Origin of the sequence: Lysobacter sp. Root667, from assembly GCF_001427715.1 — a bacterium.
GTDB lineage: Bacteria > Pseudomonadota > Gammaproteobacteria > Xanthomonadales > Xanthomonadaceae > Lysobacter.
In genome coordinates this window covers 1-56188 of record NZ_LMHF01000012.1, presented here as the reverse complement: position 1 = coordinate 56188, position 56188 = coordinate 1, and the positions used below count along the sequence as shown (strand labels likewise).

58 protein-coding genes and 1 tRNA gene (1 of these 59 cut by a window edge) are annotated in these 56188 nt (G+C 67.0%); 32 read left to right on the top strand and 27 right to left on the bottom strand.

Going from position 1 to position 56188, the window contains the following annotated elements; all coding sequences use genetic code 11:
* The 4 genes from ASD78_RS11720 to ASD78_RS11705 all read right to left on the bottom strand — a co-directional run.
* Window positions 1-59, bottom strand: the 5' end (the start) of a protein-coding gene (locus ASD78_RS11720) for an NRDE family protein (RefSeq protein WP_056101570.1). Its footprint begins 733 nt before the window's first position; only the first 59 of its 792 coding nucleotides appear in the window; the start codon lies at window positions 57-59; its stop codon lies off the left edge, out of view.
* A 47-nt stretch (window positions 60-106) separates the two neighbouring features.
* On the bottom strand, window positions 107-1582 hold the full coding sequence (locus tag ASD78_RS11715; RefSeq protein ID WP_056101567.1) for a DUF1501 domain-containing protein: 1476 nt from the start codon (window positions 1580-1582) through the stop codon (window positions 107-109).
* Between the two features lie 10 nt (window positions 1583-1592).
* Window positions 1593-3443 (bottom strand): DUF1800 domain-containing protein, encoded by a 1851-nt coding sequence (locus ASD78_RS11710; protein ID WP_056101564.1) that lies wholly within the window; start codon window positions 3441-3443, stop codon window positions 1593-1595.
* Window positions 3444-3690: 247 nt separating this feature from the next.
* Window positions 3691-4530 carry a LysR family transcriptional regulator gene (locus tag ASD78_RS11705; RefSeq protein ID WP_056101561.1) on the bottom strand — a complete coding sequence of 280 codons (840 nt, stop codon included), beginning with the start codon at window positions 4528-4530 and terminating at the stop codon, window positions 3691-3693.
* A 109-nt stretch (window positions 4531-4639) separates the two neighbouring features.
* On the opposite strand from ASD78_RS11705, the gene ASD78_RS11700 reads away from it, so the two are divergent.
* Together ASD78_RS11700 and ASD78_RS11695 are read left to right on the top strand one after the other, a co-directional pair.
* Window positions 4640-5134: a lipocalin-like domain-containing protein gene (locus tag ASD78_RS11700; RefSeq protein ID WP_056101557.1), complete on the top strand. Its 495-nt coding sequence runs from the start codon at window positions 4640-4642 to the stop codon at window positions 5132-5134.
* Between the two features lie 56 nt (window positions 5135-5190).
* Entirely contained in the window at window positions 5191-5535 is a 345-nt protein-coding gene (locus ASD78_RS11695) for a 5-carboxymethyl-2-hydroxymuconate Delta-isomerase (RefSeq protein ID WP_055899666.1), read from the top strand.
* A gap of 197 nt (window positions 5536-5732) precedes the next feature.
* On the opposite strand, the gene ASD78_RS11690 is transcribed toward ASD78_RS11695, so the two are convergent.
* The 16 genes from ASD78_RS11690 to ASD78_RS11615 form a co-directional block, all read right to left on the bottom strand.
* Entirely contained in the window at window positions 5733-6560 is an 828-nt protein-coding gene (locus ASD78_RS11690) for an SDR family oxidoreductase (RefSeq protein WP_055899663.1), read from the bottom strand.
* 51 nt (window positions 6561-6611) lie between these two features.
* Window positions 6612-7184 (bottom strand): TetR/AcrR family transcriptional regulator, encoded by a 573-nt coding sequence (locus ASD78_RS11685; protein ID WP_162250165.1) that lies wholly within the window; start codon window positions 7182-7184, stop codon window positions 6612-6614.
* 287 nt (window positions 7185-7471) lie between these two features.
* A tRNA-Leu gene (locus ASD78_RS11680) sits at window positions 7472-7558 on the bottom strand.
* 60 nt (window positions 7559-7618) lie between these two features.
* Window positions 7619-8071, bottom strand: coding sequence for a DUF2214 family protein (locus tag ASD78_RS11675; protein ID WP_056101551.1), 453 nt, complete (start codon window positions 8069-8071; stop codon window positions 7619-7621).
* 258 nt (window positions 8072-8329) lie between these two features.
* Window positions 8330-8941, bottom strand: a complete 612-nt coding sequence (locus ASD78_RS11670; RefSeq protein WP_056101548.1) for a cysteine dioxygenase family protein — start codon at window positions 8939-8941, stop codon at window positions 8330-8332.
* Window positions 8942-9011: 70 nt separating this feature from the next.
* Entirely contained in the window at window positions 9012-10145 is a 1134-nt protein-coding gene (locus ASD78_RS11665; protein WP_055899651.1) for a homoserine O-acetyltransferase, read from the bottom strand.
* Between the two features lie 469 nt (window positions 10146-10614).
* The gene (locus ASD78_RS11660) at window positions 10615-11616 is read right to left on the bottom strand and encodes a tetratricopeptide repeat protein (protein WP_082575608.1); all 1002 of its coding nucleotides are present in this window, start codon (window positions 11614-11616) and stop codon (window positions 10615-10617) included.
* Window positions 11616-12065 (bottom strand): cytochrome c-type biogenesis protein, encoded by a 450-nt coding sequence (locus ASD78_RS11655; protein WP_200944179.1) that lies wholly within the window; start codon window positions 12063-12065, stop codon window positions 11616-11618. The genes ASD78_RS11660 and ASD78_RS11655 overlap by 1 nt, the downstream gene beginning before the upstream one ends.
* 134 nt (window positions 12066-12199) lie before the next feature.
* The gene (locus ASD78_RS11650; RefSeq protein WP_055899649.1) at window positions 12200-12745 is read right to left on the bottom strand and encodes a DsbE family thiol:disulfide interchange protein; all 546 of its coding nucleotides are present in this window, start codon (window positions 12743-12745) and stop codon (window positions 12200-12202) included.
* Window positions 12742-14784: a heme lyase CcmF/NrfE family subunit gene (locus ASD78_RS11645; RefSeq protein WP_082575586.1), complete on the bottom strand. Its 2043-nt coding sequence runs from the start codon at window positions 14782-14784 to the stop codon at window positions 12742-12744. Before ASD78_RS11645 ends, ASD78_RS11650 begins: the two co-directional genes overlap by 4 nt.
* A 151-nt stretch (window positions 14785-14935) precedes the next feature.
* Window positions 14936-15409 carry a cytochrome c maturation protein CcmE gene (ccmE, locus tag ASD78_RS11640; protein WP_056101541.1) on the bottom strand — a complete coding sequence of 158 codons (474 nt, stop codon included), beginning with the start codon at window positions 15407-15409 and terminating at the stop codon, window positions 14936-14938.
* Window positions 15406-15579: a heme exporter protein CcmD gene (ccmD, locus tag ASD78_RS11635; protein WP_055899643.1), complete on the bottom strand. Its 174-nt coding sequence runs from the start codon at window positions 15577-15579 to the stop codon at window positions 15406-15408. Before ccmD ends, ccmE begins: the two co-directional genes overlap by 4 nt.
* Window positions 15576-16343 carry a heme ABC transporter permease CcmC gene (gene ccmC / locus ASD78_RS11630; RefSeq protein WP_055899640.1) on the bottom strand — a complete coding sequence of 256 codons (768 nt, stop codon included), beginning with the start codon at window positions 16341-16343 and terminating at the stop codon, window positions 15576-15578. Before ccmC ends, ccmD begins: the two co-directional genes overlap by 4 nt.
* A gap of 120 nt (window positions 16344-16463) precedes the next feature.
* Window positions 16464-17189, bottom strand: coding sequence for a heme exporter protein CcmB (gene ccmB, locus ASD78_RS11625; RefSeq protein ID WP_055899637.1), 726 nt, complete (start codon window positions 17187-17189; stop codon window positions 16464-16466).
* A complete protein-coding gene (gene ccmA, locus ASD78_RS11620) occupies window positions 17186-17830 on the bottom strand; it encodes a heme ABC exporter ATP-binding protein CcmA (protein ID WP_056101536.1) in 645 nt (214 codons plus the stop codon). The genes ccmB and ccmA overlap by 4 nt, the downstream gene beginning before the upstream one ends.
* A gap of 233 nt (window positions 17831-18063) precedes the next feature.
* A complete protein-coding gene (locus ASD78_RS11615; RefSeq protein ID WP_056101533.1) occupies window positions 18064-18540 on the bottom strand; it encodes a DUF3293 domain-containing protein in 477 nt (158 codons plus the stop codon).
* 218 nt (window positions 18541-18758) lie between these two features.
* Between ASD78_RS11615 and ASD78_RS11610 the strand changes: the two genes are divergently transcribed.
* From ASD78_RS11610 to ASD78_RS11485, 28 genes are all read left to right on the top strand, one after another.
* Complete coding sequence (locus ASD78_RS11610; protein ID WP_056101529.1) at window positions 18759-19907, top strand: pyridoxal phosphate-dependent aminotransferase; 1149 nt, start codon at window positions 18759-18761, stop codon at window positions 19905-19907.
* Window positions 19908-20308: 401 nt separating this feature from the next.
* Window positions 20309-20782, top strand: a complete 474-nt coding sequence (locus tag ASD78_RS11605) for a hypothetical protein (RefSeq protein WP_082559499.1) — start codon at window positions 20309-20311, stop codon at window positions 20780-20782.
* A 95-nt stretch (window positions 20783-20877) separates the two neighbouring features.
* Window positions 20878-21891, top strand: coding sequence for a type IV secretion system protein (locus tag ASD78_RS21540; RefSeq protein WP_082575584.1), 1014 nt, complete (start codon window positions 20878-20880; stop codon window positions 21889-21891).
* Complete coding sequence (locus ASD78_RS11595; RefSeq protein ID WP_055899625.1) at window positions 21888-22667, top strand: TrbG/VirB9 family P-type conjugative transfer protein; 780 nt, start codon at window positions 21888-21890, stop codon at window positions 22665-22667. Before ASD78_RS21540 ends, ASD78_RS11595 begins: the two co-directional genes overlap by 4 nt.
* A complete protein-coding gene (locus tag ASD78_RS11590) occupies window positions 22664-23917 on the top strand; it encodes a TrbI/VirB10 family protein (RefSeq protein ID WP_055899622.1) in 1254 nt (417 codons plus the stop codon). The genes ASD78_RS11595 and ASD78_RS11590 overlap by 4 nt, the downstream gene beginning before the upstream one ends.
* Before the next feature lie 26 nt (window positions 23918-23943).
* Window positions 23944-24981 carry a P-type DNA transfer ATPase VirB11 gene (gene virB11, locus ASD78_RS11585; RefSeq protein WP_055899619.1) on the top strand — a complete coding sequence of 346 codons (1038 nt, stop codon included), beginning with the start codon at window positions 23944-23946 and terminating at the stop codon, window positions 24979-24981.
* A gap of 175 nt (window positions 24982-25156) precedes the next feature.
* On the top strand, window positions 25157-25987 hold the full coding sequence (locus ASD78_RS21800) for a lytic transglycosylase domain-containing protein (protein ID WP_082575583.1): 831 nt from the start codon (window positions 25157-25159) through the stop codon (window positions 25985-25987).
* Window positions 25988-26061: 74 nt separating this feature from the next.
* Entirely contained in the window at window positions 26062-26433 is a 372-nt protein-coding gene (locus ASD78_RS11575; protein WP_055899616.1) for a TrbC/VirB2 family protein, read from the top strand.
* The gene (locus ASD78_RS11570) at window positions 26426-26740 is read left to right on the top strand and encodes a VirB3 family type IV secretion system protein (protein WP_082559496.1); all 315 of its coding nucleotides are present in this window, start codon (window positions 26426-26428) and stop codon (window positions 26738-26740) included. The genes ASD78_RS11575 and ASD78_RS11570 overlap by 8 nt, the downstream gene beginning before the upstream one ends.
* A gap of 127 nt (window positions 26741-26867) precedes the next feature.
* Window positions 26868-29318 carry a VirB4 family type IV secretion/conjugal transfer ATPase gene (locus ASD78_RS11565; protein ID WP_055899609.1) on the top strand — a complete coding sequence of 817 codons (2451 nt, stop codon included), beginning with the start codon at window positions 26868-26870 and terminating at the stop codon, window positions 29316-29318.
* 68 nt (window positions 29319-29386) lie between these two features.
* Window positions 29387-30184, top strand: a complete 798-nt coding sequence (locus ASD78_RS11560) for a hypothetical protein (protein WP_055899606.1) — start codon at window positions 29387-29389, stop codon at window positions 30182-30184.
* Between the two features lie 144 nt (window positions 30185-30328).
* Window positions 30329-31489: a type IV secretion system protein gene (locus tag ASD78_RS11555; RefSeq protein ID WP_082575582.1), complete on the top strand. Its 1161-nt coding sequence runs from the start codon at window positions 30329-30331 to the stop codon at window positions 31487-31489.
* A gap of 121 nt (window positions 31490-31610) precedes the next feature.
* Window positions 31611-32141: a DUF4189 domain-containing protein gene (locus ASD78_RS11550; RefSeq protein WP_082575581.1), complete on the top strand. Its 531-nt coding sequence runs from the start codon at window positions 31611-31613 to the stop codon at window positions 32139-32141.
* 143 nt (window positions 32142-32284) lie between these two features.
* Complete coding sequence (locus tag ASD78_RS20050; RefSeq protein WP_162250164.1) at window positions 32285-32671, top strand: DUF4189 domain-containing protein; 387 nt, start codon at window positions 32285-32287, stop codon at window positions 32669-32671.
* Complete coding sequence (locus tag ASD78_RS20045) at window positions 32668-33180, top strand: DUF4189 domain-containing protein (protein ID WP_162250163.1); 513 nt, start codon at window positions 32668-32670, stop codon at window positions 33178-33180. The genes ASD78_RS20050 and ASD78_RS20045 overlap by 4 nt, the downstream gene beginning before the upstream one ends.
* A 2-nt stretch (window positions 33181-33182) precedes the next feature.
* Window positions 33183-33698, top strand: a complete 516-nt coding sequence (locus ASD78_RS20040; RefSeq protein ID WP_082575578.1) for a DUF4189 domain-containing protein — start codon at window positions 33183-33185, stop codon at window positions 33696-33698.
* A 289-nt stretch (window positions 33699-33987) separates the two neighbouring features.
* Window positions 33988-34584, top strand: coding sequence for a hypothetical protein (locus tag ASD78_RS11540; RefSeq protein WP_156087722.1), 597 nt, complete (start codon window positions 33988-33990; stop codon window positions 34582-34584).
* Window positions 34585-34633: 49 nt separating this feature from the next.
* Window positions 34634-35902, top strand: a complete 1269-nt coding sequence (locus ASD78_RS11535) for a peptidoglycan-binding domain-containing protein (RefSeq protein ID WP_056101505.1) — start codon at window positions 34634-34636, stop codon at window positions 35900-35902.
* A gap of 245 nt (window positions 35903-36147) precedes the next feature.
* Entirely contained in the window at window positions 36148-36684 is a 537-nt protein-coding gene (locus tag ASD78_RS11530) for a hypothetical protein (RefSeq protein WP_235566487.1), read from the top strand.
* Between the two features lie 87 nt (window positions 36685-36771).
* Window positions 36772-38055, top strand: a complete 1284-nt coding sequence (locus ASD78_RS11525) for an XVIPCD domain-containing protein (protein WP_082575577.1) — start codon at window positions 36772-36774, stop codon at window positions 38053-38055.
* 159 nt (window positions 38056-38214) lie between these two features.
* Entirely contained in the window at window positions 38215-38883 is a 669-nt protein-coding gene (locus ASD78_RS21125) for a hypothetical protein (RefSeq protein WP_056101499.1), read from the top strand.
* Between the two features lie 52 nt (window positions 38884-38935).
* Window positions 38936-40276: an XVIPCD domain-containing protein gene (locus ASD78_RS11515; protein ID WP_056101496.1), complete on the top strand. Its 1341-nt coding sequence runs from the start codon at window positions 38936-38938 to the stop codon at window positions 40274-40276.
* A 227-nt stretch (window positions 40277-40503) separates the two neighbouring features.
* The gene (locus ASD78_RS11510; RefSeq protein WP_056101495.1) at window positions 40504-41013 is read left to right on the top strand and encodes an XVIPCD domain-containing protein; all 510 of its coding nucleotides are present in this window, start codon (window positions 40504-40506) and stop codon (window positions 41011-41013) included.
* A 55-nt stretch (window positions 41014-41068) separates the two neighbouring features.
* Window positions 41069-41347 (top strand): hypothetical protein, encoded by a 279-nt coding sequence (locus ASD78_RS11505; RefSeq protein ID WP_055899579.1) that lies wholly within the window; start codon window positions 41069-41071, stop codon window positions 41345-41347.
* Between the two features lie 54 nt (window positions 41348-41401).
* Window positions 41402-43066 (top strand): type IV secretory system conjugative DNA transfer family protein, encoded by a 1665-nt coding sequence (locus ASD78_RS11500; protein ID WP_156087741.1) that lies wholly within the window; start codon window positions 41402-41404, stop codon window positions 43064-43066.
* Between the two features lie 198 nt (window positions 43067-43264).
* Window positions 43265-44062, top strand: coding sequence for an amidohydrolase (locus ASD78_RS11495; protein WP_056101493.1), 798 nt, complete (start codon window positions 43265-43267; stop codon window positions 44060-44062).
* Window positions 44063-44469: 407 nt separating this feature from the next.
* Entirely contained in the window at window positions 44470-44934 is a 465-nt protein-coding gene (locus tag ASD78_RS11490) for a YbaK/EbsC family protein (RefSeq protein WP_055899573.1), read from the top strand.
* 225 nt (window positions 44935-45159) lie between these two features.
* Window positions 45160-46368 carry a hypothetical protein gene (locus tag ASD78_RS11485; protein WP_056101487.1) on the top strand — a complete coding sequence of 403 codons (1209 nt, stop codon included), beginning with the start codon at window positions 45160-45162 and terminating at the stop codon, window positions 46366-46368.
* Window positions 46369-46476: 108 nt separating this feature from the next.
* Here ASD78_RS11485 and ASD78_RS11480 read toward each other — a convergent pair whose 3' ends face one another.
* The 5 genes from ASD78_RS11480 to ASD78_RS11460 form a co-directional block, all read right to left on the bottom strand.
* Window positions 46477-47637: an NAD(P)/FAD-dependent oxidoreductase gene (locus ASD78_RS11480; protein WP_056101883.1), complete on the bottom strand. Its 1161-nt coding sequence runs from the start codon at window positions 47635-47637 to the stop codon at window positions 46477-46479.
* 422 nt (window positions 47638-48059) lie between these two features.
* Window positions 48060-49748, bottom strand: coding sequence for a pseudouridine synthase (locus tag ASD78_RS11475; protein WP_056101485.1), 1689 nt, complete (start codon window positions 49746-49748; stop codon window positions 48060-48062).
* Complete coding sequence (scpB, locus tag ASD78_RS11470; protein ID WP_056101482.1) at window positions 49745-50743, bottom strand: SMC-Scp complex subunit ScpB; 999 nt, start codon at window positions 50741-50743, stop codon at window positions 49745-49747. The genes ASD78_RS11475 and scpB overlap by 4 nt, the downstream gene beginning before the upstream one ends.
* An 85-nt stretch (window positions 50744-50828) precedes the next feature.
* Entirely contained in the window at window positions 50829-51827 is a 999-nt protein-coding gene (locus ASD78_RS11465; RefSeq protein WP_082575575.1) for a ScpA family protein, read from the bottom strand.
* A gap of 606 nt (window positions 51828-52433) precedes the next feature.
* On the bottom strand, window positions 52434-53687 hold the full coding sequence (locus tag ASD78_RS11460; protein ID WP_056101479.1) for a zinc-dependent metalloprotease: 1254 nt from the start codon (window positions 53685-53687) through the stop codon (window positions 52434-52436).
* 178 nt (window positions 53688-53865) lie between these two features.
* Here ASD78_RS11460 and ASD78_RS11455 point away from each other — a divergent pair, with 178 nt between their 5' ends.
* Window positions 53866-54165: a YciI family protein gene (locus tag ASD78_RS11455; RefSeq protein WP_056101476.1), complete on the top strand. Its 300-nt coding sequence runs from the start codon at window positions 53866-53868 to the stop codon at window positions 54163-54165.
* An 11-nt stretch (window positions 54166-54176) separates the two neighbouring features.
* Window positions 54177-54449 carry a BolA family protein gene (locus tag ASD78_RS11450; protein ID WP_056101880.1) on the top strand — a complete coding sequence of 91 codons (273 nt, stop codon included), beginning with the start codon at window positions 54177-54179 and terminating at the stop codon, window positions 54447-54449.
* Window positions 54450-54497: 48 nt separating this feature from the next.
* On the opposite strand, the gene ASD78_RS20745 is transcribed toward ASD78_RS11450, so the two are convergent.
* On the bottom strand, window positions 54498-54788 hold the full coding sequence (locus ASD78_RS20745; RefSeq protein WP_162250162.1) for a hypothetical protein: 291 nt from the start codon (window positions 54786-54788) through the stop codon (window positions 54498-54500).
* A gap of 41 nt (window positions 54789-54829) precedes the next feature.
* Window positions 54830-56188 (bottom strand): RHS repeat-associated core domain-containing protein (locus tag ASD78_RS11445; protein ID WP_056101472.1); only part of this gene is annotated, 1359 nt, incomplete at its 5' end.

Sequence of the window (56188 nt, the reverse complement as noted above, 5' to 3'; positions counted from 1 at the left end):
GCGATCAGGGCGAGTGGGTAGCGCGAATGGCTACGCCAGGACAAAGCGATCAGGCACATGCTGCGATGCTACCGCGGACGCGGCCGATTGCCGCGCCCGCATGCGCTCAACGATGGCGGACGATGCGCGGGTCGCTGAGCAGACGTGCGAGGTAGCCGCGGCGTCCGCTCGAACGCGGCGATTCGGCTTGCGTGTCCGGCGCCAGCATCGCCGGTTGCGAGGCCATGCCCATGCCGGCGCCCACGCCCGCGCCCTGCAACGCAAGATCGGTGCCTTGGACGATACCCAGCGGCGCATAACCGCTGTAGCCGGGGAACACCGTGCCGAGCTGGTTGTTGCCCATGCGCCGGACCAGGATTTCCGACAGCACCCGGCGGTGGTCGGTGGTCACCGGCACGTCGCCGTAGTACGCCGACAGCGTTTCCGGATTCAGCCCCGGCCACTGGCCGTAAAAGCGGCGGCCGTTGACCGCGCCGCCCATCACCATCACCGGATTGCCGTAGCCGTGGTCGGTGCCGCGGTTGGCGTTCTCGCGCACGCGGCGGCCGAACTCCGACTGCACCACCGTGGTCACGCGGGACAGGTGGCCGCTGGCCGCGAGTTCGTTGTGGAACGCGGCCAGCGCCGCCGAGAGTTCGGCGATCTTGTTCTGGTAGTAGTGATAACCGCTGCCGGCGCTGCCCTGGCCGTCGTGGGTGTCCCAGCCGCCCAGGTCGAGGGTGGCGTAGCGCAGGCCGAGGTTGAAGCGGATCGACTGCGCGATGGTCCACAGCTGTTCGGCGAAATTGCCGGTCGGCCAGTTCGCCGGCAGCGGCGCGTAGGTCTGCTGCGCGATCACCCGCAGCGAACCGTCGGCGCGCAGGCCGCCGATCTCCAGGCCGGTGTTGCCGTTCCACATCGAGGCCAGGGTTTCGTTGACGCCGCGCAGGCCCGCCGGCGAATCCGAGCGGGTCTTCTGCCACTGCCAGGCGCCGGAATCGAGCGCGAAATCCGACGGCCGCCCCATGGTCAGCGCGCGGGTGGTGCCGTTGAGGTTGGCCGGCTGGCGGTTGTTCACCGCCAGCGCCGGCATCGCCTCGGCACCGCTGGTGCCGGGCTGGGTGTTCATCGCACGCGCCAGCCAACCCACGCCGCCGCCCTGGCCGGGCGTGCCGAGGTCGATCGACAGCTGGGCGTCGAAATGGCTGCGCGTGACCGAGGTCAGCAGGCCGCAGGCGTGCACGATCGCGAGCTGGCCGGTGTTCCAGATGTCGCGCAGCCCGGTCGCCGACGGATGCAGGCCGAAGCCGGTGCCCGCGCCGCCGGCCAGGGTCAGTGGCAGCGCGCCGTAGGTGCCGCTGGTGGCGATCTGCAGCGCCGGCCGCGCCTGTTCGTAGAACGTGCGGTCGCTGCCGTCCACCGGCACCACCAGGTTGAGGCCGTCCATGCCGCCGCGCAGGAACAGGAACACCACGGTGTCGTGCGCGTTGGCCGCCGCTTGCGCGTCGCCGGAGAACAGCAGGGTCGGGCCGACCGCGCCGACCGCGGCGGTGGCGGCGCAGGCCTTGAGGAAGTGACGGCGGCTGAGGGTGATCGAAGGCATGGCGGTTTCCTCAGCGGCTCAGGAATTCGGGCGTCATCAACACCAGCGACACCATGCTGCGCAGGCGTTGCTGGTTGTAGTGGCGCTTGAGGTCGGTGCCGGCCCAGGTGTCGGTGTCGGTGATCACGTAGCTCGCCGGATCGCCGTTCTGGGCCATGAACGCGATCAGCGACTGGCGCCGCGCCGCGTCGGGCAGGTAGCCGAGCAGACGCCGGCACCAGTAGTCGACCAGGTTGGGCGCGGTCCAGCTGGCGACCTCGCTGCGGCTGAGCTGCAGGATCGGCAGCAGCGGCACGCTGGTATCGCTGGTCTCGGTGAGCCAGTTGAGCATCTTCCACGTGGTCGCGTAGGTGCTCGCGCCCGACCAGGCCAGGCCGGTGTCGGGATAGCCGTTCGGTGCCGGCCAGTCGTAGGGCGCATGGCCGGTGAAGCCGAAGCGGTACAGAAAATCGTCAGACTTCGAATGCGCCGGGCGCAGGGTCCAGTCGCTGCCGCTGGCGCGCATCGCCGCGACGATGGCCTCGAACGGGCGCCGGTTCTTCTGCCCCCAGGCATTGCTGAAAGCGCTGGAGTTGAGGATATGGCGCAGCACGTGCTCGATCTGGTTCGGGCTCTGCCACTGCTGGCGGAACACCGCCGCGGCCGAGGCGACCAGGTCCGGCGGCGGCGTGTCGTTGACGAAACGCCGCACCAGCTTGGCGCAGACGAAGCGGGCGACGCCGGGATGGCTGGCCAGGCGGTCGAGCACGTCGCGGCCGTCCTTCATCGCCGGCTGCTCGGGATTGAGCAGCCGGCCGAGCACGAACTTCGGACCCGCATCGTGCCAGGCCTGGCGATAGACGAAGGTGCCGTCGTTCTCGGTCGGGTACTGCCAGTTCGCGTTCTTCAGGCTCCAGCCGGTGAACGCCGACGCGGTCTCGTACACGTCGATGTCGGTATAGCCGGACGGGTAGGCGGCGTCTTCGGGATCGGGCGGCACCAGGAAGGGATCGGTGAAGCCCAGGTAGCGGCCGGCGCCGAGGGTGTGCAGTTCCAGCAGTTCGCGCGCCCAGTTCTCGTTCGGGCCGGAGCGGCTGTTGGAGACGTTGTCGAGGTAGAACAGCATCGACGGGCTGCAGGCCACGTCCTCGAGCATGGTGCGGAAATTGCCGAACGCCGACTTGCGCAGCACGTCGCGGTCGTAATGCACGTACACCGGGCCGGAGGCGAAGTCGTTGGCGGTGACGTTGAAGTGGTCGTGCCAGAAATTGACCATCACCTCGCGCAGCTGGCGCTTGGAATAGGTCGCGCGCACGAAGGCCGCGCGCTGGATCTCCCAGGCCGGGCGCATGCGCACGTCGTAGACCGGATCGGGCACCACGTGGTCCGCCCACAGCTGGGTCAGCGACTTGCCCAGCGTGGTGTAGCCGGCCGCGCTCAGGCGCGCCTCTACCGCGCTGTCGTCGATCGCGGTCCAGTCCAGCTGCCAGTCGATGTAGTTCTGCAGGCGCTGGGCGTCGTTCGAGCCCAAACCGTTGAACTCCGCCAGCGCCGTCGGCGTGACGCCGTAGCTCATGTTGTTGAGCGCGCGGATCGCCAGACTGGGGCGGGCGAGGGTGACGAGCTGCGCCTGCGAATCGCGCGACATCGACGGCGCGCCGGCCATCTGCGGCGCGCCGGCCATCTGCGGCGCGCCGGCCATCTGCGGCGCATCGTCGCTCCATGTCGCTGCGGGCTGCGCCGCGGCGGTCGCGGCCTCCTGGATTTCCTGCGCGCGCGCAGAGTTCTCGAACCGCTGCGGCCGGATCCAACGACCCTTGCCGTAACGACGGAACAGGTGCGACTGCGCCAACGCCCGTTCGCGCCTGGCTTTGCGATTCATGACCGATTCCCCGGGACTTCCCCTTTGTCCAGCAGTATCCGGGCTGGCAGTGACAGGGGAACGCGAATCTAGTCACATAAATGGTGTCATTCGCCTGTTATGTGACTGCGGCAGGCGGCGTTGCGGGGCTGGCGATCGCTCGCAAGCCCTGGCCGTTGCCGGTGCCGGAAATAGGGATCGAACCGACACGCTTTGAGTGGCGACGGATTTCGAGTCCATAGGCGATTCCTCTATGGGTCGAGGCCCATCACTGGAATGCAAGCGTGAGGATGCGCAGCGCCTCCCGCGTTCGCCGGTCGCTGAGGTTGCTGTAGAGCACCACGTCCTGCGAGCGTATCGGCGGCAGCGACAGCAGCGCGCCGACGTCGACGGTGCCCGGCGGCGCCGCGCGCCGCGCCAGCACCGCCACCGCGAGGCCGGCGATCGCGGCGGCCCCCAGGATCGCGGCGCCCTTGCCGACGAAGACTTCGCGCCATTCGATGCCGGCCCGATCGAGCGCGCGCACCGCCTCGATGCGCACGCGACAGGATTCGCCCTGCGTCGCCAGCGGCAAGGGCTGGCCTGCGCGCGGCTCCCAGCCCGCCGCCGCGAACCACGAAAAGGATTCCGCGAACACCGCCTTGCCCCGCTTGCCGCGATCCTCCGGGCGCAGCACCAGCACCGCATCGAGTTCCCCCTGTTCCAGGCCCTGCATGAGCTCGTTGGTGCCGGCGATGCGTATCTCGACCAGCAGGTTCGGATCGTGGTCGCGCATCTGCCGCAACAGCAACGGCAGTTCGCTGCCGACCAGTTGCTGGTTGATGCCGATCGCCAACCGGCGCTGCTCGGTCTCGAAGGCGGCGGCCGCACGGTCGTGGGACGACACCAGTTCGCGCGCCACGCCGAGAAAGGCCAGTCCCTCGGCCGACAGGCGCACATGCCGCGGCGTGCGCTCCAGCAGGCGGCGGCCGAGCTGCTCTTCCAGGCGCCGCAGCTTGATGCTGACTGCGGACTGGGTGGTGCCCAGTACGTCGGCCGCCCGGGTGAAGCTCTGCAGGTCGGCCGCCAGCAGGAAAGCCCTGACCGCATCCACGTCCATCGCCTTCATCTGGATAGATTCGATTTCTATATGTCAGATATCCTTGTAGATGTATTTTTCATATCCATCAAGCGGCCTAGGATGGAGCGGTCGATCCCAACCATGAGGATTCACCGCGATGAAACCACTGACCGGCGCACTCGTCGCAATGCTGGCGGGCCTGGCCGCGCGCGACGCGCAAAAGCCGCCCCGCGCGTTCCCCTTGCAAGGCAGCTGGACCCTGGTCGCAGCGGACAAGGTCTTGCCCGATGGCCGGACCGCGCGCGACTACGGCGAGCACCCGAAAGGCAGGCTGGTCGTCGATGCCAAGGGGAGGTACTCGCTGCAGATCTTCAAGTCCGAGCGCCTGCCGTTCGCCCGCGACAGCAAGGCCGATGGCAGCGTCGACGAATTCAGATCCGCGGTCATGGGCAGCAGTACCCACTACGGCACGATGACGATCGAGCCAGCGGCAGGGCTGCTGGTGTTCTCGATCGAAGGTTCGTCCTTTCCCAACTGGGAAGGCACCACCCAGAAACGCCAGTACCGGTTCGACGGCACCGAACTGCGTTACAAGGTGCCGCCGCGAGCGGATGGGAGCATCCCGATTTCCGTGTGGCGCAGGCTGGATTGAGCCCGGCCTTATCTCGTTCGCAGTCCCCGATTCATGCTTCAACCGATGGAGTCTCCATGCCGCATTTCGTAGTCGACTGTTCTCAGGAAATACTTCAGATCCACAGCGAAGCATCGATCATCGCGCAGCTGCATCGTGTGGTGAGCGCATCGGGGCTGTTCGAGGAATCGGACATCAAGATTCGTGTCCATCCTTTCGCGACCTACGCCGTCGGCGGCGAACGCGAAGATTTCATCCACGTCTTCGCCTGGATCATGCAGGGACGCAGTGTCGAGCAACGCGCGGCCTTGTCGAAGGCCATCGTCGGCGAGCTGGCCCGGATGTTTCCGCTGCTTCCCCGCGTTGCCGCGAATATCGCCGAGTTCGAGCAGGCGACCTATTTCAATCGCGCCATGATGTGACTGCCCGGCTGGTCACAGAATGGTGCCATAGCGCTCTCGCTCTCATTCGAGAGCCAGATAGATTTAGGAACAGATGCCCGCTTTGGCTCGTAAGCGGATTTGCCCAGCGCTCCCGTAGTCCTGTCCGCGATGGCCGCAGTCATTCGACCAACGGTCGCGCTCTTGCTTCGACGTGTGCGGGGAAAGGTCCGACAGGGTCACAGGCCGGAGTATTGCCTGACCATTTCCAATCTTTCCGCCTCCGATGCGCTCCGGTTTCGCGCGTAGGCCTGTTCGGCGTCCGGACCGGCGAGATACAAGACCTGACCGGTTCCATCCGTCGCCGCCGTGAGAATGATTTCGGCAATGGACTCGGGGGTGGAATAGTTGCCGCGCCGCTGACCCATGGCGGCCATGACTTTGGACACGGTGTCGCTATAGGCATGCTCGCCGGTCTCGAAGGTGAGGGTCATCGAACGACCGGCGAAATCGGTGGCCACGCCTCCCGGCGCTATGGTCTTGGCGCGGATGCCAAACGGCGCGAGCTCGTACGACAGCGATTCGGTGAAGCCGATCACCGCGAACTTGGTTGCGTTGTAGAGGGAGAACAAAGGAAGCGAGATCAAGCCGCCGAGTGAGGCCACATTGATGATCGTCCCGCCGCCCTGGCGTCGCATCGCGGGCAGCACCGCGCGGGTTACGGCGAAGACACCGTCCACATTGGTCGCGAACTGGCGGCGGATCTGCTCGTCCGTCGCGGTTTCGAACGGGCCGAACACGCCATAGCCGGCATTGTTGACGACCGCATCGATACGGCCGAACGCTTCCAATGTGGCGGCGATGGCCCTTTCCACCGAAACCGGGTCGGTAACGTCGAGGGGCAGCACCTTCGCCTCCTGATATGGGACGAGGGCGGCACCGTCGGCCGGGTTCCGCATGGTGGCGGCCACACGCCAGCCGCGCTTGGCAAACAGGCGTGCGGTGGCTAGGCCGATGCCGCTGGAAGCGCCGGTGATCAGAACAACAGGGGTGGTTTCGTCAGGCATGACCGCCTCTCCATTAGTGAAAAAATATTCGGTTTTAGGGCAAAAAAATACTCAGGACCGGACCCCGTCCCAGCACAGCTGGAACGCGATCGATCGAGCCTCCTCGGTGTCGGCGATCGACCCCGCACGGATCAGCCGCGCGGTCTCGCGGACCGAACCGATGAACAACGAGGCCAGGAAAGGTGTCGGCACCGCCTTCAGGGCTTCCTGTCGCTGTCCCTCTTCGACAATCTGCAGCAATCCTTCGCCGAGCCGCGCGACATAGACGCGGCTGTCCTCGTTCATGAGGGAAGAACCGACAAACTGTTCCATGAAGCTGACCTGGTCATGCTGGCTCAGCCGATGATCGAGCATCCGGTTCCACACTCCGCGCATCCGCCCTTTGAGCGGCAGGCCGGGGTCGATGTCGGCGCCGTAGAACGCCAGGGCCTCCCGTTTGGCGCGGCGGTACACCTCGTTGAACAGTGCTTCCCTATCGGCGAAGTAGACGTAGAGCGTACTGGTGCCAATGCCGGCGGCCTTGGCGATCTCCGTCAGCGTCAGGCCAAGCAGCCCGCGCTCTGCCGCCAAACGGCAGGTCGCGGCGATTACGGCATCCAGCTTCTTTTCGTCCTTCTGCTTCATGGACGGCATCATAACCGAATATATTTTCGGTTTCAACCTGGCAAAGGGCGCCCGCTAGAAGCGTTGGACTATGTGTTCAGGCAAAGAGTCGCGGGCTACAGTTTTAGGCCCGCTACGCACACGGACACGTCCGCTTCGGGTCGGAAGCGGACATAGCAGCGTTAGTCCAAGCAAAGGAAAGGTGATCCGCCGGCATTGCGGAACATCTGGCTAAGCACGAAACAAATTGCGGAGCAGCCGCGCAAGCAAAAAGGGCCTGCGATCGCTCGCAAGCCCTTCAAGTTACTTGGTGCCGGAGGTGGGACTCGAACCCACACGCTTTTAAGGGCGGCGGATTTTGAGTCCGCTGCGTCTACCGATTCCGCCACTCCGGCAGCGGGCGCGCAGTATAGCCGAGGTCGGCGGGCGCGGTCTGCCCATCGGCTCGATGTCGCTCAAAAGCCGCCGTAGCGGGCCATCGCGGCGGCCAGGACCAGGATCGCGGCGATCAGGATCAGTTCGAAGCGGACCACGCCGCGCTGGCGGGCGACGTCGGCGGGCTCGGGGAGGAAGGCGGGGTTGGCGCTGAGCGCTTTGCGCCAGCGCAGGAAGCGCAGGGTCGGCAGCAGCGAGAGCAGGCCGATCAGCACGTAGGCGCCGAGCTTGGCGTGGAACCAGGGGTTGTGCAGGTAGAAGTCGCTGCCCTTGGCGCCGTAGAACACGCGCAGCAGGCCGGCGACCAGCAGGAAGCCGGCGGCCATGCCGTAGCCGGCGTCGATGCGGGCCAGGCGTTGCAGGGCGGCGGCGTCGAGCGGGCCGCGCAGCAGGGTGGATTCGGCGACCAGCATCGCGATCAGGGCGAAGACCAGCAGGTGGTGCAGGGCGGCTAGCAACAGGTCGGTCAGCATGGGGCGCTCGGCTGTTGTGGCGGGAGAGGGGATTGTAGATGCGGTGGGCGGACGGCGCGTGTTCGCGGTGATCCGTCTTGGGGCAGGGGCGAGGTGAGTTGCGACTGCGCTGGCGCGTCGGAGGTTCGGGTCGCGACTTACGTCGCTCCTACCCCAAGGCAGAAGCCGGGCGGTGCGGTGGCTGCGCAGGCACTCGGGGCTTCGGGTCGCGGCTTATGCCGCTCCTACCCAAAGCCGAACCGAAGCGGCAACTGCGGCTCAGGCGGCTTCGTCGGTCTTCAGCGCTTTGTCGACGCGGGTGAACCATTCGCCTTCGCGCGGGACGAACATCGAGCAGGCTTCCATCGGCGCCTTGTAGATGTGCAGCGAGACGGCGACGTTCTCGCCGCTGGCGTTGCGGATGGTGTGGTACTCGTGCGGCGGGATCAGGCTGCCGGCGCTGCCGGGGCCGGCGTGCATGCCGCCAGCGGCACGGAAGCGGAAGTGGTCGCCGTTGCGCTCCAGCAGTTCGTACTGGGTGATCTCCAGCTCGCCGTCCCAGACGCCTTCCACGCACCACAGGCCGCAGTGGTCGTGCATCGGGGTGCCCTGGCCCGGGCCCCAGGTCATGGCGACCACGCTGTAGCCCAGTTCGGGGCTGCGGTAGATCTCGCGGCGGGCGTAGTGGTCGTCGATCGGGTCGAAGACGCAGTCGGGCAGGTGCACGTCGCGGTCGCGGATCAGGCCGCACAGGGTGTTGCGCAGCGCCGCGGTCACGGCGTGTTCGTCGCCGGCATGGACCGCCTTGTCGATCGCGGCGATCAGCTTGTCGTGGCCCGGGAAGTCCAGATCCGGCAGCGGGTCGTTCTGATGACGTTGCGTTATGTCCATATAACCATTCTAGCGGCATGGGCGGCCGCCGGCACGTCGTCCGGCTGGCGCGAACGCGGGGCGCGCGATATCACAGCTCGGCGAGAAAGCCCGCCACGGCGGGCCCGAAGCGGCCGATATCGACCAGGAAGGCGTCATGGCCCTGCGGCGACTCCAGCGGCAGGAAGCGGGCGTCGGCGCCGCCGGCACGCAGGCCCTCGGCGATTTCCTCTTGCTGCTGCAGCGGGAACAGGATGTCGGTGCGCACGCCGATCGCCAGGGCTTTCTCGACCTGGATCTTGGCCAGGCCGGCACGGGTGTCGGCCGGGCCGGCGTCGTCGGCGCCGCGCGCGTAGTCACCCAGGTCGAACCAGTCCATCGAGCGGCTGAGGTAGAGGTAGCAGTTGGGGTCGAAGCGGCGCACGAAGCGGCGGGCGTGGCCTTCGAGGTAGCTCTCGACTTCGAATTCCAGGCCGAAGGGTTCGTCGTCGGCGCGGTCGGAGTCCAGGCGCACGCGGCCGAAGCGGCCGTCCCATTCCAGCGCCGAGCGGTAGGTGATGACGCCGAGCTTGCGCGCCATGCGCATGCCGGCCTCGGGGTAGCTGCGCTCGTCGTAGCGGCCCTGGTACCAGTGCGGGTCGAGCCGGATCGCCTCGCGCTGCAGCGAGCGGATCGCGATCGAGAACGGCAGTGCGCGCGCGGCGCCGGAGATGTTGATGTGGCTACGGGCGATGCCGGGATGGCGGATCAGCAGGGCCAGCGCGGTCATGCCGCCCATGGAATTGCCGATCACGCAGGCCAGGCGCTCGATGCCCAGGCCGCGCACGACCACGGCGGCGGCGTCGGCGCCGTCTTCGACCGAGAGTTCGGGGAAGTCGAGGCGGTAGGGCTCGCGCGTGGCTGGATGGATCGAAGCCGGGCCGGTCGAGCCTTTGCAGCTGCCCAGCGAGTTCACGCAGATCACGAACCAGCGGTCGCTGTCGATCGGCTTGCCGGGGCCGAGCATGGCCTCCCACCAGCCCGGTTCCGGGTTGCCGGCGTTGGCCGCGGCGTGGGCGTCGGGCGAGAGGCCGGTGACGATCAGGATGGCGTTGTCGCGCGCGGCGTTGAGTTCGCCCCATGTTTCGTAAGCGACGCGGGCGCCGTCGAGGCGGCCGCCACGCTTCATCGGGAAGCCGTCGGGCAGGGCGAAATAACGGGTGCCGGGCGGGATGAATTCGGTCATGCCGGGTGCTGCCTTCCTGGTTGCGGGCGCGGCGCGCTGGGAGCGGCATCGGCGCTTGGGGGGATCATTTTGCCTGTGCGGACGGCGTGGGGGTTAGGCGCGGGGGCGATGAAGAGATAACGGGAAGCGATTGGCAGGTTGTGGCAAGGCGGGCGGCGATGCGAGCGTAGTTGCTCGCTTGCGCCGGGCCCTCACCCCAACCCCTCTCCCGCTCGCGGGAGAGGGGCTACGGGCTTTAGCGGTTGTTCGTGCGTCGTTGCGCAGAAGGGGGTTGCGTGGCGGTGGCATGCGCTGCGCTTGCGCCGGGGGCCCTCACCCCAACCCCTCTCCCGCGAGCGGGGCTATGGGCTTTAGCGGTTGTTCCTGCGTCGTTGCGCCGAAGGGGGTGCGTGGCGGTATCGGGCGCTGCGCTTGCCGGGCCCTCACCCCAACCCCTCTCCCGCGAGCGGGAGAGGGGCTATGGGCAGGCTTATTCGACGATCTGGTCGATGGTGATTTCGACGGTGTCCTTGCGGTCGGTGCGCGCGGTCTGCGGCGTCGAGGCGAGGTCGCCGGGCTGGGCGATGGCCTGGCCGGAGGCGGAGACGCGGGCGAGCACCGCGACCTGTTCCAGCTGCGAGAGCTTCATGGTCGGCATCGGACTGTCGCCGTCGTCGAGCACGACTTCGAGCGGGAAGTCGCGGGCCGCGAGTTTCTCCACCGCGACCGGCATCGGCGGGCCATTGGGCTGGCGTGCGAGCACGAACAGGCTGGCGTCGGCAGGCAGCTTGGCGGCCAGCGCGGGCGCGAGCGTCACGCGGACCTTGAGGCCGCCGGCGGCTGCGGTCGCGGCCGGCGCGGGCAGCGGCGGCAGGCCGGCGTCCTTGCGTGCGGCGTCGATCTGTTCGCGCAGACTGACAGCGGTGCGCGCGTCGACCAGGGCCAGCAGCGGCTCCCAGGTGCGCGCGGCTTCGGCCGGTTGCTCGGCTTGGCGTTGGGAAATGCCGAGGAACCAGCGCCCGCGCTGGTGCATGGGCTGGATTTCGAGCGCGCGCCGCAGCAGCGCGATCGCTTCGGCGTCGAACTTGCGGCCTGGCGCGGACAGCACGCGGAACTCCGCGCTTTCCACCAGCAGGTCGGGTTCGTCGGGAGCGAGCTTGAGCGCGCGCGCCATTGCCTCGCGCGCCTTGGGGAGCCGGCCCGCGTCGAGGTAGGCGCGGGCGAGCAGGCGCCAGCCGTCGACGCGGTTGGGCTCGCGCTGGAGCTGGGCTTCGAGCTGGGCGATGGCGTCTTCGGCGGTCGCGGGCGGATCGCGGCGCGCCGGGTCCAGCGCGTCGGGCGTGCCGATCAGGGCGTAGGTCAGGCCGGCGACCAGGACCAGGCTGGCGAGCACGCCGGCCGCGGCCAGCGGCTTGGCCCGCCACAGCGGGCGCAGCACGTAGCCGAGCGCCAGCAGGGCCAGCGCGACGCTGGCCAGTACGAACACGGTCATCACCATTCCTCGTTGTCGTCGTCGCGCGGATCCGGCGCGCGTTCGGCGGACGCGGCCTTGGCGCGGTTGCGCACGATGCCGGCCACCATCGCGCCGCCGGCCAGCAGCACCAGGGCCGGACCGAACCACAGCAGCCAGGTCTTGGATTCGACCTGCGGACGGTAGAGCACGAACTCGCCGTAGCGCGCGACCAGGAAGTCCTTGATCTCGCGATCGTCCTTGCCTTGGCGCATCAGCTGCAGCACTTCGCGGCGCAGGTCGTGGGCGATCTGGGCGTTGGATTCGGCCAGCGACTGGTTCTGGCACATCACGCAGCGCAGCTCGGCGACCAGGGCGTGGAAGCGGGTTTCTTCGCCGGCGTCGCTGAATCGCAGCGGCGCGGGGTCGCTGGCGGGCTGGGCGGCGAGCGGCGCGGCGGCGGCCAGGCTCAGCAGGAAAGTCAGGGCCAGGGCGCGCAGCGAACGCAGAGCGATTCCCCCTCGATCCTTTTTCTGCAAAAGAGGGAAACCAGCGGCGGCTACCTGAGGTCCACCGGCGCGGCCGTTCCCCCTTTCGCAAAAGGCGGGCCGAGTGGATTCGCGTTTCATCGCGTCTTCTCGACTTCCGCCAGCACCGGCAGCAGTTCGTCGCGGATGGTCGCCTCGCTCATCGGGCCGACGTGCTTCCAGCGCACCACGCCCTTGGCGTCGACCAGGAAAGTTTCCGGTGCGCCGTAGATGCCCCAGTCGATCGCGACCTTGCCGTCGTAGTCGGTCAGGACCATCCAGTAGGGGTTGCCGTATTGCTCCAGCCAGCGCAGCGCGTCGGCGTGCTCGTCCTTCCAGTTGAAACCGATCACGCGCACGCGCTTGGTTTCGGCGAAGCGGGTCAGCACCGGATGTTCGTCGCGGCAGGCCGGGCACCAGCTGCCCCAGACGTTGAGCAGGTAGGGCGAACCGCGCAGCTGGTCGGAACGCATCAGGCGGCCGGCTTCGTGCAGCACCGGCAGCGAAAATTCCGGTGCCGGCTTGCCGATCAGCGGCGAGGGCAGGGCTTCGCGGTTGGGATTGCGGCTCAGCCACACGCCGGCGGCGAGCAGCACGGCGAGTACGGCGAACGCGGCCAGCGGCAACCAGCGGCTCTTGTTCATGCGGGGTCGCCTCCTTCGATGGCGTTGTCGCTGCGGTCGGCGGCCAGTGCGCTGCGGCTGTGGGCGAGGATGGGCTCGGGCCCGTTCGTTGCCGGCGCGGCGGCGGTTTCATCGGCCCGCTTGGGCCGGAATCGCCGATCGGCTGCGGCGACGAAGCCGCCCAGCATCATCATCAACGCGCCGGCCCAGATCCAGCGCACGAACGGCTTGACGTGCACGCGCATCGCCCAGGCGCCGTCGCCCAAAGGTTCGCCCAGGGCGACGTAGAGGTCGCGGCCCAGGCCGGGGTCGATCGCGGCTTCGGTCATGACCTGGCCGCCGCTGGCGTAGGCGCGCTTTTCCGGATGCATCACGGTCAGCAGGCGATCGTTTTCGAACACGGTCACGGTGCCGCGGTCGGCTTCGAAATTCGGGCCGGCACGGTGGGCGACGCCGTCGAAACGGAACGCGTGGCGGCCCAGTTCGACCGTCTGGCCCGGCTTCAGCGCGAGTTCGCGCTGCTGGCTCAGGCCCTCGGTGAGCAGGGCGCCGATCAGGAACACCGCGACGCCGGCGTGGGCCAGGGTCATGCCGAGCATTTCGGCGGTATAACGGGTGCCGTCGCCGCGCAGGCGCGTCCACACGAAGCGCAGCGTACCGGCGGCGACCCAGACCGCGCCGCCGACGCCGGCCGCGACCTTCCATGCGCCTTGCGGGGCCATGAAGTAGGCGCCGATGGCCGCGCCGATGGCCAGGCCAGCCCAGGGCAGCAGCATCGCCGCCGGGCGCGAGAGCTGTTCGCGCTGCCAGCGGAACAGCGGCCCGAACGGCAGCAGCAGCACCATGGGGGTCATCAGCAGCACGAACATCAAGGCGAAGTAGGGCGGGCCGACCGAGAGCTTGCCCAGTTCCAGCGCATCGGCCAGCAGTGGATACAGCGTGCCGAGCAGGACCATCGCGCAGGCGGTCGTCAGCAGCAGGTTGTTGGCCAGCAGCAGGGTTTCGCGCGAGCTGGCCTGGAAGGGCTTGCCAGAATCAGGTTTGCCCGGCTCGTCGGACGGCGCGCGCAATGCGTACAGCAGCAGCGAGCCGCCGATCACGATGCCTAGGAAGATCAGCACGAACAGGCCGCGCGAGGGATCGGCGGCGAAGGCGTGGACGCTGGTGAGCACGCCGGAGCGGACCAGGAAGGTGCCCAGCAGCGACAGCGAGAAGGTCGCGATCGCCAGCAGCAGGGTCCAGCCGCGGAAGCTGCCGCGTTTTTCGGTCACCGCCTGCGAATGCAGCAGCGCCGCGCCGGCCAGCCAGGGCATGAAGCTGGCGTTCTCGACCGGATCCCAGAACCACCAGCCGCCCCAGCCCAGTTCGTAGTACGCCCACCACGATCCCAGCGCGATGCCCAGGGTCAGGAAAGCCCAGGCGATGTTGGTCCACGGCCGCGTCCAGCGCAGCCAGCGCGCGTCGACCTTGCCATCGAGCAGGGCCGCGATCGCGAACGCGAACGGCACCGCGAAACCGACGTAACCGATGTAGAGCATCGGCGGATGGATGATCAGGCCCGGGTCTTGCAGCAAGGGGTTGAGATCGCGGCCTTCGGCCACCGCCGGCAGCAGGCGCGCGAACGGGTTGCTGGTGAAGATCAGGAACGACAGGAAGCCGACGCTGACCACGCCCATCACGCCGAGCACGCGCGCGATCACCTGCGCAGGCAGCGCGCGCGAGAAGCGCGCGACCGCGCCGGTCCACAGCGCCAGCACCAGCGCCCACAGCAGCAGCGAGCCTTCGTGCGCGCCCCACACCGCCGAATAGCGGTAGCCCACCGGCAGCAGCGAATTGCTGTTCTCGGCGACGTACTTCAGCGAGAAGTCCTGGACCACGAAGGCGTGGGTCAGGATCGCGAACGCGCCGGCGACCAGGGCCAGCTGCGCGTAGGCGGCCGGACGCGCCAGCGCCATCCACGCATCGATGCCGCGCTGCGCGCCCAGCATCGGCAGCAGCGCCTGCAGGGCGGAGATCAGCAGCGCCAGGATCAGGGCGATCTGGCCGAGTTCAGGCAGCATGCGGGGATTCCTGCTCGATGCGTGCGCGCCCGGGGAGGCGCTCGCTGGAGGTGTGGCGACGGCTCGCGCGCGCCTGCGCGGCAGCGCCGCGTGCGGCGACGACGAAAGCGGAGCGGGCGACGACTGCGGCGCGGTTGCGGGATGCCGCCACTCAGCGCGCTTCCGTCGCCGCGGGCGCGCCCGGCGCCGGCACGTCGTGCTTCTTGTGCGCCGTGCCCATCTTGTCGGCGACTTCCTTGGGCATGTAGGTCTCGTCGTGCTTGGCCAGGATTTCCTCCGCCACGAAGCGGCCGTCCTGCATGCGCCCGGTGGCGACCACGGCCTGCTTCTCGCGGAACAGGTCGGGCAGGATGCCGGTGTAGACCACCGGCATCTCGGCGTCGCCGTCGGTGACGCGGAACTGCGCTTCCAGCGAACCGGAATCGCGTTTGAAGGAATTGGCCGCGACCATGCCGCCGAGGCGGAAGCGCGCGTGCTCGCCGGCTTCGCCGCGCAGCACTTCGCTGGGCGTGTACAGATAGGCGACGTTGCGCTGCAGCGCCATGGCCACCAGGGTCATGGCGATGCCGGAGGCGGCGACCAGGGCCAGCACCCACAGCAGACGGCGGCGACGGATCGGATTCATCGGCTCAATTCACTCGTTTGGCTGCGCGCGGTCTGGACCGCCTGGCGCGCCGCGCGGGCGCGCGCATTGCGCAGCTCGCGGCGGATCTGCAGGCGGCTGGCGACGAAGTCCCAGACCAGCACGATGGCGAACACCGCATAGGCGGCGATGACGTAGTTGAGATAGTTCACCGGCGCGGGCCCTCGCCGGCCGGCGCGCCGGCCAGTTGCGCGACCCAGGCCTTGCCCGATTCGCGGCGCAGGTTGTCGGCGCGCGCGCGGGTCAGCAGCGCGCCGATGAACCACAGCTTGGTGCCGACGATCATCCAGATCAGCGGCGCGATCATGCTCGCGTCCATGCTCGATTCGCCCATCAGGCGGATGGTCTGGCCCTGGTGCAGCGAATTCCACCATTCCACCGAGTAGCGGATCACCGGCAGCAGCACCACGCCGACGATCGCCAGCAGGCCGGCCGCGCGCGCGGCGGCGCGGCGGTCGTCGATGGCGTTGTACAGGCCGATCACGCCCAGGTAGAGGAACAGCAGGATCAGCTCGCTGGTCAGGCGCGGGTCCCAGTCCCACCAGGTGCCCCACATCGGCTTGCCCCAGATCGAACCGGTGACCAGGGTGATCAGGGTGAAGCCGGCGCCGATCGGGGCGCAGGCCATGGCCAGGATCTCGCACAGCTTGATCCGCCAGATCAGCGCGATCGCGGCGTAGACCGCCATCAGCGCGAACACCGCCATGCTCATCCAGGCGCTGGGCACGTGGATGTAGAGGATGCGGAAGCTGTCGCCCTGCTGGTAGTCGGCCGGGACCACGAACAGCGCCCCGTACAGGCCCCAGGCCATGACCAGCAGGCCGGCGAGGTAGCCCCACGGCGCCCAACGCGCGGCGAAGCGGTCGAAGGTGGGCGGCGAGCCGAGTTGGTGGAACCAGCGGACGAGTGGATTCATGCAGCTATTCGGTCCGTCCCGGCGACGGGCGTATTGGGAGCGCGGCGGTTGGACCGCGCGGGCGGTGATCGGTTCGTCGCGACCGGGTTCGGGTTCCGGACCGGCCGCGCGGGTGGGCGGTCAGTTCAGGGCGATCCGGATCGCGGCGGCGGCGGCCAGCGGTGCCAGCACCAGCGCCACCACCAGGCCGGCGCCGAGCATCAGCAGCCCGCCGGTGGCATCCAGTCCCTGGGCCGAGGCGGCCACGCTGCCGGCGCCGAACACCAGCACGGGCACGTACAGGGGCAGCGCCAACAAGGCCACAAGGATACCAGAGCGCCGCATCCCGACCGTCAGCGCGGCGACCACCGCACCGAGCAGACTCAGCAAAGGCGTGCCCAGCGCCAGCGAGGCCAGCAGCACCGGCAACTGCGCGCGCGGCAGGTGCAGCAGTTCGGCCAGGAACGGGGTCGCGATCAGCAGCGGCAGCGCGGTGGTGGCCCAGTGCATGAAAGTGCGCACCGCGACCAGCCAGCCCAGCGGCACCGGCGCCAGCATCCACTGTTCGAGCGAGCCGTCTTCGGCGTCGCCGCGGAACAGGGTGTCCAGGGCCAGCAGGCCGGCCAGCAGCACCGCCAGCCATAGCACCGCGCCGGCCACCTTGGACAGTTCGCGGGCTTCGCCGCCCAGGGCCAGGGCGAACAGCACCACCACCAGCAGGGCGAACATCGCCGGCTGCAGGGCGTCGCCGCGGCGGCGCCAGAGCAGACGCAGGTCGCGGGCGAGCAGGGCGCGGGCGGCGCCGGCCAGGCCGGGCAGGGCGGCGCTGCCGGGGCGCTGCGCGCGGACGGTCGGGTTCGGGGTCATTCCGGCTTCTCGAGTACGAGCATGCGGGTGCGCACCGGCGGCGCCGCGTAGGCGCCGTGGGTGGTGACCAGGGCCGCGCCGCCGTCGCGCAGGTGCGCCTGGACCATGCGGTTGACCAGCTCGATGCCGTCCAGGTCGAGGTTGGCGTAGGGCTCGTCCAACAGCCACAGCGGCGCCGGCGACATCCACAGCCGCGCCAGCGACAGGCGCTTCTTCTGTCCGGCCGAAAGCTGGCGCGCCAGCGCGTCCTCGTAGCCGGCCAGGCCGACGATGGCGAGCGCGTTCTCCGGCAGCTGGGCGCGGCGCCGGCCCTGCAGGCCGCTGAGGAAGTTGAGGTTTTCCAGCGCGCTGAGGTCGGCCTTGAGCCCGGGCAGGTGGCCCAGGTAGGCGATCGCGCGGGCCCGGCGCGCGGCGCGCGCGCGTTCGCCGTCGATGTCGATCTCGCCGCCGTCGGCGCGCAGCAGGCCGGCCAGCACCCGCAACAGGGTGGTCTTGCCGGCGCCGTTGCCGCCCTGGACCAGCAGCGCTTCGCCGGCGTCCACGGAAAAATCCAAGGGCCCGAACACGGCTTCGTCGTTGCGCGCGAAACGCAGGCCGCGGGCTTCCAGCAGCGCAGGGGCGGGGCGGTCGAGTGGGGTCATCGGTCGGGCGAGGGCGGCGGTGGGCCGCGTAGCCGGCTAGTTTAAGGAACCCGCGAACGAAAGTTCAGAGGTTTGCGGCCCCGGAGGGTTTGCCCGCGTGCCGAGCATTGGAGTGTTCGGCGCGTGGGAGCGAGTCCGGGCCTGCGCCGGGCCCGCGGCAGCCGAACGAACCCATGGCCGGACCGGTTCGCGCGTATCCATGGCAATCGCCAGCCAGACCCGCACTCGGGCGGCTACAGGGCGCCGGCCCATTCGGTATGCGGCGCGGTCGCGGCGCCGTTCGGGTGGGGCAGCAGCATGCGCAGCCGTACCGGCTGCCCGCGGCCCCAGGCCAGCACCGCGGCCTGGCCGAAATCGGCGGCCAGGCGGTCGGCGGCGACCTGGTCGATCCCGGTCAGCAACCAGCCCGGCTCGCGCCACTGCCCGTCCGGGGCGCTGGCCCAGGCCGACTGGCGGGCGATGCCGGCGGCGTCCAGGCGCGCCACCAGGGCCGCGTCGGCGGCTTCGTTGGCCGCGTCCGACCGCGGTTCGGAGGCCGGGTTCCAGGCGCTGACCAGGACATAGCCCTCGGCCGGCAGATACGCCTCCAGGTCCGGCGCGGGAGCGCCCACGCGCAGGCCGATCGCGTCGCCGTCGATCACCACGGCATACGCGGCCGCGGCGTACAGGGCGGCCAGCTCGGCGGCATCGACGATCTGGATTTCGCGCATGGCCCCAGTCTGGTGCGGCCGGCGCGGGCGCGCAAACGAGCGCCGACGGACGGCGGCGGGGTCGGGCCGGCATCCCTCGGGCAGTCGGGGCGGTGCGCGCTCGATCGGCGCCATGGCGCGGCCGCATGAGCCGGTTCCGCATCGTCATGGCCGCCGTCCTTATATGGTGACGCGGCGATTCCGTACACTCGGCGTCCCCCATGCCACGCCTCAGATCGATGACTCCAGACACCAAGCTGCCCAAGGTCGGCACGACCATCTTCACCGTGATGTCGCAGCTCGCCGCCGAGCACGGCGCGGTCAACCTGGGCCAGGGCTTCCCCGATTTCGAGGTGCCCGCGCGCCTGGTCGATTCGCTGGCGCGGGCGATGCGCGAAGGCAAGAACCAGTACGCGCCGATGACCGGCATCCCGGCCTTGCGCCAGGCGATCGCGGCCAAGACCCAGCGCTGCTACGGCCACCTTCCCGATGCCGACAGTGAAGTCACCGTGGTCTCCGGCGCCAGTGAGGCGATCTTCGACGCGGTCCACGCCGTGGTCCGGCCGGGCGAGGAAGTGATCGTGCTCGATCCCTGCTACGACAGCTACGAACCGGCGATCGATCTGGCCGGCGGCCGCGCCGTGCATGTGCCGCTGGACCCGCGCACGTTCGCGGTGGATTGGGATCGGGTCCGCGCTGCGGTCACGCCTAGGATCCGGATGCTGATGATCAACTCGCCGCACAACCCGTCCGGCGCGATGTTCACGCCCGACGACATCGCCCAGCTGAGCGCGCTGCTGCGCGGGACCGGCATCTATCTGCTGTCGGACGAGGTCTACGAGCACATCGTCTTCGACGGCGTGCGCCACGAGTCCGTGCTGCGTTATCCCGAGCTGCGCGAACGCGCCTTCGTGGTCTCCAGCTTCGGCAAGACCTATCACTGCACCGGCTGGAAGATCGGCTACTGCATCGCGCCGCCGGCGCTCTCGGCCGAATTCCGCAAGGTCCACCAGTACAACAGCTTCTGCAGCTTCGCTCCGGCGCAGTGGGCGTTCGCGGAGATGATCGAGGCCGAGCCCGAACATTACGAACAGCTCGGCGCCTTCTACGAGGCCAAGCGCGATCGGTTTCGCGCGCAACTATCCCAAACGCGCCTGCAGCCGCTGCCGGTGGCCGGCGGCTACTTCCAACTGGTCGACTATTCGGCGATCAGCGATCTCGACGACGTCGCCTTCAGTCGCTGGCTGACGACCGAGAAAGGTGTGACGACGATCCCATTGTCGCCGTTCTACGAGTCCGCACCGGGACAGCAACGCCTGGTCCGGCTTTGTTTCGCCAAGAACGAAACGACTTTGGATGCCGCCATCGAGCGACTTCGCACGCTGTAAACGCAATTTTCAAGTGCACCATACGTTCCCCCCTTGCTCATCGCTTGCACTTCGGGCTAACCTTCAGTGACGAGCGTCGCAACAGGCTCGTCAGACATTGTGATCGCGCTGTAAGGGGGAGTTCATGGACAGAACGATTTTCTCTTGTCGTTCATCGGGTGCGGCATCGCCGCCGTCCGATGGGGCAGGAGCACGCGCGGTCCGCGCCGTCGGGGAGACGGCGCCCGGTGCCGCCTACCGACCGAGCCTCGTCCGGTCATCTCAATTTCACTGATCTAGACCATGGTGGCGCGAGCGCACCGGCGAGCCCGGCAGCGTCCGCCTCCGTCTCAGATCGGTGCGCGCGTCAATTCAAGACTATTGGGGAAAGCGTGAGTATCTCTACTGCAACCAGTCATCGTTTGTGGGTCGCGGCGTTGTTGGCCGTCGCATTGGCCGGGTGCGCATCGCGTCCGGCACCGGATTTCGGCGGTCGCTGGAAGCCGGTCAACCACTTCGCCGAAGTTCCGAACGAAATCCCGCTGCAAAAGACCTACGTCTACTATCCGTCGCCGATGGACGGCACGTTGAAGACGATGCTCGAGCGCTGGTCGTCGGACTCGCAGATGCCGCTGTCCTACCTGCATCCATCCGATTTCACCCTGCACCAGGGCGTGGCCGAGATCCACACCACCAGCGTCCAGGACGCGGTCGCCCAGCTGAGTTCGGCTTACGCCGCCCAGGGCGTCTCGGTGACGGTCGAGAACGGCCAGATCGTGGTTCGCGCCGCGACGCCGGCGTCGAGCTCGGCGCCCGTGTCGATGTCGGGCGAAACCGCGCCGTCGTCCCAGGCCGCCCAGGCCGAGGCGACGCACGTGGCCGGGGTCGCGCCGTAAACACGCGCACGTCGTCGCGCCGCGCTGCCGAGGCCTTCGGGTCCCGACGCGCGGCACGCGGCGCACTTTCCATGCTCGTACTGGATGCAGCCTAGATGTTCGGAAAGAAAGCAGTCACTCCCCAAGTGGAGAACGCGGTCGGCAAGGCCGTGAACTACGAAGTCACCATCGCCGACATCGCACGCCGCAGCGAAAAGCGCGCGTGGATGGTGGCCTGGGCGGCGATCCTGATGGCCCTGATCCTGGCCGGCGGCTATTTCTACTTCCTGCCGCTGAAGGAGAAGGTGCCGTACCTGGTGATGGCCGACGCCTACACCGGCACCGCCACCATCGCCCGCCTGCGCAACGACTTCGAGAACCCGAGCATCGTCGCCAGCGAGGCGCTCAACAAGAGCAACATCTCGCACTTCATCATGGCGCGCGAGTCCTACGACTTCTCGCAGATCGGCGAGCGCGACTGGTCGACGGTGTTCGCGATGGCCACCCCGCAGGTCACCAGCGGCTACAAGGCCCTGTACGACAGCACCAATCGCAACAACCCGATCACGCTGTTCGGCAAGACCAAGACCGTGCGCGTGAAGATCCTCAGCATCCAGCTGCACGGTCCGTCCAACACCGACGAAAAGACCAAGACCGCGACCATTCGCTTCCAGCGCAGTCTGTTCAACAAGGAAAGCGGTTCCTCGGATCCGCTGGACAGCAAGATCGCCACGATCGAGTTCCTGTACAAGTCGAACCTGAAGATGGACGAGAACAACCGCGTCCTGAATCCGCTCGGCTTCCAGGTCATCGGTTATCGCGTCGACAACGACTACGCCGCCGCGCCGCCCATCAGCAGCGAATACCCGACCGGCCCGACCACCGGACCTGCACCGGGCACGCCCGGCCAGCCGGTCGATCCGAACTTGATCCAGGGTCAGCCCGGCGTGCCGCCGCAACCCGGTTTCCCGGGTCAGCCCGGTCAGCCCGGAGTGGCGCCGCAACCCGGCGTCGCCCCGCAGCCCGGCGTTCCCGGCCAGCCCGGCGCCGCCCCCAACACCGTCAATCCGGCGACGCCGCCGGCCGCACCCGCACCGACCGGTAATGCGAATGGAGTCAGCACCCGATGAATTGCCTGCGTAAACATCGCCTCGCCGCCGCCCTGTTGTTTCTGGCGCTCGCCGGCTCGGCGTTACCCGCTGCGGCCCAAGTGGTCCAGGAATACGAATACGAACCCACCCGCATCTATCAGGTGCGCACCGGTCTGGGCATCACCACGCAGATCGAACTGGATCCGAACGAGGTCATCCTCGATTACAGCACCGGCTTCAGCGCCGGCTGGGATCTGAGCCGGCGCGACAACGTCTTCTATCTGAAGCCGAAGAACGTCGACGTCGACACCAACATGATGATCCGCACCGCGACCCACTCCTACATCCTGGAGCTGAAGGTCGTGGCCACCGACTGGCGCGTGCTGGAGCAGGCCAAGCAGGCCGGCGTGCAGTACAAGATCAAGTTCGTGTACCCGAAGGACACCGAGTTCGCGGCGGCCAAGGGCAAGGAAGTCGCCGAGCCGGTCCCGGAGATCAGCACCGCGCTGGACAAGAGCCGGGTCTATCACTTCGATTACCAGTTCTCGTCCCGTAGCGCCAAGAAGAAGGCGTGGCTGATCCCGGTCAACGTCTACGACGACGGCCAGTTCACCTACATCAAGATGAGCGGCCTCAAGGATCTGCCGACCGGCAACTTCCCGGCGGTGTTCGCGCGCGAACGCGAGGGCGGCGAGGACTTCGTGGTCAACACCACGGTCGAGGACAACACCATCGTTGTGCACGGCACCTATCCCTACTTGATCATCCGTCACGGCAAGAACGTCGTCGGTCTGCGCAGGAACAAGCAGAAATGAGCCATAACATGCCGCCCAACCAGCCGGGCCATCCCGACGACAACACTGGCGCTCAGCAGGATCAGCAGAGCTACGGTGCCAATCCCTATTACGGCCAGCAGTCGAACGCCCAGCAGGCGCCCGACCTGGACGCCGGCGCGCCGCTGCTGAAATCCAGCGACGTGCAGAAGCTCAATCGCAAGGCGCTGCTGTTCCTGGGCGGCATCGTGCTGCTGCTGGTCTTCGCCGCGGTCTGGATGTTCAGCCACGCGACCTCCGGCGACGACGAGAAGCCCAAGGTCGAGGAAGAGGTGGTCAACATCCCCGAGCTGCCCAAGGCCGCCGCCGATGTCGCGCCGCCGCTGCCGCCGGAACCCGTCGCCGATCTGCCGCCGGTGCCGCTGGCGCCGGAGATGCCGCCTTCCCAGCAGGGCGATGCCCCGCAGATGGTGGTCGAAGACACCGGTCCGCGCGGTCCGACGCTGATGGAGCGCCGGATGATGAATAGCGCCGACGGCACCCAGGGCTCGATGAACGCGGGCCAGGCTGCAACCGCGGGCATGACGCCGCCGGACGAGTACGCCAAGCAGATGATGGGCATGATGCCGGGCCCGAACGGGCAGATGCCGGCGCAGGGCCAGCAGCGCGAAGGGCCGGCGGTCGCCAGCGCCAAGCCGATCTACAACCCCGACACCTTGCTGGTGCGCGGTACGTACATCCGCTGCGTGATGGAAACCCGCATCGTCACCGACGTTTCGGGCTTCACCTCCTGCATCGTCACCGAGCCGACCTACTCGATCAACGGCCGTCGCCTGCTGCTGCCGAAGGGTTCGAAGATCTCCGGCCGCTACCAGAGCGAGAGCATCAACGGCCCGCGCGTGTCGGTGATCTGGGACCGCATCACCACCCCGACCGGCATCGACGTGAACATGGCCAGCCCTGGCGTCGACAACCTCGGCGGCGCCGGTCACCCGGGCAGCTACAACGCGCATTGGGGCAGCCGCATCGCCTCGGCGCTGATGATCAGCCTGATCGCCGACGCGTTTAAGTACGCCGCGGCCGAGAACGGCCCGGAGACGACCACGGTCGGCGCCGGCGGTGTGGTCGTGCAGAGCCCCTACGAGAGCGTCACCGCGCGTTCGGTCGAGCGTCTGGCCAACCAGGCCCTGGACAAGAGCGTCAACCGTCCGCCGACGGTGACCATCAACCAGGGTACGGTTGTGAACGTTTACGTGGCCAAGGACGTCGATTTCTCGTCCATCATCCGCTGATGATGATGGACGGGGAGACGGTCTGAATGGGTATGGACGATTCGCCTATCGCGGCGGTGTCGAGCGGGTTCCTGGATTACCAGTACGAAGTGCTGGGCATCCAGGACTTCATGAGCTCGCCCGACGTCACCGAAATTTGCATCAACAAGCCGGGCGAGCTGTACCTGGAAACCCGTGAGGGCTGGAAGCGGATCGACGTGCCGACGCTCACCTTCGAGCGGGCGCGGCAGTTCTGTACCGCGGTGGTCAACGAGAGCAACACCGGTCAGCGCATCACCGATGCCGACCCGGTGGTCTCGTTGACCTTTCCGACCGGCCAGCGCGCCCAGTTCGTGATCCCGCCGGCCTGCGATGCGGGCAAGGTCTCGATCACGATCCGTCTGCCGTCCAAGCACAACAAGACCCTGCAGCAGTACCAGGACGACGGCTTCTTCGCCCAGATCCTGGAGAGCACCCATGTCCTGAGCGATCACGATCGCGAACTGCTGGAGCTGCGCGCCTCGCGCAACTACTCCGAGTTCTTCAAGAAGGCCGTGCAATACAAGAAGAACATCGTCGTCGCCGGCGCCACCGGCAGCGGCAAAACCACCTTCATGAAGTCGCTGGTGGGACACATTCCCGACGTGGAACGTCTGGTGACGATCGAGGACGCGCGCGAGCTCTTCATCGCCCAACCGAACGTAGTGCACTTGCTCTACTCGAAAGGTGGACAAAGCACCAGCAACGTAACTGCAAAGAGTTGCATGGAAGCTTGTCTGCGCATGAAGCCGGACCGAATCATCCTGGCGGAGTTGCGCGGCGACGAATCGTTTTACTTCATCCGAAATTGCGCCTCCGGCCACCCCGGGTCGATCACCAGCTGCCACGCCGGCAGCACGACCCAGACCTGGGACCAGTTGGCGCTGATGGTGAAGGCTTCGGCGGAAGGCTCGGGGCTCGAGTTCGCGGTCATCAAGCGCTTGCTGATGATGACCATCGATATCGTGGTCCATATCAAGGCCCACGCCGGGCAGCGCCACATTACGGGTATCGATTTCAACCCGGAACGGGCGCAGAGCGAGTGACACGAGGTCTGTCTCAGTATTATGGGGCGCGGCCTCACCGGGGCAGGGTGGGGCGGCGCTTATTGACATCATTCGTCGCTGGATGAATGATTGAGGCGTCGACTAGGCGCATAACAGGCTGTTCTCGAACGGTTTTGTTAGGTCGACGCCAAGGTCGGCACAGGGGGAAATACGGATGTTGCCCGGTATCGAATTGATGAGCTGCCCGAGCCTGGCGGTTCCGCACGAAGTAATGCACCACGTCGTGCGCGTGGAGTCTTCCTACAATCCGTACGCCATCGGCGTCGTCGGCGGCCGCCTCGTGCGCCAGCCGCGCAGCCTGCCCGAAGCGCTCGCCACCGTGCGCATGCTCGAAGGCAAGGGCTACAACTTCTCGCTCGGCCTGGCCCAGGTCAATCGCTACAACCTGGCCAAATACGGCCTGGATTCCTACGAAAAAGCCTTCGAAGCCTGCCCGAACCTGCAGGCCGGCTCGCGCATCCTGGCCGAGTGCTACGGCCGCTCCAGCGGCGACTGGGGCAAGTCCTTCAGTTGCTACTACTCCGGCAACTTCGTCACCGGCTACCGCCACGGCTACGTGCAGAAGGTCTACGCCTCGATGGGCGCCAAGGCCGCGCCCGCGCCCGACGGCCAGGCGATCGCGGTGATCAGCAAGCCGTCGCGCCGCTCGGTGCCGGTCAGCCGCATGCCGCTGTACGCCACCAGCCGTCAGTCCGGGCCGCAGCGCGTGCCGGCCGCCGGCGCGGTGCCTGCCCCTGTTCAGGTCACCAGCCGCATCTCGATGCCGGTGGCCGCGCCGCCGGCGATGCCGATGGCACCCAATCCGGTCCAGGTCGCGGCCATGCCCGCGCCGGCCTTTGCAGCCCAAGCCGGCGGCGCTACGCCCGTCGCGGCGATGGGCGCGGTGGTCGCGCAGGCGCCGCAACCGGTAAAAGTTCAACCGATGTCGGCTGCCCCCGCGGCCGCAACGGAGCAATCCCAGGGGGACCAGGCATTCGTTTTCTAGCTTGCCGCTCGTAGTCTGAAACAGCAGGTCGTTTCGCCATTCAATCGTCGTCAAATCGAAAGAGGGATCTATCCATGAACTCCAACGCGCATCTCAAGACCATCTTCACGTCCTTCCTCATGGCGACCCTGTTCGTCGGCCTGCTCGCGGTGCCGGACATCGCATTCGCCCAGGCGGGCGGCGGCGCCGACGCTTCCGGTCGCGTGAAGGGCTTCATCAATAACCTGAACACGCTGCTCAACATCGCTTCGGTCGCGGTCGTGACCATCGCCTTCATCATCGCCGGCTACCAGATCGCCTTCGCCCACAAGCGCATCTCCGACGTGGCTCCGATCCTGGTCGGCGGCTTCGTGATCGGCGCTGCCGCCCAGCTGGCCAAGATGATCATTCCGGAAGACGTGGGTTCGGGCGTGATGCTGACGGTGCTGTCGTCCGCTTATGCATAAGAACGTGCTGTTTCGGGGTTGCACCCGGCCGCCGATGTTCATGGGGGTGCCTTACATCCCCTTCGCCATCGGCGCGGGCGGCGTCATCATGCTCACGTTCTACTTCAACATGTTCTTCCTCGTGCTGCTGCCGGTGGTGGTTTTCATCATGCGGCAGATGGCGAGACGTGACGAGATGATCTTCCGCCTGCTCGGACTGCGTTGGAAGTTGCGCATGAAGATGCGCAACCTCCAGCTGCACCAGGGCATGTGGGTGTTTTCCTCGAACCTGTACCGCGGTCCCGCCGACGCGAGACTGAAAAAGTGACCTCTGCGCCATCGCGGCCCGGCCGCGATGGCGCATGGGTTTGTCGGCTCCGGCCGCTGTCGTCGCCCGCAAGGCGGCGCAGCGGTTCAGGGCCTTTCCGTAAACCGGTTGCCGAATCCGTACCCACATGCTGAATCCCGACACGCCCATCAGCGAATTCATCCCGCTGTCCACCCATGTCTCCCCGACCGTGATCAAGACCACGGGCGGCGATTTCATGATGGTGTGGCACCTGGGCGGACTGCCCTTCGTCGGACGCGAGGAGTGGGAGCTCGAGCACCGCCACAACACCTTCAACCGCATGCTGCAGACGCTGCGTGCGCCGGATTTCACCAACGTCGCCTTCTGGGTCCACGACGTGCGCCGCAAGCGCCGCGTCAAGGGCGGCAGCAAGTTCGACCAGGTGTTCAATCAGGAAATGTCCGACGGCTATTTCGCCACGCTGTCGGGTGCCAAGCTCATGCAGAACGAGCTTTACATGACGATGATCTACCGGCCGATCGTGTCGGGTAAGCGCTTCGTCGAGAAGTCCACCAGCACCGCCCAGCTGCAGGAGCAGCAGGACCAGGCGGTCGCCAAGGTGCTCGAGCTGGCCGGCAACGTCGAGGCCGTGCTCAAGGACTACGCACCCATGCGCCTGGGCATGTACGAGGCCAAGAACGGCGTCGTGTTCTCCGAGGCCCTGGAATTCTTCGGCTACCTGCTCAACCGCATCGACGAACCGGTGCCGGTGCTGCCGGCGCCGATTCCGAACTATCTGCCGGTCAGCCGGCTGATGTTCTCCAACAAGACCGGCGATTTCGTCGTCAACACTCCGACCGGCGTCAACCACTTCGGTGCGATGCTCAACGTCAAGGAGTACACCGACGCGACCTATCCCGGCATCCTCAACGGCATGAAGTACCTCGACTTCGAGTACGTGATCACGCACTCGTTCAGTCCGATGGGCCGCCAGGACGCGCTCAAGGTGCTCGACCGCACCAAGGGCATGATGATTTCGTCGGGCGACAAGGCGGTCAGCCAGATCATCGAGCTCGACATGGCGATGGACCAGCTCGCCTCGGGCAACTTCGTGCTCGGCGAATACCACTTCACCATCTGCCTGTACGCCGAGAGCCAGGAAAAGCTGGCCCAGAACATCGCCATGGCGCGCGCCGAGCTGTCCAACGCCGGCTTCGTCTCGGCCAAGGAAGACCTCGCCGTCACTGCCTCGTTCTATGCGCAGTTCCCCGGCAACTGGCAGTACCGCACCCGTCTGGCCAACGTCAGCTCGCTGAACTTCCTCGGCCTGTCGCCGCTGCACAATTTCGCGACCGGCAAGAAGGAGAACAACCCCTGGGGCGAATGCGTCACCACGCTGCAGACCACCAACGGCCAGCCGTACTTCTTCAATTTCCACGCCACCCATCCGGCCGAGAATTCGCTGGGCGAGAAGGCGATCGCCAACACCATGGTGATCGGCAAGTCCGGTACCGGTAAGACCGCGCTGATCAACTTCCTGTTGAGCCAGGTGCAGAAGCTCAAGCCCACGCCGACGATCTTCTTCTTCGACAAGGACCGTGGCGCCGAAATCTTCGTGCGCGCCTGCGGCGGCAACTACCTGGCGCTGGAGAACGGTCAGCCGACCGGCTTCAATCCGTTCCAGTGCGAGCGCAACGAAGCCAACACCCAGTTCCTGGCCGACCTGATCAAGGTGCTGGCGAACAAGAGCCAGTACTCGGCGCGCGAGGACGAAGACATCTTCCGCGCGGTCGAGAACATGCTCGACACGCCGATGCACCTGCGCAGCATGACCAACTTCCAGAAGAGCCTGCCCAACATGGGCGACGACGGCCTGTTCGCGCGTCTGCGCAAGTGGACCGCGGGCAATTCGCTGGGCTGGGTGTTCGACAACCCGGTCGACACGATCAACCTCGAAAAAGCCAACATCATCGGCTTCGACTACACCGATGTGATCGACAACCCCGAAGTGCGCGTGCCGGTGATCAACTACCTGCTGCACCGCCTCGAGGAACTGATCGACGGCCGTCCGCTGATCTACGTGATGGACGAGTTCTGGAAGATCCTCGACGGTTCCGGCGGCCTCAAGGAATTCGCCAAGAACAAGCAGAAGACCATCCGTAAGCAGAACGGCATGGGCATCTTCGCGACCCAGAGCCCGGAAGACGCGCTGGCCAGCGACATCTCGGCGTCGCTGATCGAACAGACCGCGACCCTGATCCTGCTGCCCAACCCGAACGCCAGCCGCGAGGACTACATCGAAGGCCTCAAGCTGACCGACTCCGAGTACCAGGTGGTCAAGGGGCTGGACGAGCGTTCGCGTTGCTTCCTGGTCAAGCAGGGCCATGCGGCCACGGTCTGCCAGCTCAACCTGCGCGGCCTGGACGATTCGCTGGCGGTGATCTCGGCGTCCACCGACAACATCGAAATCATGCACAACGTGCTTCACGAGGAAGCCAAGCGTGCGGGAGTGCCGGTCGACGAGCTGCGCCCGGACCAGTGGCTGCCTACGTTCTACGCCAAACGCAAGGGCTCGGGCAAAGCCAAGCCGAACAACCCCGAACGGGCTACGGCCTGAACATCATCACGGATACACGCAGCACGCGTACGACGTACCGCTAACTGCCACAGAAGAGGAACTTCGCCATGATCATCAAGCGCAACAACCAGGCCAACGGCCGCAAGTCCAAGAAGCTGGCGCTGGCCAGCGTACTACTGGCCTGCTCGCTGGCCGCCGGCAACGGCAGCGCCATGGGCCCGGTGGTCGAGGTCGGCCCGAATCTGTTCCAGAGCATCCTCAACCAGATCAACACCTACTCGCAGAAGTTCGCCGACACGGCCGAATACGCGCAGAACGCGCAGCGCTGGATGCAGCAGCTGAACTACGTGCGTCAGCAGCTGATCAACATGCAGAGCCTGCTCAGCACGGTGTCCATGCCCAACGGCACGACCTGGACCAAGGTCAACGCCAACACCTACCTGGTCGAAGAGTCCTGCAACCGCGGCGGCGGCGGCCTCAGCGTCAGCGGCCTGCTGAGCATGATCGGCCTGGATCCGGCCGGCGATTGGGTCGCCAAGCAGAAGGAAATCTGCGTCAACATCCGTCGCGCGCGCAACGAGAAGTACAACTACACGGTCGAGTTCGTCATGAACGTCGCGCCGCAGATGCAGAACATGCTCAAGACGGTCAATACGCGGCGCAACTCCAGCAACGACCAGGGCAATGTGCAGGCGGTGGACAGCTCGTCCAACGAAATCTCCAACGACCTGGCGCTGAAGTTCCAGATCTGGCAGGGCCAGATGCAGACCTACGACGTCTATATCGCGACCATGGAAGAGAATCAGCGCACGCTCGCCTACAAGGCCATGAAGGGCCAGCAGACGATCCTGGGTTCGCTGGTCAAGACCGCGGCGCTTGCGGGTGCGCTGAAGGTCGGCAATTGATTTAGGCGAACGGCTGGAGCGGGCGGGCCCTGAGCGGCCCGCTGCCTCCATGGCCGGTACAGAGTCTGCGCCGATGGGTTCGGTGCGGTGGGTGAACAGGGGCAGGCCGGCGGCAATGACCCGACAGGCAGATAGGCGGCGCAGATGAGCAGGGGAATCGAAATCGTGGGTGATTGGCTGAAGGGCAGCATCGGTAACTGGCTGGACTGGCTGCAACCGCAGGTCCAGTCGGTGGGGGATTTCGTCTTCTTCCGCCTGATCCTGGCCTACCTGCGCGAGGAAATCCAAAAGTTCGGCGTCGGCATGATGACCAACGCCATGCAGTGGGTGGGCGGTATCGCGCTGACCCTGATGACGCTGTGGATCCTGATCCAGGGGTATCGCATCGCCACCGGTCTGTCGCGCGAGCCGATGATGGCGCTGGTGACCAACTCGTTGCGCGCGGCGTTCATCGTCGGCGTGGCGACCTCGATGGCGGCCTTCGGCACCAATCTGCATACCTTCTTCACCGAAGACATCAACAAGGAAATCCATTGGGTCGTCACGGGTAAGGACACCAAGATCGAGGACCAGATCGACAACAGTCTGGCCTGGATGCAGGTGGCCTTGACCAGTATCGACATGATCGACGTGGTCAAGGACCCGACCCTGGACGACGACAAGAACCGCGCGATGTGGTTCGTCGGCATGGGCACCGGCGGCCCGGCGATCGTCAGCGGCACCATGTTGTTGCTCTACGAGATCGCGATGGCGATGTTCGTCGGCTTCGGGCCGATATTCATATTGTGTTTGCTGTTCGAGCAAACCAAGCAGTTGTTCACCAAATGGCTGTATTACGGCATAGGAACGCTGTTCTCGATGGCGGTCCTCAGCGCGATGGTTTCGATATCGCTGGAGATGGTCACGCGCGTCTCGGCCGCGTTCTGGACGACGGCCTTGGCAGGCAAGTTGCTGGGCAGCAACTTCAGCGACGGTTTGACCAGCCAGGCCATGCAGCAGGGCGGCATGGGCCTGATCCTGACCACCCTGATCATCAGCGCGCCGCCGATGGCCGCGATGTTCTTCCAGGGCCTGCTCGGTACGCCTAGCGCCTACAACGCCATGGGCGGCGCAGGCGCGGCCCAGCCCGGCGCGGGCATGCCTCCGGGGTACGCGGGTAGCGCGGGTTACCGCCCGACGACGCCGACGTACGGCAACCAGTCGCAGGCGCCGCAGGTACCGGCTCCGAACATGACCGAAAACGCGGGCACGCGAGTGACCGGGCAGTCGACGAATCCGATTAAGGACGAGGTCCAGAAACGTTAATGCGGGTTCAGCCAATAGGTGGTGGACAATTCCAGATCGCCGTGGATTTCGCTTCTATTCATTGCGTCTTGACTGCGGTGGTATAGGGTTCGCCCAAGCCACCCAATTCGAAGGACCGACGATGATCATGCGTAACCTCATAGCGTGCAGCCTGCTGCTGGCAGGCTTATCGGGGGCAGGGGCGGCCCGCGCCGAGCAGGGTTGCCCGGCCGGCCTGGCTCCCATCGGCCAAGCGCCCGGTCCGATCTGCGTGCCGCAGCCCGGTTACGGGATCGGTGGGCCGAGTCCGGTGCAGCAGCAGGGGCCTAGCGCGCCGCAGCCTCGTTGGCTCGATCGCTGGGGCGCGGTCGCCATCGACGCGGTCGCCAGCAAGATGGGCACGGCGACGGACCGCAAGAGCAGTCGCGATGCGGAACGCACGGCGCTCAAGGACTGCAAGAACCGCGGCGGCACCGAACAGCAGTGCAAGAAGACGTTGCTGGTCTACGGTAACGGCTGCGGCGCGGTGGCAGTAGGCAGCGACTTCATCGTGGCTCGCGGCGGCGGCAGCATCGAAGAAGCGTCCGCACGGGCTCAGAAAGAGTGCGGGATGAACTCGACCGAATGCGAAGTCCTGTACACGCGTTGCAGCTACCCCGTGCTGGTCAACTGATAGGCTCAGTACGTGTGATGGCGAAAGCATCGTCCGGATTGCTGGTGTTGGCTCTGTCTGCGTCCGGGTTCGCTTATGCGGAGCAGGGTTGTCCCGCCGGGCTGATACCGACGGGGCAGGCTCCGGGACCGATTTGCGTGCCGATGCCCGGTTACGGCATCGGTGGTCCTGGCCCGATCCAACAGCGACCGCAGGGGCCGCAGTGGGTCGATCGCTACGGCGCAATCGCGGCTGACTACGCACATGGCAAATTCGGTGCCGCCTCCAACATGGCGAGCAACGGTAAGGCGGTGAAGACGGCATTGGCGCAATGCCGCGCCAATGGCGGCATTGAAGCAGAATGCAAGAAAGGTCTGCATGCTTGGGCCAATGGTTGCGGGGCGGTAGTGTGGGGCGATCAATACGCCGTCACGCGCAGTGCCGGGTCGGTCGAGCAGGCATCCGCCGATGCGCTCAAGGAATGCGGTCAAAACACTGCAGATTGTCGGGTTTATTACTCGGGCTGCAGTCTGCCGGTCTTGAAGCAATGATGTGGCGTCGATTGCTGATGGTGGGATTGATCGTATGTGGGTCGGCTCATGCCGAACAGGGCTGCCCGGAGGGCCTCGCTCCTATCGGCCAGGCGCCCGGTCCGATCTGCGTGCCGCAGCCCGGTTACGGAATCGGTGGGCCGAGTCCGGTGCAGCAGCGTCTTAGTGCGCCCCAACCTCGTTGGCTCGAACGCTGGGGCGCCGTCGCCATTGACGTGGTCGCCAGCAAGATGGGCACTGCGACGGATCGGAAGAGCAGTCGCGATGCGGAGCGCGCGGCGCTCAAGGACTGCAAGAATCGCGGCGGTACAGAGCAGCAGTGCAAAAAGACATTGTTGGTCTATGGTAACGGCTGCGGTGCCGTAGCCATGGGGGTCGATCTCGTCGCGGCCCGCGGTGGCGGCAGCGTCGAGGAGGCGTCTGCCCGGGCTCTGAAGGCCTGCGGATTGGACTCGACTGGTTGTGAGGTTCTCTATACCCGTTGCAGTTACCCAGTGCTCGTCAACTGAGGATGAAAGCTCGTTATCTATTGCTCATGATGCTGTGCTCGAACGGCGGCCACGCGGAGCAGGGTTGCCCTGCCGGCTTGGCTCCAATCGGGCAGGCGCCCGGTCCGATCTGCGTACCGCAACCAGGCTATGGATTGGGAAGCCCTTCGGCCCCGACCCAAAGCCAGCAGCCGAGCGCGCCTCAACCGCGCTGGATTGATCGCTGGGGCGCCATTTCCATTGATGTCGTCGCGTCGAAAATGGGCGTGGCGACAGAAAAGAAGAACCGGCGCGAAGCTCAACGTAGCGCGTTGAAGGACTGCCAAGCTCGTGGCGGAGCGGCGCAGGAGTGCAAAAAGTCGTTGTTCACCTATGGAAATGGATGTGGCGCTTTGGCTTTGGGTAGCGACTATGTCGCGTTCGACGGTGGCGGCACCGTCGAAGAGGCCACCGATAAGGCACAAAAGCTCTGTAGCTTGAATTCAACGAACTGCGAAGTCCTGTACACCCGTTGCAGCTACCCGGTGCTGGTCAACTGATAGGCCCAGCGCAGCGGTAAGGCAGATAAAGTTTCGTATCAACTCGGTGGCGAAGGATTCGGCGCCGGGTTTGATGTAAAGTACGGCCTGAGCTTGGCCCAAGGGCGGACTGCCCGGGGGACTTGCGGAGGTATCAAGGGGTGCGATCGCACAGCCGTAACTAGGATGTCACGGCGGTATTGCAATCGTTCTCCGAGGAGTTACACCGCCGGCATCCGCCGTCGGGCAATAGGCGATGCGACGTTACCGCGATTGCGGTGGCGCAGCCGCCGCATGAGTAGGGGTTGCCATGAAGTTACAGCTCGTTCCGTTGGCGCTATTGCTAGCCCTCGCCAGCGCTTGCGACCGCACGCCCGATGCGCCCGCCGCATCCGCGCCCGTCGCCTCCGTCCCCGATTCCAAGCCCACACCCACGCCTGCCGCCGATCCTGCGGCGCCGTCCGTCGCGTCCGTCGCGGCCACGCCTGCGGTCGCACCGCAGACCTTGCCCGCGACGACCTGCGCACCCGAGGCCTACGCCGACTTCTTCAACGAGTACGCCGGTTCGCCCGGCGTGCGCGCCGCCTACACCGCCGACACGGTGCGCGTGGGTTCGTTGGACAAGCCGGCCGACGCGCATCCGGTCGCCAAGGCCGATTACCGCGACTTCAAGGTCGGCATCGTCGACAGCCGCTGGGCCTACCTCGACCCCGCGGTCAAGGACCCCGGCAGCTACCCGCTGCTGGACCTGGAGTTCAAGCCCGAAGGCGGCAAGTCCTTCCGGGTCGAGTACGTCCAGGCCGAGTTCGACGCCGACGACAACGTGGTCAAGACCATAGGCAAGCCAGGCGCCTATGTGTTCGAGCGCGGAAACGACTGCTGGGTCCTGAGCCAGGACCTGCATTGATCGCCGCGGCCGTGCGCCGCGGTAACAACGGGACACAAGGAGATCTCCCATGGGCAAGATCCGCATCGTAGAGAGCGTGGGCGGCAGTACCGAGCACGTCCACAGCTACGACGACATCGAAATTCATCACCCCAGCAAGAAGGGCAAGGAAGCTGGGCGCCACTACCAGGTCATCGACGGCCACAACGAGGAAATCCTGTCCTCGGGCGGCAAGGTCGCGCATTCGCGCGACGGCCACGTGTTCGTGTCCAAGGACTTCGTCCTGCTCGACGACAAGGGCCGTTCCAGCCCGGTGCACGTGCCGGCGCCGGCCGACGGCTTCGTCAAGATCGACAAGAACAGCGGCCTGGTGAAGATCTACGACAAGCTGCCCGACGGCGAGATGATCGCCCAGGTGCGGCACATGGACCTGCGCCAGTTCCCGCTGAAGGACGGCGATCCGATCCAGTACGGCCAGCCGATGGGCCTGCAGGCCGGCATGGGCGGTGGCAAGCTCAACAAGTACCCCACCCACACCCATATCGACTTCAACGCCAACCATCTGGACAAGTTCAAGCAGTACGTCCACGACATCGACACCGGCGTGATCAGCACCGATCGCTATCCGGCCAAGGGCCAGGCCACGCCTGTGACCGCGCCGGTGCAGCACGACAAGCCCGCCGATGTCGCCAAGCCCGCGCCCGCGCGTGCTGCGGCCGACGGTGTGCTGCGTTCGGGCGAGCAGGGCGCCGATGTCCGCGCGCTGCAGGAATCGCTGAACAAGCTCGGCTATCACGACGGCAAGGGCCGCGCGCTGAACCCGGACGCCGACTTCGGCGCCAGCACCAAGGAAGCGGTGCAGGCGTTCCAGCGTGCGCATGGCCTGAAGGACGACGGCGTCGCCGGTCCCAAGACCCTGGACGCGCTGAAAAAGGCCGAACAGACCCCACTGCTGTCCAACCCCGCGCACCCGGACCACGCCATGTTCAAGCAGGCAGTCGGCGGTCTGGAAAAGCTGGGCCCGAACGCCGGTTTCAAGAACCATGCCGAACTCGAACGGGCCGCGGCGACGCTGACCTTCGAAGCCAAGGTCGGCGGCTTGAAGCAGATCGACCACGTCGCGCTGAGCACCAACGGCACCGGCCTGTTCGCGGTCCAGGGCGGGCTGACCGACCCCGGTCACCACCGTGCGCACGTGGACAAGCTGCAGGCCGGCGCGCAGCCGCTGGAGCAGTCCACGTTCCAGCTGCAGCAGGATGCGCAGCAGCGCCAGAAGATCGAGGCGCAGGCGCCGGCGGTCGCGCAACAGCAACAGCGCGAACCGCGGATGATGGCTTGACGATGCAAACGCCGATCGACGTCCATCGTCGATCGGCGCGAGGCCGGTTGCGGACGCAACAGCCGCCGCAGCCGGCAAAGCCGAACGGAGTATCGAGCGAGACCATGCGCAAGTCGTTGACCTTGTTAGTGCTGATGACGTCGCTGGCGGCATGCCAGGCGGCGGCGCCCGGCGATGCGGAACCGCAGGCTGCTGCGTCCGCGCCCGCCGCGCAGACGCAGCCAAACCCGCAACAGGAAGTGCCCGTGAACAATCTGTCCGTGACCCCGCAGCAAGACGATCTGACCCAGTTTCTCCCCGCCGGCGGCAAGCAGCTGGCGGTGCAGCGCGCCGATCTCGACGGCGATGGCCGCGAGGACGCGGTGCTGGTGATCGATCCGCCGGTGCAGGCCGACGCCAAGCTGGGCGAGGGCGCGCCGCGCACCGTGCTGGTGCTGATCCGCGACGCCGACGGCAAGCTGCAGGTCGCCAAGCGCAGCGAGCGCTTGGTGCCCTGCGCCCGTTGCGGCGGTATCGCCGGCGATCCGTTCGGCTACGTGCGCGCCTATGCGGGCGGGTTCACCGTGCTGATCGAAGGCGGTTCGCGCGAGCGCTGGTCGGATGAGTTCGGCTTCGCTTATTCGGCCGAGCAGAAGGATTGGCTGTTGGAAAAGGCGGTACGCAGCGTGGTCGACACCGACACCGGCGAGGACAAGCGGCTGGATTTGCAACGCAAGGATTTCGGCGCGATCCGGCTCGAGGAATTCGACCGCGACAAGCTGCCGTCCGTGGAAGAGGCCTGAGTACGCAGGAGCGTCACCGAACCGGGCAGGGAACGTCCGGGCAGGGCTTGGGTTTTGGCGATATAGGCATTCAACCAGGAGCTACACATGACGACGGATAGGGAAACGCAACTGTTGCAGGCCGCGACGGCGTCGGGGATCACCTCGCGTCGCGAACTGGCGAACTTCATGGCCCAGGTCGGCCACGAATCGCACGGCCTGACCAAGCTCGAAGAGGGCTTTCGCTACACCAAGGGCATCTCGCAGATCCCGGTGAAGTCGGCGATGCGCGAAGGCGCGCCGGCGCTGGAATCGGCGCGTCTGGAAGCCCTGCGCGGGCGTCCGGAGGCGCTGGCCGACCTGATGTACGGCGGTCGCATGGGCAACGACGAGCCCGGCGACGGCTACAAATACCGCGGTCGCGGCTACATGCAGCTGACCGGCAAGGACAATTACCGCTCCGCCGGCGAAGCGCTGGGCCTGGACCTGGTGCACCACCCCGATCTCGCGTCCAAGCCCGAGAACGCGGCCCGCATCGCGACCTGGTACTGGCAGAACAACGTGCCGCAGAACGCCCGCGAGGACGTGACCAAGGCCACCCGCGCGGTCAACGGCGGCACCAACGGCCTGGCCGATCGCGAAACCCGCAACGAGCGCTGGCTGCAGACGCTGACCCCGGAACTGATGGAGCAGCTGGCCGCCGGCCGTATCGGTCGTGCGGTGGAGCCGAACACCCCGGCCAAGCCTGCACCCACGCACGCGACGCCGAATGCGGCCGCCGACGGCGTGCTGAAGTCGGGCGAGAAGGGCGCGGCGATCGAAGCGATGCAGAAATCGCTGCAGGCGCTGGGCTACACCGACGGCAAGGATCGCGCGCTGAACCCGGACGGCAACTTCGGCGCCAGCACCAAGGAAGCGCTGCAGGCGTTCCAGCGCGCGCACGGCCTGAAGGACGACGGCGTCGCTGGTCCCAAGACCCTGGACGCGCTGAAAAAGTCCGAACAGACCCCGCTGCTGTCCAATCCCGCGCATCCGGACCACGCCATGTTCAAGCAGGCGGTCGGCGGTCTGGAAAAGCTGGGTCCGAACGCCGGTTTCAAGAACCACGCCGAACTCGAACGGGCCGCGGCGACGCTGACCTTCGAAGCCAAGGTCGGCGGTTTGAAGCAGATCGACCACGTCGCGCTGAGCACCAACGGCACCGGCCTGTTCGCGGTCCAGGGTGGGCTAACCGATCCGGGTCACCACCGTGCGCATGTGGACAAGCTGCAGGCCGGCGCGCAGCCGCTGGAGCAGTCGACGTTCCAGCTGCAGCAGGACACGCAGCAGCGCCAGAAGCTCGAGGCGCAGGCCAACCCGACCCAGACGCCGCCGACGCGCGCGATGGGTTGAGTCGACCCGCCGCGCGCAAGCGCGGCGCAGGTACGGCTGCATCCGCGAGGGGGCGAGATGCGGTCGTCGGCCCGGTCCGGTGCGACCCCGTAGCAGGGCGCACCGGACCGGGTCGGTCGAGCTCGACCCGATCACCATAGAAACGCTTCAGGAATTCCCATGAAATCTGCAAACCTTCTGTGCATCGCACTGCTGACGGTCCTGGCCGGCTGCAATTCGTCGAAGGCACCGTTCGACGCGGCCACGACCGCACCGGCCGATGCGGTGGCGGCGACGCCGCCGGCGCCGGCCATGGCCACGGCCGCGACTGCCGAAGCCGCCGCAACGCCCGCTCCCGCTGCGACGGCGCCCGCCGGCGACGGCCGCTCGCTGTGCGCCGCCAGCGAGGACATCGTGCTGTCGTGCAAGCTCGCCGGCGGCCAGCTGGCTTCGTTGTGTGCCTCCAAGGGCGTCAGCGACCAGGCCGGCTACGTCTACTTCGCCCAGGGCGCGGCGGGCCGTCCCGACTACGTGTTCCTGGCCGACAAGGGCGTGCACGGCGAGCGCTTCAAGCGCACCCAGCTCGGCTTCGCCGGCAACAGCGGCGGCTACGCCTATTCGTTCGAGGACGGCGGCCGCAAGCGCATCTTCTATTCGATCTCCGGCGAGAAGGGCGTGCAGGAGCAGGGCCTGCTGACCGCCAGCGGCGATGCGGTCAAAGCCGAGGCTTTCGTGGCCTGCGAGCCGGGCAGCCTCGTCGACGATATCGACGACACCTTGTTCAAATTCACCCGCGGCTGGGACCGCGACGCTGCGATCGACCGCGGCGGGCTACCGGCCAAGCCCTGAGCTACGGCCGCAGCCTCAACTACGCATAACGATCGCATCAAGGAGGAAACCAATGTCTACACCGAGCAACCGCGATTTTCTGCTGCAGCGCGCCTACGAGTCCGGCATCCGTGAACCGCGTGAACTGGCCGCGTTCATGGGCCAGATGCAGATCGAATCCCGATCCTTCGCCAGCATGCACGAGAACCTGGGCTACAGCGCCGAACGCCTGCACGAGGTGTTCCCCGATCGCAACGGCATGAACACCCTGGCCGAAGCTCGCGACGTCGTGCGCGGCGGCCGCGAGCAGATCGCCGAGACCATCTACGGCGGCCGTTGGGGCCGCGACAACCTCGGCAACACCGAGCCGGGCGACGGCTGGCGTTTCCACGGCCGCGGTTACGTGCAGCTGACCGGCCGCGACAACTACGAGCGCGCCGGCCGCGAGCTCGGCCTGGATCTGGCCGCCAATCCCGACCTGGCCGCGGACCGCGGCAACGCCGCCAACATCGCCGTGCACTACTGGCAGAGCCGGGTCGTCCCGCACGGCAATCAGTTGAATGTGCGCGAGGCCACCCACGACATCAACGGCGGCTACAACCATCTGCCCGAGCGCCGCGCTGCGGTGGCCGAGTGGGAGCGCATGCTCACCCCCGAAGTGATGCAGGGCCTGGCCCGCGGCGAAGTGGTGCTGCCCGCGCCGGGCCGCGGCGGCCGCGATCCCATGGCCGACGGCGTGCTCAAGCTCAACGAGCGCGGCCAGGCCGTCGAGGACATGCAGGAAACGCTCAAGCGCCTGGGCTATCGCGACGCCCAGGGCAACGAGCTCAACCCCGACGGTCATTTCGGTCGCCGCAGCCAGGAAGCCCTGAAGGCGTTCCAGCGCGATCACGGCCTGGAAGACGACGGCATCGCAGGGCGCGATACCTTGAATGCGCTGCGCAATGCGCAGCCCAACCAGCCGCAGACCGAACGCGGCCGCGATCAGCCGGCGCAGCCGACTCCGGCCGAACCGGCACGCAGCAGCTCGCTGCAGGATCCGGCCAATCGCGACAATCCGGTCTACCGCCAGGCGGTCGCAGGGCTGGAACGCCTGGGCCCGAATGGCGGCTTCGACAATCGCGAGCAGCTCGAGCGCGCGGCCGCGACCCTGACCTACGAGGCCCGGGTCAGCGGCCTGACCCAGATCGACCACGTCGTGCGCAGCACCAACGGCACCGGTCTGTTCGCGGTGCAGGGCGGCCTGAACGACCCGGCCCACCACCGCGCGTTCGCCGATCGCGGCCAGGCGGTCGGGCAGAGCGTCGAACAGACCAGCCAGCGCCTGCAGCAGGACGTGCCGCAGACGCAGCAGGCTCCGTTCATGGCGCAGCCGCAGCCCGAGCGCCAGCAGCAGACCAGCCAGCGGGTGTGATCGTGGCGGTCGCGTTTCGCCCCTAGCGGGCGGCGCGCGGCCGTTTCCCCTCATGCGGGCGCGCCCGGTCGCGCGCCCGCCACCGGACCTCAGCCGTGCAGCCCCCCCGGGACGCGGCTGTGGCGGCAGTCGGATGCGGGACCGCATGCGGTCCCGCATCCGCCTAGCCTTGAAGCACTCTCGCGATTGCGCGAGCATACGGGTCAGGCTGCAGCAGCGGAGGCGCCATGAACGGACTCCCCCAGGGACAGGAACGCAGGGTCGACAGCGACGCGTCGGTGAAGACCCTGGACGACCTGCGACAGGCCGAACAACGCGCGCTGCTGAGCAGTCCCAGCCATCCCAACCACGACCTGTTCAAGCAGGTGCGGGTGTGTCTGGATCGCCAGGACACGGTTTCCTCGCGCACGCCGGAACAGAACGACAACCTCGCGGCCGCACTCGCGGTCGAAGCCAGGCGCAACGAAATGCGCGTCAACCACGTCGTCCTGAGCAAGGACGGCGAGCGCGCGTTCGCGGTCGAAGGCGACCTCAACTCGCCGGCGCGCCGGGTCAGCTACGTCGAAACGGCGCAGGCCGCGTCGCAGCCGATCGAGCGCAGCGGCGAGCAACTGGCGCAACTGTCGCGCGAGCAGGATCAGCGCGACCGCCGCCAGGCGCAGGAGCAGGATCGTCAGCGCCAGCCCGAGGCGCAGCGCGAAGCGCCGCTGCTCGGCCTGGGGCCGCGTTCGCTGTGACGGCGACGCAGACGGTTCGGGCCCGCGAGGCAATGCAGGCATTGGAGGCCAGGCAGTGAGCGAATACCAACATCACCTACTTACGCGCGGCAAGTACCAGATCGTCGCGTTGACGCCGGATGCACAATTCGAGGACGACGACATCTATGCTTACGCGGTGATGTCGTCTTCGGGCGTCAAGCTGCGCCAGGAGCTGACGCTGAGCGACGCCAGGAATTGGCTGGACGACCGGATGGAGCGGGAGCGGGGCAACCCCTCCGCGCCGATGCCGGATCCGGTGGAAGCGGCTCCCGTACGATCCACGTTGCTCCGGCCCGGCCGGAAGCGTCGCTGATCGCATGGCGGGCCTTGGGGAACTTCAAGCAGGGAACAACACGTGAAAGGGAAGCTGATCTTCGCCCTGGTCCTGGGCATCGCCGCCTTGGCCGCCGGGCTGTATCTGTCGGGCTATTTGTCGCTGCTGTTCCTCAAAGTCGATACCGGTCTGCTGAAGTGGAGCACCTTCACGGACTACGTGCGGGTGCTCGATCTGCCGCAGTACAAGCTGCACGCGGGTAAGATCAAGGCCTCGGGCTACATCGGCTTCGGCCTGCCGGGCCTGGCCTACCTCGCGCTGCTGGTGCTGATCCTCAAGCCCAAGCCGCGCTCGATGCACGGCGATGCGCGCTTCGCCAACGGCATGGACCTGCAAAGCAAGGGCATGTTCAAGGCGTCCCACAACGGCATCGTGGTCGGCAAGTACAACGGCAAGCTGGTGCGCCTGGCCGGCCAGCAGTTCGTGATCCTGGCCGCGCCGACCCGCTCGGGCAAGGGCGTCGGCATCGTGATCCCGAACCTGCTCGAGTACCAGGAATCGATGGTGGTGCTCGACATCAAGCAGGAAAACTTCGACCTGACCAGCGGCTGGCGCGCCCAGCAGGGGCAGGAGATCTACCTGTTCAATCCCTTCGCCGAGGACCGGCGCACGCACCGCTGGAACCCGCTGACCTACGTCGCCACCGACCCGGCGTTCCGGGTCTCGGACCTGATGAGCATCGCGGCGATGCTGTATCCGGACGGTTCCGACGACCAGAAGTTCTGGGTCAGCCAGGCGCGCAACGCCTTCATGGCGTTCACCCTGTACCTGTTCGAGGCCTTCGAGGAAGAGAACAAGATCGGTTTCCCGTTCGCCAACCCGCCGACCCTGGGCGCGGTTTACCGGCTGTCCTCGGGCGACGGCAAAAGCGAGCTCAAGCCCTACCTGCAGGGGCTGTCGCAGCGCCCGTTCCTCAGCGACAACGCGCGCTCGGCGTTCGCCAACATGCTGTCCCAGGCCGACGAGACCTTCGCCTCGATCCTGGGCACGTTCAAGGAACCGCTCAACCCCTGGATCAATCCGGTTCTGGACGCGGCCACCAGCGCCGACGATTTCCTGCTCACCGACCTACGCAAGAAGCGCATGACGATCTACGTCGGCATCCAGCCCAACAAGCTGGCCGAGAGCCGTTTGATCGTGAACCTGTTCTTCAGCCAGATCATCAACCTCAACACCCGCGAACTGCCGCAGAACAACAAGGCGCTCAAGCACCAGTGCCTGCTGCTGATGGACGAGTTCACCTCGATCGGCAAGGTCGACATCATCGCCTCGGCGGTCTCGTACATGGCCGGCTACAACATCCGCCTGCTGCCGATCATCCAGAGCATGTCGCAGCTGGACGCGACCTACGGCAAGGACATCTCGCGCACCATCATCACCAACCACGCGCTGCAGATCATCTACGCGCCGCGCGAGCAGCAGGATGCCAACGACTATTCCGACATGCTCGGCTACACCACGGTGCGCAAGCAGAACGTGACCCGCGGCCGCGACTACTCGCGCAGCGAATCCGAGGAACGGCGCGCGCTGATGCTGCCGCAGGAGCTCAAGGCGATGGGCTTCGACACCGAGGTGTTCCTGTACGAAGGCATCCCGCACCCGGTGAAATGCGACAAGATCAAGTACTACCAGGACAAGCACTTCACCTCGCGCCTGCTGCCCAAGGTCGAAGTGCCGACCCTGAACCTGCGCGCCTGAGCATACCGTCTTGGGCGTGCCGTCTTGGGCGCGGCGTCCTGAGCGTGCCGTTTTGAGCATGCCGTTCTCAGCATGCCGTTTTGAGCATGCGCTCACGCCGCCGCCGCCGGATTCCGGCGCGGCGGCTGCACGAACGCGGCCGCGGCGATACGATGTCGCTCATCGGTCGACCCCGCGACCCCACGCCCTGACATCCCCATGCAGAACCTGCGCATCTCCCTGGTCCAAGGCGCCACCCGCTGGCACGATCCCGCCGGCAATCGCGATTACTACGGCCGCCTGATTTCCGCGCTGCACGGCACCACCGACCTGGTGCTGCTGCCGGAAACCTTCACCAGCGGCTTCAGCAATGAGGCGATCGGCAACGCCGAGACCATGGACGGCCCGACCGTGGCCTGGATCCGCGAACAGGCGGCCAAGCTGGGTGCGGCGGTCACCGGCAGCGTGCAGCTGCGCACCGACGAGGGCGTGTTCAACCGCCTGCTGTTCGCCACGCCCGACGGCGCGCTGCAGACCTACGACAAGCGTCATCTGTTCCGCTACGCCAACGAGCACGAGCGTTACGCGGCCGGCCGCGAACGCCTGACGGTGGAGTGGAAGGGTTGGCGGATCTGCCCGCAGGTCTGCTACGACCTGCGCTTCCCGGTGTATTCGCGCAACCGCTACGACGTCGAACGGCCGGGCGCGCTGGATTACGACTTGCTGCTGTACGTGGCCAACTGGCCGTCGGCGCGCGCCCATCCCTGGAAAACCCTGCTGCGCGCACGCGCGATCGAGAACCTGTGCTACGTCGCCGGCCTCAACCGGGTCGGCGACGACGGCAACGGCCTGCATTATTCCGGCGACAGCGCGGTGATCGATTTCCTCGGCCATGCGGTCAGCGAATGCACCGACGAGGAAGTGGTCGCGACCACGACCCTGCTGGCGGACGAGTTGGCCGCGCATCGTGCGCGTTTCCCGGCGATGCTGGACGGCGACGCGTTCGAGTTGAAGTGAGCGGGGCAGGGCGCTTCCGGGTAGGAGCGGCGTAAGCCGCGACCGCGAACCGCCGGCTGCCTGCGCCGCCTGCTCCGACTTCGCTGCCTCCGCATTCCGCAACGCTCTGATTCTCGCCGCGCCGTGACTCATCACGGTCGCGGCTTACGCCGCTCCTACCCCAAAGCGGATTCGCCAGCTTTGGGGTAGGAGCGGCGTGAGCCGCGATACGCGAATCCGGGCGGGCGGCGCCGCTACCATCGCCCATTCATCGCCACCTCACGCCGCGCCCACATCTGCCTGCGCAGCCGGGACTACACTGGCGTAACCGCGCAAGCCGCACGGTAACCGCATCCAACGGATGCCGGCGCCCAGCGTCCGGCCGGCCCGGACCGCGGCGCCGGCTCCCCGCACCGGAGGAGCCCGCCATGGCATCGCAACGACTAGAGGACTACCTGCATTCGCACCAGGTGGCCTACGACATGCTCGCCCATCCCTACGCACCCACCGCGCACGCGGCTGCGGTCAGCGCCGACATCGACGACCACGAAATGGCCAAGACCGTGATGGTCAAACTCGACGGCCGCCTAGCGATGGCGTTGGTGCCCGCCGACGAATGGCTGCGGCTCACGCGCCTGCGCGAGGCCAGCGGCGCGCAGTACGTGGCCCTGGCCAGCGAGGCCGAGTTCAAGGAGCGCTTCCCCGAATGCGAGGTCGGCGCGATGCCGCCGTTCGGCAATCTCTACGGCCTGGAGGTCTATGCGGCCGACAGCCTGGCGGTGGAGGAGCGGATCGCGTTCAACGCCGGCAACCACCGCGAGCTGATGCGTATGGCCTGGTCGGACTTCGAGCAACTGGTGCATCCGCACGTGGCGACGCTCACGCGTCACTGAATCCCGGTATCGGGACGGGGGTGCGATGCCACCTCCGCGCCGTCGATCAAGGCGTGTCCGGAGCGAACACGAAGCGAACACGCCTGTGCGCTGCCGGTCGCGCGGCCCCGGCCGGCGTTGCGCGCGTGACCGATGGCACTGTGCCCCATTGCCGCTTTGCCGAAACGTAGCCGGGCCCCGGTCGCGCCGACCGGGGCCCGGCTGCGGGAATCACGGATGCCACATTTGAAAACGATCCTCGGCCTGATCGCGGCCGGCGCGATAGCGCTCGCAGGCTGCAGCGCGCATCGGCCCGCCGCCGCCGCCCGCGAAGAAGCGGCGCAAGGGCAGGGCCGCGGCGACCTCATCGCCGTGGAACCTCTGGGATCGTTCGACCAAGCGCACCTGCAACAGATCGCCTCCGAGTTCCCAGGCGGCATCGCCGTCGCCGGTGGCGCCAAGCTCTACCGCATCGTGTACTGGACCCGGTCGCAGGGGCGTCCGACCCGGGCCTCAGGGCTGTGGTCGGTGCCCGAACGCGGCGCGGCGCCGAAGGGCACCGTGATGTACTTGCATGGCACCCAGATGACCCGAGCGTCGTCGCCCTCGCTGCCCGACCGCGTCGACGGCAACGAGGAGACCGCGGTGTTCGCCGGCAACGGCTTCGAAGTCGTGCTGCCCGATTACATCGGCTTGGGCGTCTCGACCTGTCCGCAGGCTTACGTCATCGTTGCCGCGCAGGTCGACGCCTCGATCGACTTGCTGCGCGCGCTACGTAGCGCGCGTGCGCGCCTGCGGCGCAACGGGTCGCCGTCCTTGTACCTGATGGGGTTCTCGCAGGGCGGCCAGAGCGTCGCCGGCCTGCATCGCGCGCTCGAGCGCGAACCGCTGCCCGGCTATCGGCTGCACGGCTCGGTCGGCATCGCCGGACCTTACGACCTGCACGCGCTGATGCTGCGCAAGATTTCGCCCGCGCATGCCTCGGCGGCGAACAACGCCGGCTATTTCGCCTTCATCGCCAACGCCTATTCGATCTACTACGGCCATCCCTTGGACGAGATGCTGACTCGCGAGTACGCCGACGCCGTGCCCGCGCTGTTCGACGGCACCAAGGCGCCGGAGCAGGTCGTGCCCGCACTGCCGACGGACGCGCGTCGCTTGTTCCGGCCACAGTTCCTGCGCGCGTTCGAAGCCGGGGACGACACCTGGTTCGCCCGCGCGCTGGACGAAAACCAGACTTACGCCTGGACACCGGCGGCGCCGTTCCGGATCTACTACGGCGAGGCCGACACCGACGTGCTGCCGGAGTCGGCGCGGGCCTTCTACGATTATGCGAAGCCGCGCGGCGGCAACTTGTCGCTGCATCCCTTGGGAGCGGTCGATCATTGGAACAGTGCCGCGCTGAGCTATGCGCCGACGCTGGCATGGTTCGAGGAACTCAGCGCAGCGAAATAAGGCTCGTCGCGCGGGGCCGTGGGAATAGCCGTCGCACGCTCGCGACGATCCGCATGAAACTCGCCCCGGCGCCGCGTATCCGCAGGCCCGGCCGGGCTTGCGGGCGCTTCAGTCCACCCGCCGCATCGACCGCGCCTGCGCCTGACTCTCGCCGCGCTTGTGGAAATACACCTGTTCGGCCGCCCAACGCAGCGGCGCCGAATGCAGCAGCAGGTCGAACGGCCAGTCGAACTGGAAGCGGTCGAAGGCCCAGCGCAGCGCACGCTTGGTGCGGAAGCGCGGCGCGCTGTCGATCGCGACCTGCTCAGGCGCCGGGCCGCCGCTGCGTACATGCGCGGCCAAGGCCTGGCCCAGGGTCCAGCCGTGCGCCCAGGCCGAATGGATGCCGCCGGCGGTCACCGGCGAGACGATGCCGGCGGCATCGCCGGTCAGCAGGGCGCCGTCGCGTGCCAGCGGGAACACCGGGCCGCCGCAGGGAATCAGCCCGGCACGGGTCGAGTCCGGCACGGTATCGGCGGGCAGGCCGACCAGGGCGCCGACCCGGGCCAGGAAACCGTCGATGTCGGGCACGCGCGCGCGTTCGGGGTCGTGGCGCAGGGCCAGACCGGCTTGCACGCCGGTCGGATTCTGCGCGACCCAGCCGATGTAGCCCGGCGCGTAACGCTTGCTGACGAAGCAGTGCAGGGCGTCGGGCTCGGGCAGGCTCGCGCCGGCGAACTCGTATTCGATCCCGTACAGGAACTCGCTGACCCGGCCCAGCCCGGCGCGCTCGGCCACGCGCGACTTGGCGCCGTCCGCGCCGACCAGGCAACGCGCGCGGCAGGCGATCGGCAGCAGGCCCTGCGACATGCCTTCGACCTGCCAGCCGTCGCCGTCGCGACGGGCCTGGGTGAAGGACGCGCCCAGACGCAGGTCGACGCCGTTGCGGCGCAGTTCGTCGGCCAACCAGCGCATCAACCGCGGCGTGTCGGTGGTGAGGAAGTAGTAGCCCGGCGCATTCAGGGCCAGGCTGCGCAGGCGCGGCGAGTACAGCCGCACGCGCTCGACCCGGTGCAGGCAGTCGCTGGGCGCGCGGTTGAGCCAGGTCTGCTCGGCGGCCTCTTTGACCACGATGCCGGTGGTGTGCAGGCGTTCGCCAGGATCGGTCTTGCGTTCCAGTACGGTCACGCGCAGGCCGGCGCGCGCGGCCGCGAGCGCGCAGGCCGCACCGGCGAAGCTGGCGCCGACCACGAGCACGTCGCAGTCGTAGGAGGGGTCGTGGCGGGACATGGTGTGCATCCGAATCAGGGGACGCCGCCACTGTCGCGCGAGGCGATGAAGCGTGGATGGGGTGAATGTGAAGTCGACGGTGTGGGGGAACGCTCAAGCTCGGGCACACGCGCCAAGGGAGCGAAGCCTCATCCGAACGGCGACTCGCGAACCGAGCCGCAAGCCCTGGCTGCGTTCTGTTCTCGCGGGCGGGAAAGATGCCTGCGGGGCGGATGAGGGCGAACGGTGCCGTCGCAAGAACAGAGGTGCGGCAGCGCTGCCGCAAAAACTAAAGCGCGCCGTGCCGCCGCAAAAACAAAGGACGCGATAGCGCCGCCACAAAAACCAAAGGGCGCCGCAGCGCCCTTTGGTCGAACCGGAATCCGACGCGATTCGCCCTGAAAGCGAACCGCGAAAGATCGGCGTCAATCGTCTGTCAGACCTCAGCCGCGCGGACCGCGACCGCCGCCGGGACGACCGCCGCCGCGCGGGCCGCCGGGACGCGGGCCGTTCGGGTTCGGGCGTGCGCCGCCGGGGCGCGGCGCGCCGCCGGGACGACCGCCGGGCTTGCCGCCCGGGCCGCCGGCCGGACGCGGGCTGCGCGGACGATCGCCGTAGGGGTTGAAGCCGCCCGCGCCCGGGTTGGCGTGATCGGACGGGAAGCTGGGCGCGTTGCCCGGATGGCCGTACGGACGCGAGCGCTGGCCCTGACCCTGGCCTTGTCCCTGACCGCCACCGCCGCCGCCGCCACGACGCTCGCCGTAGGGGCTGTTGCCACCGCCGCTGCGTTCGCCGCCGAAGCCGCCGCCACCGCCCGGACCGCGCTCGGAGCGGCCCTGGCCGCCGTAGCCGCCGCCGCTGCGGGCGCCGCCGCCGGCACCGGGACGACCGCCGCCGCCGCCGGGTTTGCCGCCGTAGGGCTTCTTGGGGCCGCGGCTGTCGGGATTGCGATGACCGCTGGGGCCGGTGTCGACGCCATCGGGCACGTACCAGGTGCGGAACGCCGCCGGATTGCCGTCCGGCAGCGGCTTGGGACCCTTGTCCTTGCGCTGTTTGAACGGCTTCTGCGACTGGTTGGCCGCGGCTTCGCCGCTGACCGTGAGGCCGCCGTGCTTGCGCGGACCGCCGCGGCCGCGACCGCCGCGATCTTCGCGGACGTTGTCGAAGCGGCGCAGTTCGCGGCCTTCGTCGGCGGTGTTGTGGCCGCTGACGTAGCCCGGCGAGCGCTCGCCGCCGGACAGATGGACGGTGGACTTGGTGGCCTTGCGCTGGCCGATCACCGGCTGCAGCGTCAGCGCAGACGGGGTGCCGTCTTCCAGGCCCAGTTCGGTGCGCAGGCTCTCGACCTTGTCGGATGCGAGCTCCTGCGACTGGCTGCGCAGCAGTTCGCGCGGCAGCGAGACGGTGCCGTAGCGGATGCGCTTGAGGCGGCTGACCTGGCAGCCCTGCGATTCCCACAGGCGGCGCACTTCGCGGTTGCGGCCTTCCTTCACCACGACCCGGAACCAGTCGTGCGAGTCGCTGCCGCCGATGCGTTCGATCTCGTCGAACTTGGCCGGGCCGTCGTCCAGCGAGACGCCGCGGGCGAGGCGGTCGACGATGTTGTCGGCGACCTTGTCCTGGCCTTCCGGTGCGCGCACGCGGCAGACGTATTCGCGTTCGACTTCGAACGACGGGTGCATCAGCGCGTTGGCGAGCTCGCCGTCGGTGGTCAGCAGCAGCAGGCCGGTGGTGTTGATGTCGAGGCGGCCGATCGCGATCCAGCGCGCGCCCTTGAGGGCGGGCAGGGATTCGAAGATGGTCGGACGGCCTTCGGGATCGTCGCGGGTGGTGACTTCGCCTTCGGGCTTGTTGTACATCAGCACCCGGGCCGGCTCGGTCAGCGCGCTGGCGACGAAACTGCGGCCGTCGAGTTCGATCTTGTCGCCGCCCTTGATGCTCATGCCGATCTGCGCGGTTTCGCCGTTGACCTTGACCAGGCCGTCGGCGATGCGCTGTTCGAGCGCGCGGCGCGAGCCCAGTCCGGCCTGCGCCAGCACTTTGTGCAGGCGCTCTTCCAGACGCGGCGCCTCGGTGGAGGCGGCGTCACCGCTGCGCTTCAGGGAAAGCTTGCGGGGTTTGTGTTCGCTCATTTCTGTTGCTCCGGCCGGTCGTCTTCGGACTCGGCCTCTGTATTCGGAACGGTCGTCGTCTCGACGGCGTGAGGGTCTTGCTCGTGATCGTTCGCGTCTGCCGCGCGCTCGCCCGGCGCGGCATCGGGGTCGTCCATGGGGACGGATTCGGGTGTGTTGTCTTGCCCGGCGTCGGCGGAATCGCCTGCGTCGGTGTCGTCGGCGCCGGTTTCGGTGCTGGAATCGGCGACGGCGGTGGGTTCGGGTGCTTCGGAATCGGTGTCGGTATCGGCGTCCGCGTCGTCCGCGCTTTCGACGTTCGCGTCGTCGGCTTCGGTGCCGCCGAGTTCATCGTCGCCGATGTCCTCGTTGCCGGCCTCATCGTTGTCGGCCTGCGCGTCCTCGGCGTTGCCGCCGTTGCCGATGCCGCCGGCTTCGATCTGGCTGGGCGCCGGCGGGCCGTCGAACTGCAGTTGCGGCTCCAGGTCGCCGATGTCCTTGAGTTCCGACAGCGGCGGCAGCTCGTCCAGGCGCTTGAGGCCGAAATAGTCCAGGAAGGTCTTGGTGGTGCCGAACAGCGCCGGCTTGCCGGGCACGTCGCGGTGGCCGACCACGCGGATCCACTCGCGTTCTTCCAGGGCCTTGATGATGTTGCTGTTGACCGCGACGCCGCGGACCTGCTCGATCTCGCCGCGCGTGATCGGCTGGCGGTAGGCGATCAGGGCCAGGGTTTCCAGGGTGGCGCGGGTGTAGCGGGTCTGACGCTCCGTCCACAGGCGCGCCACCCAGGGGTGGACGTCGGCCTGGACCTGGTAGCGGAAGCCGGAGGCCAGCTCGACCAGTTCCACGCCGCGCTCCTTGCAGCCCTCGCGCAGCGCTTCCAGCGCCTGCTCGACGCTGTCGGCGGGCGCCGGCTGGTCTTCCGGAAACAGGCTGTGCAGCTGCGCCAGGGTCAGCGGCTGGTTGGCCGCGAGCAGGGCGGCCTCGACGATGCGGGTGACGAAGTGTTGGTCCATGGGGCGTGCGTTTCGTACCGTGGTATGCGGGGCTTGCGGCCGTCGCGCCCGCAGGGCGGACGCGCGGCCCGGAAGGTGCGGGCGGTCAGCCCGCCGGGTCGTCGTTGGCGGCGTGGTCGAACTCGCTGCTGAGCTCGATCTCGTCGGGGTCCTTCATCAGCGCCAGCGACTTGACGTAGATGGGTTCCAGCGGGCCTTCCTGGACGATCTCGATCAGTTGCTCCTTGGCCAGGGTGAGCAGACCCAGGAACGTCACCACCACGCCCAGGCGGCCTTCTTCGACCGTGAACAGCGACTCGAAGCGGTGGAACACGCCGTCGGCCATGCGCGTGAGCAGCTCGCCCATGCGCTGGCGCACGCTCAGCGCGTCGCGCTTGATCGCATGCTGGGTGTACAGCTCGGCGCGCTTGAACACGTCGTGCAGGGCCAGCAGCATTTCCTTCAGGTCCACCGGCGGCGGCAGGCGGATCGACGCGCGGTCCGGGACGAAGGCCTGCACTGGGACCGTGTCGCGGTCCTGGCGGGGCAGGGAGTCGATGTCCTCGGCCGCCTTCTTGAAGCGCTCGTACTCCTGCAGGCGCCGGACCAGGTCGGCGCGCGGGTCTTCCTCGATGCCTTCCTCGTTGGGCGCGCGCGGCAGCAGCATGCGCGACTTGATCTCGGCCAGCATCGCGGCCATGACCAGGTAATCGGCGGCCAGCTCGAAACGCATCTCGTGCATGGCCTGGATGTACTCGACGTACTGGCGGGTGATGTCCGCCACCGGGATGTCGAGGATGTCCAGGTTCTGGCGCCGGATCAGGTACAGCAGCAGGTCCAGCGGGCCTTCGAACGCGTCCAGGATGACTTCCAGCGCGTCCGGCGGGATGTACAGGTCCTGCGGGATCTGCAGCACCGGCTGGCCGTGGATCGTCGCCAGCGGCATTTCCTGTTGCTGCGGACGGCTCGCGGCGGCCGCAGCGGGCGCGGTGTCTTCGGGCGCCGCCGGCGCGGGCTCGACGCCGGCGGCGGGGGCGTCCGCCGCGGAATCGTCGGGCGCGGGCTCGTCGGGCAGCGCTTCGTCGGACACGTTTTCGTTGGTCATTCGGGGCCGGCCCCTCCGGGCCGTGGGCACTGCTGGTGGCGACGTTGCGGTGGGCGGTCTGGCCCCAGGAGCAACGGCGCCGGTGACGACGGGTTTCGGCAACCACGGGTCCGCGCGCTGCGACCGGCACCCGGAGGTACCTGCACGAACCGGCGGCTGACGCGGACCGGTTGGGTCGAAGGCGAGGCGAAGCTAAAAGGTCGTGCTTGGCCCGAACGGCTCGACCCGTGCACCGCGCAGCAGGGCGTGGCGACGAAGAACGAGAGGGTTGCGGGCGCGGGCCGGTGGTCTGCAGCACTGCACCGGCGCATTCATGAGATGCGGGTGCTGGACGTGGCGACGGTGTGGGAGACCTGTCGCGACGGGCCGCTGCGTCCGGCCTCGGGCAATTGACACTTAGGGTAAGGGCTTGCGCCCGCAGTGTCCAGCACCGGCCGGGGGGCCGGCGCTGGACGTGCCACGCCGGGTGCGCCGGCGTTCAGCGGGGCGGTGCGGAGTGTGCCGGGCGGCATGCGCCCGGCGTGTCCCGTGCCAGTGCGGCGATTGCGGTTCAGCCAGGCTGGTTCTGCCAGGCTGGTTCAACCAGGCTGGTTCAACCAGGCCCGCTCAGCGGAACCCGGCCACGGTGGCCTTGGTGTTGACCAGCACGCGCTGGTTGTCGCTCTGGGTCGCGGTGCCCATCGGCACGCCGCCGTAGCTGATGCTGGGGTTGGACCAGTAGTTCAGCCGCGTGCAGCTGGGGCTGCAGTTGTAGGCCATGATCGTGCGCCAGCGCGTGCCGGTGGCCGGCTGGTAGCGATAACCGTGGCCGTAGGCGTAGGGGCTGGTGGACGGATCGGTGGCCGGGTCGTGGCGCGCGCTCTGCAGGTGCCCGATCTCATGGGCGAAGCTGTAGTATCCGGTCGCGCAGTCCCAGTACACCGACGCGAACGCGGTCGCCGCGGTCGAGCCGATGCCCGACGCCAGCCCGCAGTACGAGCTGTTGTTGAGGATGATCACGCCCACGTCGGCGGCGCTGCTGTTGCGGGTGGTGTGGATGCTGTCCATGTAGCCGTCGCTGGTGCCGCGGAAGCGGGCCAAGTCGGTGCTGAAGTTGCCCGATTCGGTGTAACTGGTGGTGCTGTAGCTGGCCAGGACCAGGTTGATGCCGACGTTGGAATTCACGTAGCCCTGGTTGGACTCGGCCACCGCCAGCTGGATCAGCGACTGCATGTTGCCGCCGTAGGCCGTCACCGCCTGGTTGGTCGCCACCACCATCACCCGGATGGTCGCGGTCGGGCCCGGCGGAATGCCGAGCGCACCGACCCGGCCGTCGTCGGTGGGGGCGGGCGCGGCCATGCGGATGGTCGGCAGGCGGTTGTAGTCGTGGGGGTGTTCGGCCGGCAGGCGGCTTTCGTCGACTTCGACGATCGCGTGTTCGCCGCCGGGCAGCGGGCGCACGCGGTAGAGCTTGCCGTTGCTGCGCAGGGTGCCGGTGACGGTGTCGCCGCTGCGGACCAGGATCGCCGAATTCAGCGGATCCACGCCCGACAGCGTCTTGGCGCTGATGCGCGGGCCGAAGTTGCCGTACCAGACGGTGTCGCCGGTCTCGGTGCGTTCGACCTTGTTGCGGTTGGCGGTGAGTACGCGGCCGTCGAGCTCGATCTCGATCTGCGGCTCGTCCACCGCGGTCGCGTCGACCTTGACCAGACGCACGTTACCGGTCGAGGCGCTGGACAGCAGATTCTCCAGCGCGGCTTCGTTGCTCGCCTTGGCCAGCGTGGCGGTGCTGCTCACCAGCGGCTTGCCGGCGGCGACCGCGGAACCTGCGAGTATCATGCTCACGATCGCGGCCGTGGCTTTCACGGAATTCGACTTCATGTCACTCCTCCTGAGTTGATGGCGGCGCAGCCGCCGAATGAAGATGTCCCGGTTGTCACGTTCCCCTGTGCGGGACCCGCGATTAGGACGCGATCGACCTGCGTTCATGCAATCGGGATTTCCCTCAATTTGCTGAACCCAGAACCCCGCATCACGCTTGGAGGTTGACCGGAATCACATGTGGTATCTCATCGAAGGTTATGACGGCAGCGACGTGCTGCCCCAACGGCTGGCGGCACGCCCGGACCACATCGCGCGCCTGCACGCGCTGCGCGACGAAGGCCGGCTGATGCTGGCTGGCCCCTGTCCCGCGATCGACGCCGAAGATCCCGGCCCGGCCGGCTTCAGCGGCAGCCTGATCGTGGCCGAGTTCGAATCCCTGGACGCCGCGCGCGCCTGGGCCGACGCCGACCCTTACGTCGCCGCCGGCGTCTACACCTGTGTCGACGTGCGCCCGTTCAAGCGGGTGCTGCCGTGAGCGCCGGCCCGCTGCCGCGCGAACAGCGCGTCGCCGCGATCCGCGCCGCGCTCGAAGCCGCGCTCGCGCCGCAGTCGCTGACCGTCGAAGACGACAGCCACCGCCACGCCGGCCACGCCGGCGCCCAGGACGGCCGCGGCCATTACAACGTCGACGTGGTCAGCGCTGCCTTCATCGGCCTCAACCCGATCGCCCGCCACCGCGCGGTGTACGCCGCGCTGGGGGGAATGATGACGACGGATATCCATGCGCTGGCGATCAAGGCCAGGGCGCCGGGCGAGTAGCCTGCTAGGTCTGGGCAGTGTCTTAATCGCAAATTTCTGCCTCAAAGGCTAGGCGATCGATTTTATGAAGGCAGTTAATGCACTGCTTGCAGTGCGTCGCACGACATCCATTTCCTTGGATTTTATCATTTCCTCAACGGGTTGATTTTTATTGACTTTGGATAGAGCTTTCTCCAGTGCTTTCACTGAGTCGTCAAAATCCGGGCCGAACGTAGTGGCTTTGGGTGCGATCAGTAAGCCGCTGTCTGTAAATAGCTGTTCGATTGCCTCTGTCAATGAAGATGTTCTTGGGTGCCCGGTTGATAGCCAGAGCGAGATTTGAACTTCTATGTCGCTCAATTCTTGAAGGCTTTCTAATATGTCGTTAGTGTTTATCATGGTCATTTGTTGTGAAAAATTTGCGGCTTGAACATAAAGTCGTTAATTGGTATGTGAGCGTCTGGGGTCTTTTTTGAGGGCAGCACATTTCCATTCGCATCTAAAGCGTGCCCGTTTCTCTGCCAGCGAACATAAGGATTTTGAGAGTTTGGGAATGGGCTAGTGGGGTCTCCGGGCATTAGCCTCATTGCATTGCCTTTGTTCTGGGGGTCGAACAGCCAAGCGCCATTGTTCTCATGTGATGGGCGGATCTTCCAATGATCAGGCACTCCATCAGGGATCTGACGTGTGCCTGGAGGGGCGCGGAAGCCGCGAGTCTCCAGGCCGCCGAGTGCCGTTTTTGCTTCCGTTGTTAACGCTTGCCCGTATCGTGCAGGTGTAAGAAACGCAAGCAGGCTGATTTTTGCTTCATTTAGGCGGCCTTGATCAATATATTCAAAGCTTAAGAGATTTATATTGTCTGGTGTAAATAAGGCGAGAGGATCACCTACACTTCTAGCCAGAAATATACCCCCTGGGGTGTGGGTATAGAAGCCGAATCTTGTGGCGCGCATTTCGCATCCGGATGGGACGCAACCCCATCTTCCATCGGGGTCTATATAACTGTAAGGATTGTTGTTGGCATATTGATAGCGGTTGAAATTATCCCCGGTGCCTGAGTTTGCGCTTATCGAGTCATTGCCCAAGAATCGCCCCAATGTGGGGTCGTAGTATCGTTGCTGCATATATGTTAGTCCGGTCGATCCATCCATCACATGACCGGTATAGCCGATGCCATCGACCGTCTTGTTGATCGCACTGCCGTAGGGTTCGTAGTTCGTCCGCTCGATCAGCGCGCCGCTGGCATCGGTCGTCGCCACCGGGCTGCCCAACGCATCGGTGTGTTGGTACTTGGTCGCGATGATCGTGTTGCTCGGCCAGTTGTGGTCGATCGTCGCGATCACGCTGCCGCTCAGGTACACATTCTCCTGCGTCGTCTGCACCCCGCCGGCCGTCAGCTTCGAGCTGAACAGGTATTGCCCGGCCTGACTGTACTGGAACCACTCCTGCAGGCCGTTGTCCTTCTGAATCTTAGAGCGGCGGCCGTGGCCATCGTAACGGTAGTTCTCCTTGCCCATCACCCAGCGCAGGCGATTGCCGTAGTCGAAGCCGTACTGCTGGCCGTTCTTGTTGTTCAGATTGCCCTGCACGTCGTAGCTCAGGCCCACCACGCTGGCGCCGCCGCTGTTCTGGACATTGGTCAGGCGGTTGTTCGTGTCGTACCAATAGCTGTGCTCGCGCACGCCCGGGTGGCTGACGCTGCGGATGTTGTCGATCGCGTCRTAGCCGTAGTTGATGTAGTGCGTGCTGCCGCCGAACAT

Bases quoted from the DNA above. Each gene is read 5' to 3' on its own strand.
- ASD78_RS11715 (WP_056101567.1), bottom strand. From the start codon at position 1,582: ATGCCTTCGATCACCCTCAGCCGCCGTCACTTCCTCAAGGCCTGCGCC.
- ASD78_RS11710 (WP_056101564.1), bottom strand. From the start codon at position 3,443: ATGAATCGCAAAGCCAGGCGCGAACGGGCGTTGGCGCAGTCGCACCTG.
- ASD78_RS11705 (WP_056101561.1), bottom strand. From the start codon at position 4,530: ATGAAGGCGATGGACGTGGATGCGGTCAGGGCTTTCCTGCTGGCGGCC.
- ASD78_RS11700 (WP_056101557.1), top strand. From the start codon at position 4,640: ATGAAACCACTGACCGGCGCACTCGTCGCAATGCTGGCGGGCCTGGCC.
- ASD78_RS11695 (WP_055899666.1), top strand. From the start codon at position 5,191: ATGCCGCATTTCGTAGTCGACTGTTCTCAGGAAATACTTCAGATCCAC.
- ASD78_RS11690 (WP_055899663.1), bottom strand. From the start codon at position 6,560: ATGCCTGACGAAACCACCCCTGTTGTTCTGATCACCGGCGCTTCCAGC.
- ASD78_RS11685 (WP_162250165.1), bottom strand. From the start codon at position 7,184: ATGAAGCAGAAGGACGAAAAGAAGCTGGATGCCGTAATCGCCGCGACC.
- ASD78_RS11675 (WP_056101551.1), bottom strand. From the start codon at position 8,071: ATGCTGACCGACCTGTTGCTAGCCGCCCTGCACCACCTGCTGGTCTTC.
- ASD78_RS11670 (WP_056101548.1), bottom strand. From the start codon at position 8,941: ATGGACATAACGCAACGTCATCAGAACGACCCGCTGCCGGATCTGGAC.
- ASD78_RS11665 (WP_055899651.1), bottom strand. From the start codon at position 10,145: ATGACCGAATTCATCCCGCCCGGCACCCGTTATTTCGCCCTGCCCGAC.
- ASD78_RS11660 (WP_082575608.1), bottom strand. From the start codon at position 11,616: ATGACCGTGTTCGTACTGGCCAGCGTCGCGCTGGCCCTGCTGGCGCTC.
- ASD78_RS11650 (WP_055899649.1), bottom strand. From the start codon at position 12,745: ATGAACAAGAGCCGCTGGTTGCCGCTGGCCGCGTTCGCCGTACTCGCC.
- ASD78_RS11645 (WP_082575586.1), bottom strand. From the start codon at position 14,784: ATGCTGCCTGAACTCGGCCAGATCGCCCTGATCCTGGCGCTGCTGATC.
- ccmE (WP_056101541.1), bottom strand. From the start codon at position 15,409: ATGAATCCGATCCGTCGCCGCCGTCTGCTGTGGGTGCTGGCCCTGGTC.
- ccmC (WP_055899640.1), bottom strand. From the start codon at position 16,343: ATGAATCCACTCGTCCGCTGGTTCCACCAACTCGGCTCGCCGCCCACC.
- ccmB (WP_055899637.1), bottom strand. From the start codon at position 17,189: ATGACCCCGAACCCGACCGTCCGCGCGCAGCGCCCCGGCAGCGCCGCC.
- ccmA (WP_056101536.1), bottom strand. From the start codon at position 17,830: ATGACCCCACTCGACCGCCCCGCCCCTGCGCTGCTGGAAGCCCGCGGC.
- ASD78_RS11615 (WP_056101533.1), bottom strand. From the start codon at position 18,540: ATGCGCGAAATCCAGATCGTCGATGCCGCCGAGCTGGCCGCCCTGTAC.
- ASD78_RS11610 (WP_056101529.1), top strand. From the start codon at position 18,759: ATGACTCCAGACACCAAGCTGCCCAAGGTCGGCACGACCATCTTCACC.
- ASD78_RS21540 (WP_082575584.1), top strand. From the start codon at position 20,878: ATGTTCGGAAAGAAAGCAGTCACTCCCCAAGTGGAGAACGCGGTCGGC.
- ASD78_RS11595 (WP_055899625.1), top strand. From the start codon at position 21,888: ATGAATTGCCTGCGTAAACATCGCCTCGCCGCCGCCCTGTTGTTTCTG.
- ASD78_RS11590 (WP_055899622.1), top strand. From the start codon at position 22,664: ATGAGCCATAACATGCCGCCCAACCAGCCGGGCCATCCCGACGACAAC.
- virB11 (WP_055899619.1), top strand. From the start codon at position 23,944: ATGGGTATGGACGATTCGCCTATCGCGGCGGTGTCGAGCGGGTTCCTG.
- ASD78_RS21800 (WP_082575583.1), top strand. From the start codon at position 25,157: ATGTTGCCCGGTATCGAATTGATGAGCTGCCCGAGCCTGGCGGTTCCG.
- ASD78_RS11575 (WP_055899616.1), top strand. From the start codon at position 26,062: ATGAACTCCAACGCGCATCTCAAGACCATCTTCACGTCCTTCCTCATG.
- ASD78_RS11570 (WP_082559496.1), top strand. From the start codon at position 26,426: ATGCATAAGAACGTGCTGTTTCGGGGTTGCACCCGGCCGCCGATGTTC.
- ASD78_RS11565 (WP_055899609.1), top strand. From the start codon at position 26,868: ATGCTGAATCCCGACACGCCCATCAGCGAATTCATCCCGCTGTCCACC.
- ASD78_RS11560 (WP_055899606.1), top strand. From the start codon at position 29,387: ATGATCATCAAGCGCAACAACCAGGCCAACGGCCGCAAGTCCAAGAAG.
- ASD78_RS11555 (WP_082575582.1), top strand. From the start codon at position 30,329: ATGAGCAGGGGAATCGAAATCGTGGGTGATTGGCTGAAGGGCAGCATC.
- ASD78_RS11550 (WP_082575581.1), top strand. From the start codon at position 31,611: ATGATCATGCGTAACCTCATAGCGTGCAGCCTGCTGCTGGCAGGCTTA.
- ASD78_RS20050 (WP_162250164.1), top strand. From the start codon at position 32,285: ATGCCCGGTTACGGCATCGGTGGTCCTGGCCCGATCCAACAGCGACCG.
- ASD78_RS20045 (WP_162250163.1), top strand. From the start codon at position 32,668: ATGATGTGGCGTCGATTGCTGATGGTGGGATTGATCGTATGTGGGTCG.
- ASD78_RS20040 (WP_082575578.1), top strand. From the start codon at position 33,183: ATGAAAGCTCGTTATCTATTGCTCATGATGCTGTGCTCGAACGGCGGC.
- ASD78_RS11540 (WP_156087722.1), top strand. From the start codon at position 33,988: ATGAAGTTACAGCTCGTTCCGTTGGCGCTATTGCTAGCCCTCGCCAGC.
- ASD78_RS11535 (WP_056101505.1), top strand. From the start codon at position 34,634: ATGGGCAAGATCCGCATCGTAGAGAGCGTGGGCGGCAGTACCGAGCAC.
- ASD78_RS11525 (WP_082575577.1), top strand. From the start codon at position 36,772: ATGACGACGGATAGGGAAACGCAACTGTTGCAGGCCGCGACGGCGTCG.
- ASD78_RS21125 (WP_056101499.1), top strand. From the start codon at position 38,215: ATGAAATCTGCAAACCTTCTGTGCATCGCACTGCTGACGGTCCTGGCC.
- ASD78_RS11515 (WP_056101496.1), top strand. From the start codon at position 38,936: ATGTCTACACCGAGCAACCGCGATTTTCTGCTGCAGCGCGCCTACGAG.
- ASD78_RS11510 (WP_056101495.1), top strand. From the start codon at position 40,504: ATGAACGGACTCCCCCAGGGACAGGAACGCAGGGTCGACAGCGACGCG.
- ASD78_RS11495 (WP_056101493.1), top strand. From the start codon at position 43,265: ATGCAGAACCTGCGCATCTCCCTGGTCCAAGGCGCCACCCGCTGGCAC.
- ASD78_RS11490 (WP_055899573.1), top strand. From the start codon at position 44,470: ATGGCATCGCAACGACTAGAGGACTACCTGCATTCGCACCAGGTGGCC.
- ASD78_RS11480 (WP_056101883.1), bottom strand. From the start codon at position 47,637: ATGTCCCGCCACGACCCCTCCTACGACTGCGACGTGCTCGTGGTCGGC.
- ASD78_RS11475 (WP_056101485.1), bottom strand. From the start codon at position 49,748: ATGAGCGAACACAAACCCCGCAAGCTTTCCCTGAAGCGCAGCGGTGAC.
- scpB (WP_056101482.1), bottom strand. From the start codon at position 50,743: ATGGACCAACACTTCGTCACCCGCATCGTCGAGGCCGCCCTGCTCGCG.
- ASD78_RS11465 (WP_082575575.1), bottom strand. From the start codon at position 51,827: ATGACCAACGAAAACGTGTCCGACGAAGCGCTGCCCGACGAGCCCGCG.
- ASD78_RS11460 (WP_056101479.1), bottom strand. From the start codon at position 53,687: ATGAAGTCGAATTCCGTGAAAGCCACGGCCGCGATCGTGAGCATGATA.
- ASD78_RS11455 (WP_056101476.1), top strand. From the start codon at position 53,866: ATGTGGTATCTCATCGAAGGTTATGACGGCAGCGACGTGCTGCCCCAA.